At 44.4% G+C, this 57,671-nt stretch carries 46 protein-coding genes and 4 pseudogenes (1 of these 50 only partly in view); 15 read left to right on the top strand and 35 right to left on the bottom strand.

Features of this window, described 5'->3' with window-relative positions; genetic code table 11:
• The 10 genes and pseudogenes from BAU14_RS10070 to BAU14_RS14530 all read right to left on the bottom strand — a co-directional run.
• A protein-coding gene (locus BAU14_RS10070) for an iron chelate uptake ABC transporter family permease subunit (RefSeq protein WP_237580450.1) crosses the window boundary here: on the bottom strand, nt 1–587 show its 5' portion. It extends 373 nt beyond the left edge of the window; the window shows 587 of its 960 coding nt (coding positions 1–587); the start codon lies at nt 585–587; the stop codon falls past the left edge of the window.
• Nucleotides 588–613: 26 nt separating this feature from the next.
• Complete coding sequence (locus BAU14_RS10075) at nt 614–1,558, bottom strand: iron chelate uptake ABC transporter family permease subunit (protein WP_161899976.1); 945 nt, start codon at nt 1,556–1,558, stop codon at nt 614–616.
• A 554-nt stretch (nt 1,559–2,112) separates the two neighbouring features.
• Nucleotides 2,113–2,523 (bottom strand): hypothetical protein, encoded by a 411-nt coding sequence (locus BAU14_RS10080; RefSeq protein WP_161899977.1) that lies wholly within the window; start codon nt 2,521–2,523, stop codon nt 2,113–2,115.
• Between the two features lie 40 nt (nt 2,524–2,563).
• Nucleotides 2,564–4,360, bottom strand: coding sequence for an FtsX-like permease family protein (locus tag BAU14_RS10085; protein WP_161899978.1), 1,797 nt, complete (start codon nt 4,358–4,360; stop codon nt 2,564–2,566).
• 12 nt (nt 4,361–4,372) lie between these two features.
• A complete protein-coding gene (locus BAU14_RS10090) occupies nt 4,373–5,125 on the bottom strand; it encodes an ABC transporter ATP-binding protein (RefSeq protein ID WP_161899979.1) in 753 nt (250 codons plus the stop codon).
• A gap of 4 nt (nt 5,126–5,129) precedes the next feature.
• A complete protein-coding gene (locus tag BAU14_RS10095; protein ID WP_161899980.1) occupies nt 5,130–5,495 on the bottom strand; it encodes a YxeA family protein in 366 nt (121 codons plus the stop codon).
• Nucleotides 5,496–5,860: 365 nt separating this feature from the next.
• Nucleotides 5,861–13,762: a SpaA isopeptide-forming pilin-related protein gene (locus BAU14_RS10100; protein WP_161899981.1), complete on the bottom strand. Its 7,902-nt coding sequence runs from the start codon at nt 13,760–13,762 to the stop codon at nt 5,861–5,863.
• A gap of 548 nt (nt 13,763–14,310) precedes the next feature.
• Entirely contained in the window at nt 14,311–15,990 is a 1,680-nt protein-coding gene (locus BAU14_RS10105) for a ribonuclease J (RefSeq protein WP_161899982.1), read from the bottom strand.
• Nucleotides 15,991–16,719: 729 nt separating this feature from the next.
• A complete protein-coding gene (locus BAU14_RS10110; protein WP_161899983.1) occupies nt 16,720–17,019 on the bottom strand; it encodes a hypothetical protein in 300 nt (99 codons plus the stop codon).
• A gap of 746 nt (nt 17,020–17,765) precedes the next feature.
• Nucleotides 17,766–18,314 (bottom strand): annotated as a pseudogene (locus BAU14_RS14530) (GNAT family N-acetyltransferase); the annotation flags it as partial.
• 118 nt (nt 18,315–18,432) lie between these two features.
• Between BAU14_RS14530 and BAU14_RS10120 the strand changes: the two are divergent.
• On the top strand, nt 18,433–19,245 hold the full coding sequence (locus BAU14_RS10120; protein WP_161899985.1) for a nucleotidyltransferase domain-containing protein: 813 nt from the start codon (nt 18,433–18,435) through the stop codon (nt 19,243–19,245).
• A 134-nt stretch (nt 19,246–19,379) separates the two neighbouring features.
• Here BAU14_RS10120 and BAU14_RS10125 read toward each other — a convergent pair whose 3' ends face one another.
• From BAU14_RS10125 to BAU14_RS10140, 4 genes are all read right to left on the bottom strand, one after another.
• Nucleotides 19,380–20,654 (bottom strand): bacterial Ig-like domain-containing protein, encoded by a 1,275-nt coding sequence (locus BAU14_RS10125; protein WP_161899986.1) that lies wholly within the window; start codon nt 20,652–20,654, stop codon nt 19,380–19,382.
• A 670-nt stretch (nt 20,655–21,324) separates the two neighbouring features.
• Entirely contained in the window at nt 21,325–23,145 is a 1,821-nt protein-coding gene (locus BAU14_RS10130) for a heavy metal translocating P-type ATPase (protein ID WP_161899987.1), read from the bottom strand.
• 274 nt (nt 23,146–23,419) lie between these two features.
• On the bottom strand, nt 23,420–23,665 hold the full coding sequence (locus BAU14_RS10135; protein ID WP_161899988.1) for a hypothetical protein: 246 nt from the start codon (nt 23,663–23,665) through the stop codon (nt 23,420–23,422).
• 85 nt (nt 23,666–23,750) lie between these two features.
• Nucleotides 23,751–24,035 carry a hypothetical protein gene (locus BAU14_RS10140; RefSeq protein WP_161899989.1) on the bottom strand — a complete coding sequence of 95 codons (285 nt, stop codon included), beginning with the start codon at nt 24,033–24,035 and terminating at the stop codon, nt 23,751–23,753.
• 254 nt (nt 24,036–24,289) lie between these two features.
• Here BAU14_RS10140 and BAU14_RS10145 point away from each other — a divergent pair, with 254 nt between their 5' ends.
• The 3 genes from BAU14_RS10145 to BAU14_RS10155 are packed head-to-tail and all read left to right on the top strand — an operon-like array spanning nt 24,290 to nt 25,807.
• Nucleotides 24,290–24,613, top strand: a complete 324-nt coding sequence (locus tag BAU14_RS10145) for a PadR family transcriptional regulator (protein ID WP_161899990.1) — start codon at nt 24,290–24,292, stop codon at nt 24,611–24,613.
• Complete coding sequence (locus tag BAU14_RS10150) at nt 24,613–25,467, top strand: hypothetical protein (RefSeq protein WP_161899991.1); 855 nt, start codon at nt 24,613–24,615, stop codon at nt 25,465–25,467. The genes BAU14_RS10145 and BAU14_RS10150 overlap by 1 nt, the downstream gene beginning before the upstream one ends.
• Before the next feature lie 37 nt (nt 25,468–25,504).
• Nucleotides 25,505–25,807, top strand: a complete 303-nt coding sequence (locus tag BAU14_RS10155; protein ID WP_161899992.1) for a hypothetical protein — start codon at nt 25,505–25,507, stop codon at nt 25,805–25,807.
• Between the two features lie 98 nt (nt 25,808–25,905).
• On the opposite strand, the gene BAU14_RS10160 is transcribed toward BAU14_RS10155, so the two are convergent.
• Nucleotides 25,906–26,586, bottom strand: coding sequence for a YoaK family protein (locus tag BAU14_RS10160; RefSeq protein ID WP_161899993.1), 681 nt, complete (start codon nt 26,584–26,586; stop codon nt 25,906–25,908).
• A 665-nt stretch (nt 26,587–27,251) separates the two neighbouring features.
• On the opposite strand from BAU14_RS10160, the gene BAU14_RS10165 reads away from it, so the two are divergent.
• The gene (locus BAU14_RS10165) at nt 27,252–27,437 is read left to right on the top strand and encodes a hypothetical protein (RefSeq protein WP_161899994.1); all 186 of its coding nucleotides are present in this window, start codon (nt 27,252–27,254) and stop codon (nt 27,435–27,437) included.
• A 232-nt stretch (nt 27,438–27,669) separates the two neighbouring features.
• On the opposite strand, the gene BAU14_RS10170 is transcribed toward BAU14_RS10165, so the two are convergent.
• From BAU14_RS10170 to BAU14_RS10195, 6 genes are all read right to left on the bottom strand, one after another.
• Entirely contained in the window at nt 27,670–29,388 is a 1,719-nt protein-coding gene (locus BAU14_RS10170; protein WP_161899995.1) for a Spy0128 family protein, read from the bottom strand.
• 908 nt (nt 29,389–30,296) lie between these two features.
• Complete coding sequence (locus BAU14_RS10175; protein ID WP_161899996.1) at nt 30,297–30,626, bottom strand: P-II family nitrogen regulator; 330 nt, start codon at nt 30,624–30,626, stop codon at nt 30,297–30,299.
• 14 nt (nt 30,627–30,640) lie between these two features.
• Complete coding sequence (locus BAU14_RS10180) at nt 30,641–30,958, bottom strand: hypothetical protein (protein ID WP_161899997.1); 318 nt, start codon at nt 30,956–30,958, stop codon at nt 30,641–30,643.
• A complete protein-coding gene (locus BAU14_RS10185; RefSeq protein WP_202622206.1) occupies nt 30,948–32,507 on the bottom strand; it encodes a DUF1538 domain-containing protein in 1,560 nt (519 codons plus the stop codon). Before BAU14_RS10185 ends, BAU14_RS10180 begins: the two co-directional genes overlap by 11 nt.
• 362 nt (nt 32,508–32,869) lie before the next feature.
• Nucleotides 32,870–33,985: a tetratricopeptide repeat protein gene (locus BAU14_RS10190; protein ID WP_161899998.1), complete on the bottom strand. Its 1,116-nt coding sequence runs from the start codon at nt 33,983–33,985 to the stop codon at nt 32,870–32,872.
• A 53-nt stretch (nt 33,986–34,038) separates the two neighbouring features.
• A complete protein-coding gene (locus BAU14_RS10195) occupies nt 34,039–34,329 on the bottom strand; it encodes a hypothetical protein (RefSeq protein ID WP_161899999.1) in 291 nt (96 codons plus the stop codon).
• Between the two features lie 478 nt (nt 34,330–34,807).
• Between BAU14_RS10195 and BAU14_RS10200 the strand changes: the two genes are divergently transcribed.
• Both BAU14_RS10200 and BAU14_RS10205 read left to right on the top strand, forming a co-directional pair.
• Nucleotides 34,808–34,981, top strand: a complete 174-nt coding sequence (locus BAU14_RS10200; RefSeq protein ID WP_161900000.1) for a hypothetical protein — start codon at nt 34,808–34,810, stop codon at nt 34,979–34,981.
• 663 nt (nt 34,982–35,644) lie between these two features.
• On the top strand, nt 35,645–36,022 hold the full coding sequence (locus BAU14_RS10205; RefSeq protein WP_161900001.1) for a YxeA family protein: 378 nt from the start codon (nt 35,645–35,647) through the stop codon (nt 36,020–36,022).
• Between the two features lie 418 nt (nt 36,023–36,440).
• Here BAU14_RS10205 and BAU14_RS10210 read toward each other — a convergent pair whose 3' ends face one another.
• The 3 genes from BAU14_RS10210 to BAU14_RS10220 form a co-directional block, all read right to left on the bottom strand.
• Nucleotides 36,441–37,493 carry an aspartate-semialdehyde dehydrogenase gene (locus BAU14_RS10210; protein WP_161900002.1) on the bottom strand — a complete coding sequence of 351 codons (1,053 nt, stop codon included), beginning with the start codon at nt 37,491–37,493 and terminating at the stop codon, nt 36,441–36,443.
• Between the two features lie 220 nt (nt 37,494–37,713).
• Nucleotides 37,714–38,094 carry a VOC family protein gene (locus BAU14_RS10215; protein ID WP_161900003.1) on the bottom strand — a complete coding sequence of 127 codons (381 nt, stop codon included), beginning with the start codon at nt 38,092–38,094 and terminating at the stop codon, nt 37,714–37,716.
• A 183-nt stretch (nt 38,095–38,277) separates the two neighbouring features.
• A complete protein-coding gene (locus tag BAU14_RS10220) occupies nt 38,278–40,131 on the bottom strand; it encodes a glycoside hydrolase family 2 protein (protein ID WP_161900004.1) in 1,854 nt (617 codons plus the stop codon).
• Nucleotides 40,132–40,231: 100 nt separating this feature from the next.
• On the opposite strand from BAU14_RS10220, the gene BAU14_RS10225 reads away from it, so the two are divergent.
• Complete coding sequence (locus tag BAU14_RS10225; protein ID WP_161900005.1) at nt 40,232–41,050, top strand: helix-turn-helix domain-containing protein; 819 nt, start codon at nt 40,232–40,234, stop codon at nt 41,048–41,050.
• A 213-nt stretch (nt 41,051–41,263) separates the two neighbouring features.
• Here BAU14_RS10225 and BAU14_RS10230 read toward each other — a convergent pair whose 3' ends face one another.
• From BAU14_RS10230 to BAU14_RS10250, 5 genes are all read right to left on the bottom strand, one after another.
• Nucleotides 41,264–41,623, bottom strand: a complete 360-nt coding sequence (locus BAU14_RS10230) for a hypothetical protein (RefSeq protein ID WP_161900006.1) — start codon at nt 41,621–41,623, stop codon at nt 41,264–41,266.
• Between the two features lie 526 nt (nt 41,624–42,149).
• Nucleotides 42,150–42,557 carry a hypothetical protein gene (locus BAU14_RS10235; protein ID WP_161900007.1) on the bottom strand — a complete coding sequence of 136 codons (408 nt, stop codon included), beginning with the start codon at nt 42,555–42,557 and terminating at the stop codon, nt 42,150–42,152.
• Between the two features lie 165 nt (nt 42,558–42,722).
• Nucleotides 42,723–43,022: a hypothetical protein gene (locus tag BAU14_RS10240; RefSeq protein WP_161900008.1), complete on the bottom strand. Its 300-nt coding sequence runs from the start codon at nt 43,020–43,022 to the stop codon at nt 42,723–42,725.
• A gap of 164 nt (nt 43,023–43,186) precedes the next feature.
• Nucleotides 43,187–44,020 carry a helix-turn-helix domain-containing protein gene (locus tag BAU14_RS10245; RefSeq protein ID WP_161900009.1) on the bottom strand — a complete coding sequence of 278 codons (834 nt, stop codon included), beginning with the start codon at nt 44,018–44,020 and terminating at the stop codon, nt 43,187–43,189.
• 582 nt (nt 44,021–44,602) lie between these two features.
• Entirely contained in the window at nt 44,603–46,372 is a 1,770-nt protein-coding gene (locus tag BAU14_RS10250) for a flavocytochrome c (protein ID WP_161900010.1), read from the bottom strand.
• Between the two features lie 140 nt (nt 46,373–46,512).
• Between BAU14_RS10250 and BAU14_RS10255 the strand changes: the two genes are divergently transcribed.
• The 4 genes and pseudogenes from BAU14_RS10255 to BAU14_RS10270 all read left to right on the top strand — a co-directional run bounded on the left by BAU14_RS10255 (nt 46,513) and on the right by BAU14_RS10270 (nt 51,664).
• Nucleotides 46,513–48,126 (top strand): cache domain-containing sensor histidine kinase, encoded by a 1,614-nt coding sequence (locus BAU14_RS10255; RefSeq protein WP_161900011.1) that lies wholly within the window; start codon nt 46,513–46,515, stop codon nt 48,124–48,126.
• Nucleotides 48,104–48,874: a response regulator transcription factor gene (locus BAU14_RS10260; protein WP_161900012.1), complete on the top strand. Its 771-nt coding sequence runs from the start codon at nt 48,104–48,106 to the stop codon at nt 48,872–48,874. The genes BAU14_RS10255 and BAU14_RS10260 overlap by 23 nt, the downstream gene beginning before the upstream one ends.
• A 196-nt stretch (nt 48,875–49,070) precedes the next feature.
• Nucleotides 49,071–49,646: pseudogene (locus BAU14_RS10265) on the top strand (MarR family winged helix-turn-helix transcriptional regulator); the annotation flags it as partial.
• 221 nt (nt 49,647–49,867) lie between these two features.
• On the top strand, nt 49,868–51,664 hold the full coding sequence (locus tag BAU14_RS10270) for an ABC transporter ATP-binding protein (protein WP_161900014.1): 1,797 nt from the start codon (nt 49,868–49,870) through the stop codon (nt 51,662–51,664).
• A 1,170-nt stretch (nt 51,665–52,834) separates the two neighbouring features.
• Here BAU14_RS10270 and BAU14_RS14535 read toward each other — a convergent pair.
• A pseudogene (locus tag BAU14_RS14535) lies at nt 52,835–53,030 on the bottom strand (permease prefix domain 1-containing protein); the annotation flags it as partial.
• A gap of 130 nt (nt 53,031–53,160) precedes the next feature.
• A pseudogene (locus BAU14_RS10280) lies at nt 53,161–53,475 on the bottom strand (PadR family transcriptional regulator); the annotation flags it as partial.
• Nucleotides 53,476–53,853: 378 nt separating this feature from the next.
• On the opposite strand from BAU14_RS10280, the gene BAU14_RS10285 reads away from it, so the two are divergent.
• The 3 genes from BAU14_RS10285 (at nt 53,854) to BAU14_RS10295 (ending at nt 55,238) form a co-directional block, all read left to right on the top strand.
• Nucleotides 53,854–54,315, top strand: coding sequence for an S-ribosylhomocysteine lyase (locus tag BAU14_RS10285; protein WP_161900016.1), 462 nt, complete (start codon nt 53,854–53,856; stop codon nt 54,313–54,315).
• A gap of 274 nt (nt 54,316–54,589) precedes the next feature.
• Nucleotides 54,590–54,790: a CsbD family protein gene (locus BAU14_RS10290; protein WP_161900017.1), complete on the top strand. Its 201-nt coding sequence runs from the start codon at nt 54,590–54,592 to the stop codon at nt 54,788–54,790.
• A gap of 139 nt (nt 54,791–54,929) precedes the next feature.
• The gene (locus BAU14_RS10295) at nt 54,930–55,238 is read left to right on the top strand and encodes a hypothetical protein (RefSeq protein ID WP_161900018.1); all 309 of its coding nucleotides are present in this window, start codon (nt 54,930–54,932) and stop codon (nt 55,236–55,238) included.
• A 121-nt stretch (nt 55,239–55,359) separates the two neighbouring features.
• Here BAU14_RS10295 and BAU14_RS10300 read toward each other — a convergent pair whose 3' ends face one another.
• From BAU14_RS10300 to BAU14_RS10315, 4 genes are all read right to left on the bottom strand, one after another.
• Complete coding sequence (locus tag BAU14_RS10300) at nt 55,360–55,608, bottom strand: hypothetical protein (protein WP_161900019.1); 249 nt, start codon at nt 55,606–55,608, stop codon at nt 55,360–55,362.
• Between the two features lie 216 nt (nt 55,609–55,824).
• Nucleotides 55,825–56,316 (bottom strand): flavodoxin family protein, encoded by a 492-nt coding sequence (locus tag BAU14_RS10305; protein WP_161900020.1) that lies wholly within the window; start codon nt 56,314–56,316, stop codon nt 55,825–55,827.
• Nucleotides 56,317–56,521: 205 nt separating this feature from the next.
• Nucleotides 56,522–57,082: a chromate transporter gene (locus tag BAU14_RS10310; protein ID WP_161900021.1), complete on the bottom strand. Its 561-nt coding sequence runs from the start codon at nt 57,080–57,082 to the stop codon at nt 56,522–56,524.
• Nucleotides 57,082–57,648, bottom strand: a complete 567-nt coding sequence (locus BAU14_RS10315; RefSeq protein WP_161900022.1) for a chromate transporter — start codon at nt 57,646–57,648, stop codon at nt 57,082–57,084. The genes BAU14_RS10310 and BAU14_RS10315 overlap by 1 nt, the downstream gene beginning before the upstream one ends.
• Nucleotides 57,649–57,671 lie beyond the last annotated feature (23 nt).

The following is a 57,671-nucleotide window of genomic DNA, read 5'->3' on the forward strand; positions in this document are numbered from 1 at the left end:
AAAACATCTAGTTCTGGTCCGAAATACCACAGTAAGCTACAAATCACGGCTAACAGACAACCGCTGATCAATAGCAGGTCCACCGACACATTACTGAAGCTAGCGTACAGTCGCCCCTGCAGCAAATCGTACTCGTTTGGATCCATCAGCACCTGCAAAAAAGTACTGATGCTGGAAAACAGACTGGAAGACACCATCCCCACCATCAGCAGGCGAAAGAAGTCATTGCCGGTTTTCCCTAGAAAGAAACGGATAAAGACCACACTCAGCCCACCTAGTAAAAGAACATTAATCAAAAACTGCGGTACTGCCGGCAAACCTAGCCCCGCTGAACCGCCAATCACAAAAAACAAGATTGTTTGCAAAGTGACATACAACTGATCGATTCCAAGAATACCGGGAGTCAAAAAACGATTTTGAGTCAAGGTTTGAAACGCAATAGTTGAACTGCTGCTAGCAGCAGCCACCAATACAAAGGCCGCCAGTTTCTTTCCTCGCAGCGAAAGGGCGAACTCCCAATTGCCATAAGTGCCATAGGTCAAATAAAGACCGCTAAAGAGCAGGATTAGTCCAGCCAAAATGAGCAGCTGACGTTGAAAAATTCTTTCTTTTTTTATACTGTCCGCCTCCTCATCAATAACACTAAGAATAAGAGGCCGCCCAAGATACCCATCACCACACTAACTGGAACTTCATATGGACGGATTACGAGTCGCGCGATAATATCGCATAATAATAACAAACCGCTTCCGACAACACCTGTCATAAAGAGAGTGTTCTTTAAATGATCACCGAATTTCAATGCGACTAGATTCGGAACGACAATTCCGAGAAACGGAACGCTTCCCACCATGATTAAAACGGCGGTGCTCCCTAATGCAACCAATGCCAGCAGCAAAAACTGCAGTCTTTTGACATTCAGCCCGAAGTTTTGCGCCAACTCTTCCCCCAGACTCAAGACCATAATTTTATGCAGTAAAAAAAATAGCAATACAAAGACTGGAATCGTCAAATAAATCAACTGATGATCGGCCTTCATCACGGTGGCAAAATTTCCCTGCAGCCAAGAAGACATATTTTGAACGAGGCGAAATTGGTAACCGAAAAAGCTCGCAATGGCCCCCACTACATTACCAAACATCATTCCCGTCAATGGCAGAATGAAAACATCTCCTTTTGGCAATAATCTACCGAGTACCAGAAACAACAGCACTCCTAAATATGAAAAAACGAATGCGACAATACTGCGCAACGCAAGGGACGCATTTGGTAAAAAGAGCATAACCAACAAAATACCTAATCGACTGGCATCCACCATGCCAATAGCATTGGTGGAGACAAAAGGATTTTGCATGATTTTTTGTAACACCAGGCCACACACACTCAACATGCCTCCTGCCAAAATTAGGCTAATCGTCCGGGGCAACCGAGTTTCATATAGCAATAGCCAGTGCTGCGGATCTCCCGCTGAAAGCCCTGACAAGTCCAAGTTTCCGGCACCAACAAAAACGGAAATTACCGCCAGTATCACCGTTGCTGCCACTGCTGCTTTTTTCATTCCTCTCCCCCTAATTGATAACGATTCTCATTATCAATTAAAGCATAACCTAAGGGACAACCGATTTCAATAGGACAATTGACAATCTACCTGGAAAAACCCATGCCGCTGTCAGGTATCAGGCGAAAAAGCTTGATCTACAGCTCAGATTCTCCTCCAATCAGAATAGTTTTTTCTAATTTAGTCTGCTATCAACTGCTAACATTTTTTCACACAGCAAGAAAAAAACTTCAAGTCACAAGCTAAATCTCAGCAAACAGGCGACTAACCTCATTTTTAGAATTTCAAGCCACAAAAAGACCGGCGCAGGTTGGTATCACCTGATCCGGTCTTTCAATTTAATATCACTTCATGCATTTACTCCTGATCCGCGGGCAAGCCAGTGCTGAATCGCCCTTTTCCCGCAGGTGGCGTTGATCAGCTCCGCTCGCGCCAAAGATGAAGCTCCTATGACAGCTAGCCAAAAATATTCGTTGGTATGGCTTGGTGATTTCGTCATCACGAAACCCTGCTGATCTGCCAAATCCAGCTCGGATCAAAGCGATCAATGACCACTAATCCAACAGCTCCATGATCTTTTGGGGATTGCCTGATATTTTGACATCCTCTGATCGACTATCCACAGTAAATACAGACTCCAGCGCTTCGATCTTATCAATCACACGATTGTCAGTTACTTTGAGGAATGTTTCTGAATCATTTTCCTTTTTGCTATTTTGTGAATAGTAGGTGGTACCTTCTGTATTCTCCCGTTTTACATAGATGGCATTTTCTTCCTTATCAAGGAAGTAGCTGATTTTTTCGTTAGTAAATAATCCATCTGAACCGAAAAACTCTTGATTTACGGTATTTGCCATCGTCGCTGCAACAGAATCCACAGTGGAGTTGATATCAATTTTGCCGGAGCAGCCAGACATAGTCACCAGTGCTAGGCTCGCCAAGCAAAGCAGGATAGTTTTTTTCATGTCACGTTTCCTTTCAGAGTTGATTGAAACTAAAGGTAGCTTAATTTTTCTTTTGTAAAACAATAGTCGTGTACAAAAATGTGGTCAAGACATAATACAACCCATACATCCCGAGAAACAGTGCAAAAGGCAGCCAGATTTGTTCATAGGGATCTGCCAAAAGAGTAGTAAACATCTTCAGACCAAACAAAACATGGATCATCCCCAAGATGCCTGGAGCTACAAACAAGATGCCGATTTCCCTACGAATGGAAGCTTTAAGCAGTCCACGACGGGTGCCAATCCGTTCCAACATAGTAAAACGATGGCGGTCACTGTTGGCGCTGGACAGTATTTTGAACATCAAACAAGAGGCCAGCATTGTCAAAAAGGCAATGCCTAAGAAAAAGCCCATAAATTCAAAGCCGGAAAACATCCCGTTAAACACATCATATACTTCCACTCGCTGGGTGAAACTGGTTTGATTTTGTACCTCAGGATTGTTTTTCTGATTCGCCGATACCAGTTTTTTTAGAGGTACTAACGCTTGTTGGAAGTCATTGACGCGAATCACACGCAATTCAGATTCCGGCAACGCCAATTGTTGGTACTCTGACTTACTGAGAAAAAGATGTTGTTTTTCTTTTTGGCTTGGCAACTCAATATTTCGAAGATTGTCTTGAGCCGTCACATCTTTGGCTAGTTTTTCACCCGTATAGCCCGCTGTTTGCCTTGTCTGACCAGCGTTATCGGGAGCAAACAAAGGTGCTTCATCGAACTGATCCTTGTCATAATAGATTGTCTGGCCGTCTTCTTTTTGGGAATAGGTAACATCCAATGTCGGTGACAAAGCAGTCACCTCCCCATCAGAAATGTCCTGCGCTTGATTCAACACGAGATCATAAGCAGTAATTGCTTTAGCCATCTTGGGAATTTCATTCTTGAATTCCAATCCGACCGTCAGCGCCCCCAATGCCAAAGCAAAAAGCATCGCAACCATTGCCAAGAGCCGGGTATAGTCTTTAATACGAAAATCGACTTGTGCCAGTGTGAAGGAATTGATTCCCCGCAATGCGATACCATCGTTACGTTTCAAAAGTGCAATCAAAAGAACCAGCAGACTGTTGAAGATAAAGAAGGTACCTAATACAATCGTCACCAATGCAACGGCGATTCCCATCAGTTGAAACTTCGGCAAATCCCCCATCACATAATAACCTAACGCCAGTAAAGCAATTCCGCCGAAAGCTTGTACAAGGAGACCGACAATTTTTTTACTTTTTGGTGTCGGTGTTGTGCTGTCTTTCAACAAACTCAGCAGACTTCTTCTGGCAACCTTACCGGCATTCATCACTGACGTCAAAAGGAAGAGCAGGATAAAGAAAGCCAGTGTCACAAGCAAGGCAGTGAGGTTAAAAGGGGAAAAATATTGGACTTGCAGATCCAGTTGTGCCACCAACAAGTTGTTAATAATTGTGGTTAGCCCCACTCCTAAAATTGTCCCCACAAGTGTAGATATCAGACCTACCACAAAGGTTTCCAGAAAGATCATTTGGGCGATTTTACGAACTTTTGCTCCTAACATCATAAACATGCCATAATCTTTTTGCCGCATGCTCATCAGAAATGAATTGGCATAGATGACATAAACAAAGGTGATGATTCCCAGCAGGACCGCACCAAAATAGAAGATGAAAACAATCGATGAAATAGTCGAGTTTGATTCCAAAAAGGTTTTGTTTGTTGCCATCGACTGAAACATATAGAAAATGGATGACGAGATCACCAGTCCCGAAAATAAGACAATATAATCCCGCAATCGACTTTTGATTCCGGAAAGAGACAGTTTCCACAGCATATCAAATTCCCCCTATTGTTCCAGATTTCCAAGGATACCTAAAATCCGTCGATGAAAATCATCTTGGGTCTGGTCTCCTCTTTGAATCTCTTCATGGATGACTCCGTCTTTGATGAAAAGAATCCTTTTACAATAGCTCGCAGACAACGGATCGTGAGTCACCAGCATAATGGAAACCTGGTCGTTTTGGTTGAGGTCAGCCATCATATCCAACAAATCCCGGGCACTTTTAGAATCCAGCGCGCCAGTGGGTTCGTCACCGAATAGAATTGTTGGTTGAGTGATTAATGCTCTAGCTGAAGCCACTCGCTGTTTTTGACCACCGGAAATCGCAGCCGGATATTTGTTCAAGATCTCAGTAATCGACAGACGAGCTGCCACTTCTTTGATTTTTTGGCGGATGATTCGCGGTTTCACTCCTTGCAGAGACAGTGGAATCGCAATATTCTCCGCCGCTGTCAGATTTTCCAACAGATTGAAATCTTGGAAGATAAAACCAATCTCTTTGCCCCGAAAATCTGCCAAAGCGTTACCCGCAAGCTTAGTGACATCGTTATGATTGATAATCACTTCGCCGGTACTGGGCTTATCCAGAGTTGATAAAATATTCAATAAGGTGGACTTACCGGAACCAGAAGCTCCCATAATTCCCACAAATTCTCCTCGTTGAATTGTAAAGTCGATACCTCTCAGCGCATGGGTCTGCTCGTCTTTTTCACTGCCATAAACTTTCGTTACTTGTGATACTTCAATGATAGGTTCCATCTGGCTATGCTCCTTTTTCCAACTGCTTCATCGCTTTTTTGGGTACGTCAGTCTTTTTGACTTCTTCCCAACTGGTCACGCCCTTTTTCTCGTTCCAAGTGATTTTCAAATAGGCTTCCGTACGCAATGGTCGATCCTTAAATGCTGAAAATTCAAGGTCTTTTTGCTTACCATCTTCGTCATAACCTGGCAGAGTATATTTGTATTCCACCATCGTGCTGCCATTGTCATCTTTGGTCTCTTCCCGTTGTCCTTCATTGGTAACCTGTACGTAATAGCTTTCGCCACCCATGATCACCTTTTGGGCCACTGCCATGCCGCCAAAAAGGAGAACTGCAAGCACTCCTAATACAATTGCAAGTTTTTTCATCGTAATCGCTCCTCGTTATATAAATTAAAAACCAATCATTTGGTCTCTTTTCGTTTAACAGTCTAATACTTTCTCCCATATCGACAAATGGATTGCCCTAACATTCATCTTTCAAAACTGTCAGCAGAGCTTACAAGAAAGTGAAGCAAAGCGTGGTGTTCATTTAGGTGAGTTGAGATTGTCTCGCAACGGGGTTTTGACAGATTTCAAGGTAAACGCTCTGCTTGTAAACGTTTCGGATTAGAACATTTGCGATGCTTAATTGACAAACGGCCACAAAAAAGACCAGCATCTTCTGATCAACAACGATCAATAGAAGCTGGTCTTCTCTTATAGGTCTGCCATTTTCAGATCACAAACGGCCGTTATTCTTTGCGACGATATAGCCACAACCCACCCGCGATGACGATCAACACTAAGCCAGCTAGCGGCAAAGTACGGCGAATGGTATCCCCGGTTTTAGGATAAGTCTTCCCGGGTTGCTGTTGATTGATGAAGTCTCCCAGATCAAGAGAGACAGCCGTGTCACTTGCAGTTGGAATGGTGAAACCGACTGCTTTACGACTCACTTTGTAACCGGTTGGAGGCGTCAGTTCCCGCCATTCATAGCTTCCTGGTGCCAAGCCATTTGCTGAAAGGAGCCCCTTTTCATCAGAGACAACTTTTTCAAATCCAGGAACGACTGCTTCATTACCGTCAGCTACCTGCCAAAGTTGGAAGACCGCCCCTCCCAAAGTTTCATGCTTGGCATTGGTTTTCCGTAGATGAACTGCTCCCTGATAGTTTACCAAGGTGCCTAAATCCAGCTGTGGCTCACGAGCAGCCGCTGAATCAATCGTGAAAGTGATAGTGCGCGTGCTGCGGATATATCCATCAGGCGCTTTGGCTTCTTGCAGCTGATATTCGCCAGGTGCCAGATTTTCCAGAAGCACCTCTCCGTTTTCGTCGGACAGTAGCGGGCTGGTAGTTATCTGTCGCCCTTTGCCATGATCCAGCCGTTCAAGACGAAATTCAGCTCCTGCTAATGAATCACCGGCTTCGTCTGTTTTTAGCAAGCGGGCTTCTCCTTTGAAATTAACGAAGGTCCCTAGATCGATTACCGGTTGTTGACTGGCGCTGGTTGCCACGATAAACGGCAATGTACGCGTATTGGCAATAAAACCCGTCGGCGGAGTTTTTTCCCGCATTTCGTAGCTTCCCGGCGCTAGTCCGGTGGCTAGGACTTCACCATTTTCATCAGAAATCAATTTATCATAGCCGGGAACCAAGGTGGCTGGCTGTTGGCTTAGATCCCAAATCTGGAAGACAGCCCCTGATAACGGATTGCCCTCGCTATCGGTCTTGTGAACGCGAACTGTTCCCTGGAAGTTAACGAACTGTCCCACCTCTACTACAGTTGGTTTGTCAGCTGCCTCACTATCAATAGTGAAACTTTCTGAAGGAGTAGGATCCATGATATAACCCGTCGGTGCTTGAGTTTCCATGAAGCGATAACTTCCCGGTGCCAATCCGTCTGCAATCACGTTGCCTTGCCCGTCACTGACTAGATCAGTAAAGCCGTCGATTGGTGCCAATGTCTGGTCATCCACCACTTTGAAATGTGCACCAGCTAATCCTACCGTTCCTTGCGTTGTTTCAACAGTTTTTTGCAGTCGAGCGCTGCCACGATAGTTCACCGCGGTCAATGGTGTGCCATCAGCAAACTGTACCACCACAGCTGGCTGATCTGTCGCTTCGGCAGGGATTGTGAACAAGGGCAACTCTGCCGTATTCAACAGATACCCCGCCGGTGATTGGCGCTCTTTGAAACGATAATTACCCGGAGCCAATCCCGTGACGGTAATACTCCCATCCCCTTGGCTGGTCAGCGCCTCAAAACCTGGCAAGACATTCCCAACTTCATCGGTTAATTCAAAGACAGCTCCCGCCAGTTGTTCTTTTGCTTCGTTTGTCTTCGTCAGACGAGCTTGCCCCTGATAATTCGTTAAGGTCAGTGGTTGCCCCTTTTCTTCGGTGACCAACGGCAGCTCTCCTTCCCAGCTATCAGGAATCGTAAAGTTCACTTGGCGTTCATTTAAGACGTATCCTGCCGGCGCATTCACTTCTTGGAAATAATAAGCCCCAGGTGCCAAATCTGTGACGGTCACCTGCCCATTTTCGTCACTGACAAGTTCTTGCTGGTCAGCAACTCGCATTCCTTCTTTCGTGTAAACTTCAAAGACCGCACCAGCCAACGGCGTTTTTTCATCGGCCTCGCCATCCAACTTAATCAGTTGTGCTGCGCCTTGATAGTTCGGTAAACGATAAGGATCGCCATTTCCGTCTTTTATTTCGACAACAGCAGGCTTACTACTGCTGCTGGTGGGAATTGTAAAGGAAACTTTGGTGGTATTGACGATATAGTGATTCTCTGGTGTGGCAGTTTCTTGGAAATAATAATTTCCTGGTGCCAAACCTTCTGCATAAACACGTCCATTTTCGTCACTTGTGACAGTTAGCGGTGTCCCTTCTTGAAGCACTTGCTGGCCGTCTTCTTGATAAACACCAAATGTTGCATCCGCCAGTGGGGTTTCACCGTCTGCCAAAGTTTTCTGCATTTCAGCGGCACCTTGATAATTTCGTACCGCTACTCGTTGAATCTGATCTTGATTGCCAATGACTACCGGAACTTCTTGCGTACCCTCCTCGTCAGTCTCTCCATCAACAGCTGGCGAAAGGGCGATTTCAGTGCCATTAGCTGGTTTCAGATTGCTTGGCAGAGTAAAACGATACTTGGTGGTATCCAGCAGATAGCCTTTTGGTGCCTGAATTTCTTGATAATAGTAGGTTCCACCAGTTAGGTTGAAAACAGAAATGCGACCGGTCAAAGGGTTTGATTGGAAGACTGCCACTTGCTGACCATCAATTTCTGTTTCTATCTGTCCATGATCAATAGTAGAGTTTTTAGCGATATCTTCTGTATTTTCACCTTCAACACGATAGACCTTGTAAAGTGCCAGCCCAAGCGGTGCAGTGTTCTCGTCATCGCTGAGCTTGTTTTGAGCGACCTTATCCCAATAAACCTTCCAGTTGTAATTGCGATAAGGTGTGCTCTCTTTATAGACAAGTTTTTGATCAGCACTATTAATAGTGACACCAGTGTTTTGTGGCGCACTGAGTGGTGTGGTGAACCACAAAACTGTATCATTGATCACATAGTCTTTTGGCACTGCAACTTCGGTTAATCCGTAAGTTGTCCCAGGGGACAGCCCGTTTACGGTAAAGAGGCCCTCATCATCAGAAAATACCTGTTGCGCTTCATCAAGGCTCTGTACGACTTTCCCGTCTTGATCTAACGGCTGTCCTGCATCATTCAACAACGCAAATGTAGCGTCGGCCAACACCTTTTCCTTTCCTTGTTCGTCGACTGCGACTTTCGAAAACTGGGCACTGCCTTTGTAGTTAATTAGTGGTGCGCCGTTATTGATTTTCACTGGATCGGGACGACTGTCAACATCACCAGTGATTCGGAAAGTCATCACTTGGTTATTCAAATAATACCCTGATGCTGCCTGCGATTCTGTCACTTGATAGTTTCCCGGACGCAGATCCGTCAAAGTCAATTTCCCATTACTGTCTGTTACGAAGCTATTGCCATCAGTCGGCTCAACTTCAGTAAAGTCACTCGACCCCTCAGGTGCCCATTTCACTGAAAAAATTGCGCCTGCAAGTTTTTTTTCATTTTCAGATTTTTTTTGGAGTTGGGCACTGCCCAAGTAATCATTGAGGCTGACACTGGTAATAGGGGTTTCTTCAGCCCCTGACAAATAGACTTTTTTCTGCCCATTACTCAACTGCTTCACAGAAAAGAGAACAGGTTCTGAATTGATAAGATACGTGGGGCCCTTGTCATCTGCAGGCGGTGACAATTCCCGTAAACGATAGTCGCCTACGTCCAAGTCATTTAAGAGCACACCGTTGGAGGAAGCAGCAAAAGGTTGTCCTACCGCATTATAGCCATCATCAGTTGCTTTCTCCAAAATGAAGAGCCCACCGTTGAGCTTCACATTTCCAGAAGTACGGCTGCCATTTTTGTAAAAGGTTACTGCAATGCGGTTATTGACAATGGCAATAGGCGTTCCGCTCCCGGTAGAAGTTTTATCGACAGTCAAGACCTTCCCGCTCACCAGCTCATCACTGATTGTATATCCGGCTGGTGCAGCTACCTCTTTTAAAATATATTGGAATGCACTTGACGAGTAGATTAAATTCCCAAAGGTCACTTTTCCGGTGGCATCAGTTGTCACATCATAAATGATTTCATCCGGAGAAAGAGAGTTCGTATAGCGCCGAATCAGCTGCAGATGAGCACCGGCTAAGGGTGAACCATTTTCATTGATTTTTTGGATAGTGACACGGCCCTTATTTCCATAAGCAGAGCCGTTAGCATTGGTCACCGTCACATTGATGGTCGTACTGGTATCCGGATTGGTGATTTCAGTGCCGTCTGCCTTCAAAGACGCGTTATTTGTGACTTTCTCTGTTGCCGAAGATAAGTTTGGCTTAGCGGAATAGGTCAAAAGATAGGGTTTTTCAATGGTATTGGTTGCACTCTGTCCCGCTTCCTTATAGTCTTCACTAAAGGCTACCGTCAACTGTTGTTGGCCAGTAGCGGGGTCTGTCGTCAGCTGCAGAAAATAATCTTTCCCTTGAACTAGCTCAGGACCTTGCGACAAGTTCCCATCAACATCGACGTTCCCCAGATACAACTTCACAGTAGATAAATCTACAATCTGATTGGTAGATGGGTTATCAGTAAGCACCGGGTTTGTCAGCAAAGATTGAGCCTGATTGATCCATAATTTCCAATCAATCTGGTTGGTAGCTTGGGTATACTGACCACTCTTACCTAAAGGTTTCCCACCATATTTAACGCTGACTTGGGCCGACAGCTCGTTGGTCACTCCGCCCACCTCTGTTGTGGCCATATTGTCATAGGTACCATGGCTGACCTCTAGATTTTTCAAAGACGTTTTGAACTGAATCTGGTACGTCATTGGTGTCCCGTTTTCACTCCAACCAGGAATTCGTCCTGAGCCATCACTGTTTTTTTGACCAATTTGTAAATGCAAGACGTTGCTTTCTTCCGAAGGTTCCTGAACAGTGATGTAAGCTTGTCCCAACTGATTTCCTTGATACGCCGACTGTTCTGTTGCTGAAAAATTACCTTTAGTATCAATCGTCCCTCGCAAAATTGTCAAAGAGCCAGGCACATAGACTTGACTGTTTTCCGGACTATTCTTATCGGTAATGATAGGATCATCCATGCTGAAAGATGCAACCCCGATGTTATTGTAGTTGGCAATAACAGTCCAGGTAATCTCTTTGGTAATTGCATTGTAGCTACCAAATTTCACCCCTTGGTTGGCTTCATCGCTAGTAGTGGTGAAATGATTCTCGTCTGTTGAGTGGTGCGGGTTGCCGTCCTTGTCATTCCAAGTAATATCAATCTTGTTGGTATAAGTTAGTTCACCTGGAATATCCACATCTGACCCTTCAAAATGATTGTATAAAAGCGTGTAGAACATCTGGAACGTGTGGTTGGTTTGAGCATAGGCATTGACGAATGTAACAGTGAAATTATCATACGCGTATTGCCCATTTCCTGACAAATTCTCTTTAGAGGATTGGATATTCACAACATAATCTCGTTGGCTATCATCTTCTTCCCCAAATTCATATTTGCCATCTACCAATAAGGCCCCTTTCAGCTCCTGTCCAGTAGTTTTATCCACGATCTGTGGGTAACCTTGTACTGGCTTACCTGCGGGAAAGTAAACCGGTGTCGACAGGTACCCGTAATCAGAATAATCAATTGTATCGGTAAAATTAGCATGATTTAGCTGATAGCCGTTCTTATTGATATCAATCACCCAGTTGGATAATTTTTGGGCAATATCTAAGGTAGGTTTATTTTTGATAACCACCTGTTGCTGAGGTTGCGGGATATTTCCTGGAGTAGAAGGGGGGACTTTTCCTTGTTCTACCGTATTAGTAACCTTGACATCAGCAGGACTGTTTTCCGTAACCAGTTGATTGACTTTTGTGGTGTAAGAAATATTAATAGCTTGATTTTGAGCAATCGACTCATTGAATAAGATGGAAAGTTTCCCTGGCGTCGAAGTATCCAAGGTATAGGCGGTACTGGGAACTTCCGCTCCTTGAGTCGCTTTACCGTTAGAACCAATTGTCATGTAATGCAACTTAATGCTGCTGGCATCTAAATCCATATTAGTAGAATAGGTATCAATCAGCGGCGTCTGGGTGTCAATGATTTTTTGCCCATAGTTGTAATGGATCGTCCAGTCATAGGATTGGGTCTGTGTGTGATATTTAGGTGCCACTTTTTCTAGTGTTTTACCATAGTTAAGCTGAATAGAAGCTTCGGCTGTCAGATCGTCAGCCCAAGTCACGTTATTCACAATCGAATTGGTGGTTCCCCCGGCATCCGGTTTGGCATCATCATTGATAGCAGTGGTATAAATCACTCGGTAAGCCTGGTCGACTTCCCCTACAAATGTGATGTTTCCAGCATCATCGATTGTATAGTCCTGACCGGCAATCAGCGGCGTCGTACTGACGGTTGCTATATTGCCGGTAAAATCCAAAGTCACTGGATAAACTACAGCCGATTGATAGGTGACTTCCGCTGGAAAATGCTCCTGCAGCACTGGATTCGTCAGCGTTGACAGCGTCTTGTTGATATCGACAGTCCAAGTGAGCGTCGTCGGGTTCAACTGCTTGTCAGGTGTAACGGCTTTTGAAACAGCATTTTTCGTATTTGGCTGGATAAAGATTGTTTGCGGTGGCAGTTCATAGTTTTTCGGATAAGTGATTGTGGTCTTTCCCGGTTGTTTAATGATTTGTTGATCCACCGATACGTGATAGCTCAAGGTACCACCAGCCATAGGAGTGAAATTATCGGGATCGAATTCTTCTGGTACATTCCCGTCTTCATCGGTCATTGTCAATGTTACCATTCCCGTGTTCTGATCCACGGTGGCTTTTCCATACGTTTTTCCATTGCCATCTTTTAATGTAGTGGAGGCAGGCGGTGTGCCGGCAAATTTTAAAATATCTGGCAATACGAAAGTATACGTATCCCCTGGTTGCAGCTGAGCCTGCACAGTATCCGGTACCTTAAACGTAAAGTTCATCTGAAAATCGGTGGGATCTGTGACTGGTTCCGGATCATAGGTAACACTGGAAATCAAGCTGCCACCATTGGCATATTGATCCAGCAAATCTTGGATATCCCGGCCAACTGCAGCAGCCTTGGTAGCTGCTTTGGTCTTAGTGGTAGGCTTACTCTCAGTTGTCATATCTGAAGAGTCCCTCGTAGGCATGGTCTGATTAGCACTTGTTTCCGACTCTGAAGACTCGCTTGTGGTTTGGCTATCCCTCTGGTTGGTAGACGTAACCGTTGTTTCGGTGGAATCTTTTTGATTATCAGAGGGCTGTGTCGTGGTTTCACTCTCATTTCCGCTATTCTCGGAATTTGACTCTTCCGCTGAGGATTCAGTTGTCAGCTCCAGTAGGACTTTTTGATCATCAATTATCGCCGTCACCGTTTTTTCAACAGCGGGTATCTTTAACGTCATTTCCAAGGTCACTTCTTCCTGAGTTTCACCTTGGACCGTTACTTTCAACTGGTTCTCCGGCAACGTAGCAGCAATCGTCTCTGAAGCAGCTGTTTTGTCACCAGCTGTGGCAGCTGCCTCGGTGCTTTCTTGATCAGTGGCAGCCTCAGTCGTTGAAGCAGTTGCACCTGTATTTTTAGCTGATTGATTACTTGCAGTAGCCGGTGCAACAACATTTTTCTTTCCACCTACTGTCAGTAGATCGCTTGCTGCAGAGGTTAATGAGTTACTTTCATCAATGGTCGTTTCTTGCCCTTCTGATTGACTCGCTGGTAGTTGTTTAGCCGCAATTTCAAAGCGGACATTCTTCAAATCTTCCAGCCTTCCCTTCACCAAAGTAACATCCTCGATGGTTCCCGGCATCACTGTCAGCAGCTTTTCAACAGCTGTCTTTGCTAGATGATCGAGTTTCAAAGTCAGCTTGACCTTCGCTGTGTCTCCTTCACGCTCTGTCACTGTCAGCTTTTTGATTTCAACAATAGGCGCTTGCCCCACTGTTTCTGCAATGGCGGTGATGGGTACCATATTTACCATTAAAATGAACGCAATTAAAATATTAAGTATGCGCCAGGTTTCTTTTCTCTTCATCGTAGACCCTCCTGGAATAACTTCTTTTTTTAAACACACTCAAGGAGCGCGTGAATTGACACATAACGACAGCAAAAAACACGACAACTACAAATAAAGTATTTTATCAGTCTACTGTCTTTTCACAATAGTCCAACAAAATACGCAGGATTCTGGATATATTTAAAGTATAGCGAAGAAGGTACCTATTTACCAACAATAGGAACCAGTTTTGATGGATAATTTCTGAAAAAATCCATAAAAACGAATTCACGACAGATTCCATTTTTCCAACATTTCAACCAAATCTATTTTTCATATTAAGAAGACAAAGCTTCTTTCATTGAACAAAAAGATAAAAAATATTGATGATAAAGCAATAACAAAAAATCAGCATGCATTTTCAGTTATTCTACCTTATATTTTTATGATTTTCGGATAATTTTTAATGTTCTGCGAGTTGTAAATCCCCTTAACTGCTCCCAACATTTCTAAAAGCTGCCACAGCGACGTAACTAACAAAAAAGCCCCGCCTTCAAAATGAAGGCAAGGCCATTCGTTGTTTGTGATTAGCGGCGTTTGTTTCGTTGGGTTGCTTCCATGATGACTGGCAGGACTACTGGACGGCGCTTGGTCTGCTCAAAGAGATAACGGCCGATGCGGTCACGGATATCTTGTTTGAGCTTTGCCCATTCAAAGTCCTCGTCTTGCAAGTGTTTTTCTACGATTTCAGTAACCATATCCGCACTTTCTCTAATCAAGTCGCGACTAGCTTTGACATAGACGAAACCTCGGGAAGTAATCTGAGGGTGGGAAACAATCTTTTTCTCCCGTCGATTGATGGTGCATACGGCAATGAAGATCCCGTCTTCTGAAAGAATCTTACGGTCCCGCAGCACGATATTGCCGATGTCCCCAACACCGATGCCATCGATTAAGACGTTTTCAGCCGGTACTGAACCGCCTTGGATCATCTTCCCTTTTTTGTACTCCAGCACATCGCCACGAGCAGTGATGAAAATGTGGCTGAGAGGAATACCAATCTGTTCGGCCAATTGGGCATGGGCAGCCAGTTGGCGATATTCGCCTTGCACTGGCACGAAGTACTTGGGACGCATCATGTTCAGCATCAACTGTAGATTGTCTGGGTTGGCATGACCGGAAACCCGCAGATTATCAGAAATCTGCTTGACTGTCCCACCGGCACGAAAAACGATATCTTCTGTCTTGGCAACGATAGTTTCCATTGCAGTCGTAGGCGTTGTAGCGATGTAGACCAGATCACCTTCTTGGATTCGCAAAGTACGATGAGTTCCGTTAGCCATTCGTTGCAGAGCTTTAATTGGTTCACCCATACGGCCAGTTTCCATAATAATCAGGCGCTCAGCCGGGTATTGTTTCATTTCTTTTTGGGTGATGAACATGTCTTCATCTGGAACTTCCAATTTTCCTAACTTCATGGCTGTGCGAATGATTCGACCAAAATCTTGACCAGTCAAAACGACTTTGCGGCCAGCTTTATGGGCAGCATTCAACACTTGTTGCACCCGTTGCAGATTGGAAGCGACCATTGCCACAATGATACGACCTTCCCAATATTGGATGGTGTCGGAAACTTCGTCAGCAATGGTGCGCTCCGAAGCCACCGGTGTTGGATTTTCAGCGTTGGAAGAAGTCGATAATAATGCCAGTACGCCTTCTTTGCCGATTTCTCCCAAGCGAGAGAAATCCGTTTGATACATAGGCACAGCCGCTTGATCAAACTTGAAATCACCGGTATAGACAATATTGCCTTCGGTTGTTTTCAAACTGATCCCCACTGAATCCGGGATTGAGTGAGTGGTGCGGAAAAAGCTCACCACGCCACTGCCAAAGTCGATTTCCGTATGTTCGTCGATCACATGGAAATCTTTAAATTTCTTCGTACCTTCATTTTTGTGGACATTGATTTTAGCCAATTCGATGGTCAGCTTGGTCCCGAAAACGGGGACCTCCACTCGCTCCAACAGATAAGGCAGTGCGCCAATGGCATCTGCGTGCCCGTGAGTCAAGAAAACCCCCACCACCCGCTCAGCATTTTCTTCCAAATACGTAAAGTCTGGGATCACTGTATCGATCCCCAACAATTCATTGTCCGGGTATTTCAGACCACAGTCAAAAATAAAAATATCCCCGTCCACTTCTGTCAAATACATGTTTTTCCCGTTTTCCCGCACGCCGGCTAACGGAATAATTTTGATGTCGCTCAAAAAAATCACCTGTTCTTTCTATAAAGTTCCCAAAGCAGTTGGCAACATGATGCTGTGCGAAGCTCCCTTATAACCAAAAGCAGTAGCAGCAGATAATTGCTGAAGAAAAGCGATTGTACAGTTGTTTCAAAAAAACAAACCATAAGTACTGCTGATTGTGTGCAGCTTGTAACGATTCGCAATAAACAGCTAAACAATCAGTCTTCAACAGTTTTACAGACCTGCTGGATTAAGGTTCAAAAAAGCGAGGGACAGCAGACCAGTTGGGACTGCGTTGAGTTGGATCAGAGAATCGCTGAACATACCACAAAATCAAGCCTTGATACTTTTACCGAAAACACAGAATAACAGGCCACCGACAGCTTATTATTATAGTAGGGATTTACTGTGAATCTTTCGGCCAAAAAGTTCAATTGGCTGATGTTGGTCTATTCAGATTTCCTCAGTTATTCTTCTGGTTTCTTGCATTTGGGCTCGTCGCTGCTATGAGTTAGACCGCACCGTGCAAGTATTCCTGAAAATCACATGCCTAAGCATCCAGTGAATATTATACACTAAAACCAGTGATAAGTTGAGCCTTGCACCATAGCAGTCAAGGAAAACTTAGAGATCATCAGCCTGTGATTCAGGAAAAGCGCAACAATCCGTAACCCATCACAAAAAAACAGCAGGTGGTCACCGGAATTTATACCAGTGACCAGCCGCTGTTCATTTTCAGCTGGATTCGTTCTATTTTTTTAGCCGCTGGATAGTAATCAAATCACTGATCAAAAAACCTGCAAGCACTGCTAACAACATCCCCCAGAAGAAGCGACGATCCGTGGGCTGGCCCAGCGCAAAATACAAAGCTCCACCTGTCACTCCCAAAACCAACAGAATCACTCCTGCCAAACGATTGGACAGCTGCCACGTCTTTTTTCCAAATGTTCGGTAAGCCAATCCTTTATAACCAAAACCCGACTCCGGTCGCCCGGAAAAATACAATGCCGCAGCACCCAATAAAATTAAACAAATGAACAAAAAAATCATAATGTACTCCTTTTTCTCGTGAAAACTTTTTTAATAATTTAGTTCTGGTCATTATTGTGGCATATTTGAACAGGACTGACAAGAAGCATCAATGGCAGAAAAAAATCTTTGAACAGGCTATAGCTGATGATTCTTATGAAAATAGCAACTCCTTCTTACAATTGTAAAAACGCCTCTACAGCTGCCACTTTTTCTGCCAATGTCCGCTCACCATCCAACAAAAGATCCGCTCCTTCAGCGATATAGTCATCGTGGGCTTTGAAAAGTGAACGGGAAAATTCCAAATAATTGGTCAACTGACTGCGAATTGCCCCACCATCATCCTGGGGCTGATCTCGCAAAATCATGCGCGCCAATGCAATATCCAGTGGCGTTTTTACATAGACTGACAGACTGATCAGCTCTTTTAGTGCCGGATGTTTACGGCCAAAAGGAAAATCCAACAAAATCAGTGCCGGTTTTAGAGCCAACGCCTGTTCGAGGTCCTGCTTCAAAGCTGAAACATCATAGCGAGATACCGCCTCTCGGAGTGGTGTTCCCAGCGGTGGCGCATCTGGCAGCTGGTCAATGTCATAATCATCGAAGGACAAGACAATAGCTTCTGGATGCCCTTCTTTCAGTGCAGCAATCAACGTAGACTTGCCGCCGGCGGTAACACCTGCCACCGCCACCACTTGTGTCAGCAACGACTTTTGCGACTGTTGCATCGGTTTTGAATCCCCTGCGTCTTGAAGGGCAAGTCTATCCTTTTCAGCCGACCATTCCTCACGCAAAATGCCGTACTTCACCGAATCATGATATTCTCCCTGCCAAAAGCGGACACTGCGAATAACCCCTTCTTTTTTCATCCCCAGTTTTTCTCCCAAACGTTGCATACGGGGATTGCCTGACCAAGTGGTAAATCCGATATGGGGTAGATAATCAAAGGATTCGAAAAGATAGTCCAGCCACACCTGCAAAGCGCAAACACCAATACCCCGCCCCCACGAACTTTGCTGAAAGATTACGATACCTATCTCCAACCACTGCTGCAATGTACCATCTGACCAGTAGGCCGTTACTTCTCCTACTAGCTGACCCTCGACTTCAATCACGCCTCTCATCGGGTTGTCCATCGAGCTTTGCCCCCACCCATCACGGTAACTTTCCCAGCTTTGGATAGGATCGTTGAAATAGGGGCCATTGTACGCCATCCACCTACGGTCCGCCGCGGGCCCATAGCTGACTTCCCACATTTCTCGTAAATCCGCTGCATCCACAGTTCGGATCGTAACACCTGCTAACGACTTCTTCATCTATTTCCACCTCGTTTTCTCTGAGCAAAGCTAACCAGAGCATTTGCGTTTATGATAACAGAAAGCTGCCAAAACCATGCTATAATTGAAAAAAGTTTTTAGGAAAAGAGGTTTTACAATGGATCGTATTCACTTACCACAAGCTCGAGATGCTCTGCTCTTGGAACTTAAAAAAATAGCAATCGCAAATCCACTAGTTAGCGGCATTTTTTTGGGTGGTTCTCTGGCAGCAGGAAACGCCGATGATTGGTCAGATATTGATCTGCGCTTAGTTACAGCAGGCAATACCCAGCAGGTGACAACTCTCTTGTCGGAAATAGTTAATCGACTTGAAAGTGAAGGTCGAATCCTATTTATCGAAACTTACGCGACAAATTATACTGTTTTGCATTTTCCTAAATTCGTAAAGGTGGACCTTTTTGTCTATTCCAAGTCGACATTGTTACCTTCTCCTTGGTTAGCATCTATCAACATCCTCAATGATGATTCTCAGAACTATTTAGCAAAAGTTAAAGCAATAGCAAAAAAGCTGCCCTTACCGATAGATCAGTCTTTACTGGATGGCTATCTCATGAAATATTACGCCAATCTCCATGATTTTTACCGTCGATGGCAGCGCGGCGAAAGCAATTATCTACATCAAGATGCTTTAATGATAAAGCATTGTCTAGTATCGCTATGGTATTTGAAAGCTGGTCAACTACCCAACAATCTAGGCGACTGGAGTAAATATGAAGGTCCCCGTAGCCGGTTAACTCCAAAGCAAATAGCGGCACTTACACTCTTTACACCGTTAGCAGCAGCCAGGATTCCTGATTTTATACAATGGTCAATAAATTGTATTGCCGAGACAGCCTCAGCAATTGCCACAACTCATGGACTGACTTTTTCTGAAAGACAGCATCAACAGATCACTGAATTAGTTCTATAGATAAAAATGAAAAAAGAAGCAACTTCGGTTAAAGAACTGAAGTTGCTTCTTTTTTGCTTATGTCTTACGTTTGGTCATGCTCGCTTCTGAGGGCAGTGACAAGACGATTGTCACAACCTATTTTTAAACAAGATTTATTGAGCTAGGACACAACGGTTTACTGTGTCAGTGATACACGTCTGCAAACTAATGCGTTCTCCACCGGCATAAAGCATCCGCGGCAGGACATCATCTGCAGGGTTATTATTGTTATAGCCATCGTCGGTGACATCCACAACTTCGTAAACCGTGTATGTTCGAGAATTGCCACTGTCATCCACGACGGTAATTGCCGAACCAACCCCTAGCCCCATAACACCGGAGAAATCACCAGGATTATGTCCGATAAAGTGTGTCGATGCACCGTCCGTTGTGCTACCGTTCCCCATCCAAGTTCCAGCACCGGATCCTGGTGCTGCTGCCGCACCGTTATATTGAATGAAAGGAATTGTGCTTCCATTGAAGGATAAAGTGGCGGTTTGAACTGCCGGCGCTGCAGTGCGAGCAACTGATGCCTGTGCGGGGGTAGTTTCTTCATAATCCGTTTGAGAAGTTGCTTCCGTAGCTGCCACCGCACCGCCATCGCTTGAATACTCAGATGCGTTGGTTGCTTCCTCGGTCACTGTGGTACTCTCAACAGCTGCTACCGGGTTGCTTTGCTCTGTATCATTTTCAATTGCTTCATTATTTTCAATGATACTATCACTTTCAGCCGAAGTTTCACTAGTTGTTTTATCAGTGATAGCCTCTTCCTGAGGGACAGGCGTTTTAGCATTTAAAGTAATCGTTACTTTTTTAGTAGCCTTATTGCCAGCCTTGTCTTGTACTGATATTGTAACTTGTTGTTGCCCAGCTTTATTTTTATCAAAACCGGTGATTGCGATCTTGTCTGGGGCCAGTGTTCCATCAACCCCATCTTTCACCTTGATTTGATCAATAGGAAAATCAGCGCCAACTGTTGTCGAGAGTTCTCTCGGTACAGTGATTACAGGGGCCACATCGTCAGAGACAGTTACCTCAGCAGTCTTGGTAATCGTAATCCTGGAAGGAAATTGGATTGTCAGCTGAACTTGGTAGCGTCCGGGAGTGACTTGACGTAACCCTTGATCTGATAGTGTCAGCTTCGTTACTTTCCCGATTCGATCACTGCGAGTCAGTGTAATCAAGTCCTCATCGGTTACCTGTTGACGTTTGGAGGTCTTCAAGTTCAGTTTCTCAACAAACAACTGATCTGCCTCTTTATGTTCTTCGGCAATCTGGGCTGTTTTTTGACGTTCATCGGCTGACGTGTATTGACTGTAAAAAACTCCTCCGGCAATAAAAAAAACAGTAGCAGCAATGACAGCAATAACGATTTTCCTTTTCTTCACAATAAACATCCTTTTTTAGTTTTATTGGGGGCCCGTTCAACAATCGTCTAATTTCACATTTTTTTATTTTTTTTAAGATGTTTTTAACAAAACGATTGTTGCTTTCAAGGCAATCATACGACACAATCATAACAAAAACCAATCTATATGCTCTCCCAACTTTTTCCTGTAGAAGAATTTTCAGGTCGTTCAAAAAGGATTTTTTCACAATGTTTTTTAGTTCTTGTATTTTTAAACAATACAGCTCAAGATTATTAGATAACATTTTCTATAGCGAACATTTGTAATCTTCTTTTGATAGCAAGCACGGGGCTAGACCACTTTTCCTGCCTCCCTCAGATACAATTTCTTATCACTGACTAGCTCTAAAAACATACTTGGTCTGTTTTTCGTTACCGATAAAAATAAAAATAACCGATTTAGTAGTCTGCCTCACCGAACCACTTTGCGTTCACCTCTCTTTTTTACGAAATAAAAAAACACTCAATTTATTCCGGATACTCTCTTGATTTCTCTCTATGAATGTTCACTATTGCACAATCGCTTTTTTTGAAGTTGCGCTAAACTTGCCACGTCATTATTTCTTTGGATACAAAAAAGCCAACTGTGACAAGGTATCTCCACCTTTTAACAGTTGGCTCTTCGATATTTTCAGAAAATGTTAAAAAAATCAAGCTAGAAATTTCTCGGTGCCAGCTCGGTCATTTTTGGCCCGCAATGCCGAAAGAATGGAAACTGTGTCCACGACTTCTTGCAAAGCTGCTCCCAACAATGCCGGAATGACACCGGTAGCTGCGATTAGCATCAGCAAGATGCAGATAAAAATGCCAATTAGAACCGACTGGCGGGCAATCTTCATGGTATCTTGCGCAACAGTAACGGCTGCAGCAACCCGGGAGAGATCATCTTTTAAGATGACTGCATCGGCACTTTCGCTGGCAGCGGTAGATCCGTGCGCCCCCATAGCGATTCCGACATCTGCCACAGCTAGCGCCGGCGCGTCGTTGACTCCATCTCCTACCATGATTAACGGTCGTTGGTCTGGCGGAACCTCTTGTACAATCCGGATTTTGTCAGCAGGAAGACACTCTGCATGAACTTCAGTAATTCCGACTTTTTGCGCGATCTCTTCTGCGATACTCCGATGATCGCCGGTCAGCATCTTGATATGTTGAACTCCCGCCTGACGCAAGGCATCTACTGTCGCCGGTGCTTCTGGGCGCAAAACATCTTCAAAAGTAATCTGACTACTGGCTACACCATCGACAGCAATATAGACTGCGGTTTGACCCTTTTGGTGACTTTCTGAGCAGCCGGCAAATGCTGCTTTGCCAATCTTCAGTTGATGATTGGCTACTGTTGCAGTGATTCCTTGACCTGTGATTTCTTCCAATCCTGTGACTGGTAAAAGCGCAATTGCTCTTCTTTTTGCTTCCTTCGTCAAAGAACGTGCCAAGATGTGGTTGGATTCTTGTTCGGCACTAGCGCTCAGCTGTAACAGTTGCTCTTCTGAAAAATGTGTAGTCAAGCTGTAGACTTCATTTACCGAAAGACTACCCGCAGTAATCGTTCCCGTCTTGTCAAAGGCAATACTTTTGGCATCTGCCAGCTTTTCAATGGTTGTCCCCGTCTTAACTACAATCCCATTACGACTGGAACGGCTCATGCCGGCAACCAGCGCAATCGGCGCAGCTAAGATTAATGGACATGGTGATGCGACTACTAAAACTTCGGCAAAGCGAACCGGGTCTTTTGAGATAAACCAGGCAACACCGCCAATCAGATAAGCAATTGCCGTGAAAGGTACCGCATAACGGTCAGCCAGTCGTACGAAGCGAGCCGGCTTCGTTTGGGATTCTTTAACCAGTTTTACCAACGTTTGATACTGACTGTCAGCGGCTTTTTTGGTTACAGTGACGCGGAGCGGAGCATCCCCGTTCACTGAACCGGACATCAGCTCATCTCCAACTTGTTTGTCAACGGGTTTTGATTCCCCTGTTAATGACGCTTCATCGACAAAAGAAGTTCCAGCACTGACACGACCATCCACCGGCACCACTTCCCCGGGCTTCACCAATATCAAAGCCCCTACTGCCACATCATCCACCGGCAGATCTTGGATAGTTTCGCCTTCCAGCACATGAGCAATCTGAGGTGAATTGTCCAATAACGCACTCAATTCCCGCCCAGCCTGTTTACCAGCGTAATCTTCCAGGCTATCCCCGCCAGTCAGCATCACCAATACCATCAGACTTGCCCAATATTCCCCCACTGCCAAAGTCGCAATGATCGCAGTAATCGCTAAAATGTCGACTCCATATTTACCGGAACGCAGGGTTTCAATCATTCCGATAAACATAGAAATCGTTGTCAAACCACCAACAATCACGATCAACCAGAAAGCCACAGTCGGTTGCCCTAAGCCGAACTCGGCGATAAGGGCTGCGGCTCCCACCAGTATTACTAGTAAAAACTTTTTGAAATTTGTCATGAAAACCACCTCTTCATCACAAGGATACTGCGACCGCATATTTTGGCCTACCGAAAAGTCTTAACTGATAATGAAAATCAGCTTCGTTGCACTCTTAGCTCCTAAGACTTTTTTGGTCACTATTCCAGAGTTTGAAGCATCCTATAAAAAAGTGGCTTTATGACAGATACTAAATATCGTAGAAACTTCCACCGCCATTTGTAATACGAAAAAAAAAACTGAAAATCGGCAAAAAAACCGCTTTTCAGTATTAGCTATTTACGACTTATTGTTCTCAATGGAATAATCCAGTGGCGATGGAAATCATGCCCGTAATCATCACTAAAACCAATGAACCAGAAGCAATTTTTTCCCAGCGACTCAATTCCGCCAGACGTCCCGACAAATCTTGCAAGTAAAGCACCATCCAACAGAAAATGCAGAACACCGAGAACAGATTTCCCACGGGCAAACCAAAAAACCACCAAATGACTACTGCTGCCACTGAAAGCAGCAACGCCCCTAAAGACTTCTTTTCCATATACTCCCTCGATTCAACTATCTGCTTCAAAAATAGCAATAGTCCGTTTTTCCAGTTCGCTCCTGGATTTGGAAAATGGTCCTATTCAATCAGAGCTCAACGGTCCAAAAGGTGCTGAAAGGACCGTAATCTCATACGAACAATTTGCTGGTAGCTCTTCTGCCAACAGATGCTCGAAATTCTCCTGATGAAAATAAGGAGAATCATTTTCTACTATTATCGTCCAATTGTAACCATTTTTTACCGTCCAAATTCCGACAGGCGCTAAGTTGGGGTAATCAGACAGCTGCTGTGGGTCTGTAAAATCAATTCGGTACCCTCGACGATAGACTGTATCTGCCAATTGAGTCATTTTCTCTGAAAAACGCATGGCTTCATCTCCTATTGATTTGTCAGTCATCGAATCGTCTACAAATTACAGCCTGGTACTGCAAACGGAATTTCAATGACCCTCGCAAAAAAGAAAGCGATTTCATATTTATCATAGCACTTTTAACAAAGCTGTCAATCTAGCTTGCCATTTGCCAAAATTCATCTGCTGCTTATATCCAAATCGAATATATATCCATTTGACATATATTCAAAATGGATATAAGATAAAAGTATAAAGAAAGAAGGAATTCCATGAAAAAAAGTGACGGCGGCTTGACGATTCCCCTATCGAATACTGCGACGCTGATCCTCTTGTGCCTGCAACAGCCTTCCCACGGCTATGAAATCATGAAATATGTAGAGGAGCGCAGCGACGGCATGGTCACTATTGGGCCGGCGACTATGTATCGCAGCATTGCTGATTTCATCGCTCAGGGACTGATTTTCCAATTGCCCACTGAGGGGACAAAAAAAGAATATGTCATCACCGAAAAAGGGCGGTCGCTTTTGGAAGAGCAGCGAAAGTTTTTGCGGCTCCTCAATAAAATTGCTGATGAACGACGGGGGGAAATCTGATGAGAAAAATCAAATGGCAGGTGGCCGGTTCCCGCAGAGAAGGCCGCTATCTGACTAAAATGTTGAGCGAAGGTTATGTACTGGAAAGTACGAGCCGCGGATTTTACCAGTTCAAAGTCATTTCTGATCCGCAACAGTACCAGTTGATACGTGAATTTTCTGACCAGCCTATTGATCAAGAAAACAAAACAGCCCTCATTGAATTAGGATTAGCAGCAATCACGCAACGACGCCTGCCAGGACCCGGCCAAGCCTATTATCTCGTTTACTCTTACCCACTAGCGCTACCTGATGAAAAGGCTAAGGCGAATAATGACGACGGCTTTTCTGATATCAGTGGAGATTTTGCCATTGAAAGAGCCTATCGTCAGCGGCAAGTGGACAAACGGCGCTTTATCCAGACCGGTTTTGCTTTTTTATTGGCCTGTTGCTGGGGGCTGTCCCTTATTCCAGGCCTCTCCGAAACATTGGCTGTTTTCTTTTTACTCGCGCCGTTATTACTGATTCCGCTGGTCTGGCTCGCACCATTTGTCGCTACCACTTCTGCTAGACGCCGTTTACGGCAACTGAAAAGTCAGAACAGTGATTACCAATCCTCCTGGCTGCCGACATTGACCGTCACTTTGCACTCTCAAAGACAAGTACCGTTGATGGAGAAACTGACTTATATCGGTACCTGGCGACTGATTAATCAGCAGAAAAAAAACGGTACTGCCACCTACATTTATCAGCTGAAAAGCCTGATGAGTGAAGACGACATCAAAGCGGCAATTCAAGAGATGCTGCAGATTCCCGAAACAGAGATTCGCATCGTTACCAGCTGGGGACTGTATGGAATCGGAGGCATGTTCTGATTGTTACAACTACGCAAAAAAAGAAAGGATGAAAAAAATGACTGAAACGACTCCAAAAGTCACCAAAATGGAAAATTTGGCTAATATTTTTCGAATTGAGTTTGACAATGGCGCTGTGAAATTCCTCAAGGCTGAATGGGTCCAAGACATGCTGGCTGCGCTTACACCGGGAGAAGCTGGCGAAGGAAAGCGCGTCAGCCTTCTAGGCATTGGCGCTAACATGTGGATTGGCACCGAGATTGCTATCGCCGAAGACGGTACCGTAACCATCAACGGCAAAAAGAGCCTGCCTTCAAAAGAGTTGTGGGAAGCCGGGAAAGACCACGTATCACAGCTTTGACAAAATCACACGTTTCTTGTACATGAGTTCAAAAAACAGCCGACGAAATCGGAAGCCCTTCAATGACTTCTCCGGTTTCGCCGGCTGTTTTTGGTACTTCATTTTGTGATAATTTGCTTGCGCTGGTCTTGAAAAGTAATCACTGCTGCTATCAGCAAAAACACTGAGCTGACAAGCACTGTTCGTTCCCCAAAGCGCTCCACCAGATTACCGGTTAAAGCAGCCCCAAAAACAAAAGCGACCACGATGGCTAACGTATCATTGCCCTTTTTCAAAGCCCCTCGATTTCCGCCAGACAGAGCATTCCAGTAACTCTCCGCCAACGTCCGCAGGTTGCCAGTCATCATCAATGAGGTGAAGGGACCACCTTTTAGTTTACGAAATTCTTGCAGTTGGGCCGCAGCAGCCAATGAAACCATGGCACTGGCCAACATGTCTGGAACCACCGGCGCAACTAACGCCGTTAACCAAATCAAGAGAATTTCCCACCCCAAAACAAACAATTGTCGATTTTTCAGGGACTCATTTTTCTCAAAACGCTGTTGTAAAATCCGAATCAAAATCGTACCTAATGCAAATGCTACGATAGGCACCAAATAATGAAGACTGCGACTAAGGTCATCTTTAGTCAGGTGAATTCCCAAAAGGATGAAGTTCCCCGTCTGCAGCCCCGCAAAAACCTCTCCATGTTCCAGATACGTGTATGCGTCCAGCCCACCCGCTGCCATCGCCAATAAAGAACCCACCAGCAGCCGTTCATGAATTGGATAATTTTTCATAGGGAGACCTCTTTTCTTACCGTCCTTGACACGATTTTTGTCGTAATTTCCAAGCTATCTGCCTGCTACTTTCAGATTAAGTATACTCCCCTGCCTGCAAAACTTGCCGATAGTTGCTCAAAGGAGTAGCGAAGTATTATTTCTGACAATTTAAGAATTTCGCGGTAAACCTTTTAAAAAGCTAGCTGAAGGAGTTGACAAATCTGTTACAATTGCCTAACAACTCTGAGGAGACTAAAGGACAACAAAAAATCAAAAAATAGGCGCTCTCCTATTTTTTGTTGCAATTGTTCTTTTACTTGCGCTGCTTATCACCGGTCTTTTATTAAACAAGATAAACAGCAAATGGCTTGGCTTAGGCCTTTTGTCACTTTGTATTGTTTTAGAGGTGGTCAGTTATTTTTTATATAGATCTAACTACAGTCACTCTAAAAATGACGCTTCTGCAGTTTGGGTCCCAAAACTTTCTGGAATTGGAGTTTCTGTCAATCCTGATACACCACTGGTAAAAGCAATTTGGCTGATCGTAATCATCGCGTCGATTGCTTTGTGGCTATATATCCTGTTATTTCAATAGGTGATGCGCAACGAACTTTCTTTCTCTGGACTGTTCGGGTGATTAAAGTGCTATACTGAAGGCAATGATAAGACAGGAGCTGAGTTTCATGACTAACGATTGGCTGACCCCGCCACCGCCGCTGCCAGATGCCCCACTCACCACCGACAAAGATACCACACTGGTTCTTAAAAAAGATGAGTTGCAACAAAAGTCATCAGAACCGACGATTGTCACCATCAGCGGCATGGCTATTGATTTACCAGAAGAACCCAAAGTGATCAAAAAGCAATAAAAAATTCCCCGTCACGACGCTTGTGTCAGTTTTTCATTGGTCGCTTGGATCATGAAAAACTGAAAGAGCCTTCGTGGCGGGGCTTTTCTTTTGTCATTTATTTACGCGGTGAAATCTTCTGCTGTAGCATTTGACTTACTCACCAGATAGAATATCAAAGCTAACAAGTACCTCTCAGTCAATGACTAAGCTCTATGATTCACTACAGCTCATAATTCAGCCTGTGCCTATATCATCGGTACTGTTTATGTTGTTTCTTCATAAACAATAAAACACTAATTGCTAAAAATAATAAACCTAGAAAAGCAAAGCCATTCTTTTCAGCACCAGCTTTAGGCAACTTCTTATTTTCTTTGGCTTTATTGCTGCTGTTCGGTGTTGTCTCCTTTAGTGAGTGGCTTGATTTTGTCGTTGCTTTCGGGCTTGGATTTCCCGCAGCTTCACTGGAAGTTTCCGAAATCACTTCAGAGTCACTGGATTTGGCTGAGCTGGAATTTGATTCGCTGGACTCTGATGAATTTTCACTGCTTGGCTCAGTCGTTTGGCTACTGTCGGTATCACTGGTCTGTGCGGGTGTAAAGGTATTCGTGAACGTCTTTCTTCCTTCAATAAAGCTGACTTCACTTGTTAACGCTTCGCCAGTTGCTTTCACCAGAACGTGTGCCTCCAACACCGTTGAGTCATAAGTGATATTTTTCTGTCCGTCATCGACTTCCTCGATGGTATAGGTATATTCTCCCGGTGCCGTGTACCAAAGCGGAGTGAATGGAATACTGCCTGCTGCTGTGTTTTTTGCACGGGCCAGTTCTACCCCATTAGCATCCCGTAGAATAAACTCAAACTGATTGGCATCGAGATCAGCACCTTCTAAAACTTTAGCCGCTTCAATACTTGCAGAAGTTTTTTTCAAGGTCAGCCGGGCAGGTTCTGTGTAAACTGGTGCTTCATCTGTTTCATTGGGGGTGATTTTCACACGATACAAATTGCCATCATTGTCTTTTGTAGCAGTAACATCCAAAGACTTTGTCATATTTTGCTGACCGTTGCTGTTTGAAGAGGTTCCCTCAATATCAGTAAAAGTTGCCCCATCATTGGTACTTTCCTGCCACACAATATCGGCAGTAACTTTTTGAGGCGATTGTAAGGTGATTACAGAATCAAAGTGTGCATTGTCGCCAATAGTCAAATTCAGCTGATCGTCAGGATTTGTTCCTGTTACTGTTGCATCAAACTCATACTCGACATAAGCGGATGGCCGATAGGAAAAGGCGTGCCACATCCCTTCTGCACCTTCATATGTCCGCTCTTGAAAAATGGTGAAAGAAGTCGCTTGTGGCACGTTTGCCGGCATCGTCCGGACATCCCCTAACAGAATAACCGGTCGCATTCCAACTTTAGAACCATCATTTGTCAGGTAACTCAATGCTTCCATACCAGTCTTCTCACCGGCAAGATAAAGTTTGATTCCCTGCGTCCCATTGACAGCTGTTGTTGCCGGCACTTCAGAACCGTCGACAGCCACCATTGGATCCGGTATGCGCCACGCCTGAATACTCTCGTCATAGATATAATTACCCTTGGCAACAACCGGTCCGCCCCAGTTAGTTATCGTGAAGTTAGGGGCTTCAATATACGGAATGACCTTCAGCAGCCGATAATTTGGATCAGCCTTTTTCGTAAACGTATAAGTTGCCGTGTACTTGTCCCCATCCACCGTACTTTTCCCCGGCGATGGGATGGCAATCGTCGTAGAAAATAAATTATTGCTTGATTGAATATTAGCCATGTTGACTTTCTTATTGACGATAAAGGTCTTGTTAGCAGTGGTCACTTGTCCTGCATTTTCAGCCGCGTATTTGGGTTGTGCTCCACCCAACAAAGAAAGCAACGTTACAGTAGCCAGTACAGATGCTCCCTTTTTCCAAAATCGATTCTGCCTCTGTTTCTTCATCCAAAAATCCCCCTGTTCCATTCGTAATTCTTTAATTGACGGGACCGCTTAACTTTAAGTGAGTTCCATTTCCACTTTCTCATCAAGCAGCTTTCCTGCCGAAAGTTCCCCTGCCTTTTTCCGCACAATAATATAACTGGAATTACAAATGTTTCTATAGACAGATTATATAGGAACTAATTCAAACCAGCAAAATTTTATTCACATTACACAATTAAATACAATTATTTTGATTTAAAAATCTATCTCCATTTGTTTTATATAGCTTTTTCATACAAATTAAACGAAAATCCATCAATTTTGGAGACTACTCAACAATGTCGCTTTAACTATTTTTCATAACAGCTAAGTACGGTCATTCTGACGATTTTCTACAGCTTTTTTAAAATAAATACACAGCTTATATTTTTAATTTTTAGCAGCATGTCAAACCGTTGTTTCATCTCGATAACCATTGACAAATGGCACACTCAGCCCACAATTCTGTTCAACTCTGTTATTTTATACTTAGTACTATTTACTTTATTGTAAAAATAAAACTTCTTTTTTTCGAAAAGAAATAGCTTAGCTGCTGCCCAAAAATCGAGTAGCTGATACCTCTAAACTCCGGAAACTGGTTTTTCCACATTCATTAAGTAGTTGCTCTTTCATCATGATAGTATTGGTATCACTATCTTTAACGCCACAGCAATTCTCCTTAAAAACGAAAAAACAAAAAAAATTACCTCCCAGCCGGAGGAAAACTTCTTGTGAATGCTTGTATTACAGCTAGTTTGGTTTACCCAGCTGTCGATCATAATCAGGCACCCCAAAACTTACAGCCAGTCCAAAAAGGTGATACAAAGCTGAGAATCTCAGCTTTGTATCACCTTTTTTTAGCGCTATCATCCAAAATGGGCACTACACTACTATCTCGGGGTAAAGGAGACGCCAATCATCTGGTCAATCGGTGTCGTATAACAGATGCTGTGGGCTGGTGTTTTTCTTCCAGCCTTTTCGTTGATTGCCTGCATCGCCTTTTGAGCGACCGCTTTTTCTGTGATACACAGAACAAGGTCTTTTTCAGAGTCTAACGTGATACCCATAAACACCTCATAACGTGGCCCTTCACCTCGCCCAGACATGATAGTTGCCCCTGATGCTCCCGCCTCACGGGCAATGGCGACAACTTCATCGGCAAACCCTGCATTTGTGATAATATGTAGCGCTCGAATGTCTTTCTCTAGAGATTGCTCCATCGTATAAGCTCCTTTCAAAATGAGACTTCCCCTACCGGTGTTGTGTAGGCAATTCCGGTATTCGGTTGATCAAACTGAAAATCCTTCAACAGCAGATCCATAATCTGTTCCTGGTCACTTTTTCTAATCAAACAGGTAATCACTGCTTTCTTTTTTTCCGCTGTCAATCCCAATACCTTCAGCAGATAGTTAGGGTCCATTGTCCCTTCCCCATAGGTGGTCATAACCAGTTGAGCACCGTTAGCCACTAATGCTTTTAGCAGTAGCTCGGCTTTTTTTCTACCGACAATGATAGTTAGCTGACGCAGGGCTTCCTCACATCTATCCTTCATGATCTGCTTTCCCCCTCTCCTCTTCAAACAGGCCTTCAAGACTATCCAGTTCCAGCTCATCAGAAGCTCTGCTTAGAGCAGCGCGCCGCTCATAAAGAAGTCCCAACACCTGAACAGCAATCAGCGGCGTCACAGAAATAAAAGCGATTACACCAAAGCCGTTCATCAAAATTGATTGGGGTTGCGAGCTAGTATCAGCTACAGCTTGAGCCACACCTAATGTCAACGGCGTCAAAAATGCCGAAGTCAATGCACCACCAGTCACTCCCCCAGAATCAAATGCTAAACCTACAAACAGGTTTGATGTATACCTCATCATAATCAAAGCCACCAAGTAAAGCGGCGCTAAGAACCATAGAATATTGATTTGAGTGATAATCTTCAAAATAGCAAGAACCGTCGCAAACCCGATTCCCAAGGCTAAAGTTAACCGAATCGTCTGCTTTTTTATATGACCATTTGTCAGCTCTTCCAACTGATCACCTAATACTGTCACTGCTGGTTCAGACAGCGTGATCGCGATTCCTAAACCAAATCCCACTACCAGCAGCCAGCCCCACCGACCGGATTCAAGAAAAATCTCGCCAATGTATTTTCCTGCAAAGGCAAAACCATAATCGATACCAGTTAAAAAAATCAGCAGTCCTACATACACAGGGACGAGACCCAGCAAGATTCGAGTCAGCTCGCTTTTGGAGAGTTTTATCATAAATTGAAAGGGAATAAAGGCCACGACTATAGGAACCAGAGCAAAGGCCACATCTTTAAAATTACCTATCAGTATTTGACGAAAGGTTTGAGAAACACTGGGATCATAGAATTGGGCATCTGATAAGGTGATGGAGGGATGGTGTTTCAAAATCAGTCCGTAAATAAATACTGCAAGGATTGGACCAACTGAAGAAATGCCAATCACTCCAAAAGTATCCTCATTGGTCCGATGTTTGGACATCGTCTTTGAGACACCAATTCCCAAGGCCAAGATGAAAGGAACCGACACATCCCCGGTCGTCGCGCCACTAGCATCAAAAGCCAAGCCGACAAAATCTCCCGGCACAAAGATTACAAGGAGAAAGATAAGCCCATATAGCCAGGCAAAAACTTTTTTCAGCGGCCAATTTTTCATAACTCGAAGCAGTGCGAAACCTACCGATAAGCCAATTCCTAAACTGGCTATCCAAACAAAGATCCGGATGCTGACCTCTGGCATAATCATGTTAGTCTGACGTGCCAACACTTCCAGCGCCGGTTCTGCAACCGTTACCAAAAGTCCAAATAGAAAACCACAAAAAACGATTAAAGAGACTTTGCGTAACTTAATCAATGACCGGCCAACGATCTTGCCAATCGGTAAAATACTGCTATCCAAACCCACCAGAAACAGCGTTTGCCCCACGACAACACTGAGATAGGCTACCAGTAGTTTACTATATTCTTCTGTGCTGTTTAACGGTGCTACAAAACCACATACCACCAGAATGATTACCCCCAATGGTAACGAAGAAACAAACACCTCTTTCAACATATTGACTGCTTTGATTTTTCTCACTTCCTTCAGTATCAGACTTACTTAAATTATAGCATAGCTGATTTTCTGTTCAGAAAATTGCGCCTGTACCAACTCTCAAAAACTCTTCCAGACAAGTAGTAAGCTGCCGCTTTTTGCCACAGCGTATCAGCTGGCCTTCCAACTCATCTATGACACTGGTTATACTGAAGCTAGCCATAAAATAAGGTACTGGGTTTTATAACTAACGATTGGCTGAATTCACTGTTTTCAGAGAAAATAAAGTGGCCAAAAGCCAGTTAAAAATCCCCGTCACGACGCTTGCTGTCAGTTTTTTATTGGTCGCTTGGATCATGAAAAACTGAAGGAGCCTTCGTGGCGGGTTCTTTTCTTTTGTCATTTATTTATGCGGTGAAATCTTCTGCTGTAATCGCTACTGATGGGTAGTGAGAGAGTTTCTCTAAATCGGTATCCCAGGGACAGCTGTACACCATGTAGTAACTATTTGGGTCAGCTGCTAATAAGAACCGCAACTGTTTTTCTGCTGCAGATGGATCCATTGTCACAAAAACAACGGAGATAACCGCGATTTTTTCTGAATGTGCCCTTGGCAAGGGTACTTCATCCATCTCAGCTTTTTCCTTAGCATTCCGTGGAACCTCGGTCACACTTCCTTTGACGATTAGCTTTACTGGTCCTGTTCCTTGCAGCCCCATCTGAATCATCGCTTCTTGAAAATCTTCTGGTGGAGGCGGTTGGGGCGGATCACTTGATACCGCTTGTTTCTTAGTATCAAGTGTTGTAGAAATAGCTGTTTTTTGGCCTGACGACTCTTCTTTTATATCCTCGACTAATATTTGACGCTCGTCAATTTCAAATACCTGGTCTATCTTGATAGCTGCTAACTTCCTGCGGATATCAGCAGCGCCTACTTGATCTTCTCCCGCCTCGAAAAAGCGTAATGCAGTCTGGAGTGCCGTTTTAGCTTCTGCTTTTTTCCCTTCAGCGACGCGTAATTCCCCTAAACCTCGCCAGCTGCACCCCAATAAAATGGGGTCGTCATTTTGCTCAGCTAAAGTTAATGACTCGGTAAGAATTTCGTGTGCCTCCGGGAAATTTCCCAACAGCAGTGCCAAATAGCCTGCTTCATAGTGGTTGACTGCTTTACGATAGCTGTCATCGGGAAAAGATGCTTCCAAAATAGTCGCTTCTTGTTGAATCAGCTGTTGTGCTTCTGGCAATAGCCCCTGTTCTCGTTTGACCATCGCAAGCTGATGTAAACCTACATGTATTTTTTCCGTGTCCTGCAATGCCTGAGCTAGTCGTAGATATTCATCGTAGAGCTCTTCTGCTTCTTGCCATTGGAGCTTTTGAGTTGCCAAATAGCCACTGTAATTCAGGTAGTCAAAATAATGGGGATCTTCTGGCTGGGCTTGCCAGGCGGTCAGTAATCGTCCCAACTCTTCAAAATTTCCTTCAAACAGCGCATTTTGACTGTTCACATAATCGTTTTCTGACATCTTATCCTCCTCAAACTTCAAGCGAAAAACGGATTGACCGTTCCTTATTGCCTTTAGCTTTTTGCCACCACTCCCAAAACTATCAACACAAGTCCTAGAAATCCTGTAACCCAGCCGGAAAAATGCGCCAGCCGCTTTTCATTTTCAGTGTATGAATCACGCCTTCCAACAAGACTCGCCCAAAAATACTGTTGTCTTGTGACTATTAGTGCTGCCAAAACAAGCAAACCGCTGCCACTGCCCAACAGCCACAAGCGCCAAGAAATTACTTCTCGTTGCAGCAGGATATACCACAACAAAAAGAGTACCACGACACTTCCGAGCATGATTTTTTGCTTCATCATTATCTTATGCCTCCAATTCCTTTCAAAAATGAAGTACTCCGGTCATCAGCAATTCCTAACTTATCTACCACCAGTCTACCACATAAAAACTTCTCCTCATTTTGTAGTCTTGCAAAAAACAGCGCCACCCTTTCCTCTGCTGACGCTCCTCATTTTAGCTTTCACAGCCGTGAAGCTTTTGTTCCAGACCATTTTTCAAGGAAATTATTGTTGAAATATGAGCAATTTGATACCGATTTGCTAGCCAATCATGCAAATCATCATTTTCTTAAAAGATGTCACTAAAATCTGCTGCTTATTTCCACATGAAAAGCAGGAGCGTTTTTAAGCGAATTTGTTTGCTTTTTTCTTTATTGATAACGCTATCAAAACGCATTTGTTTCTACTATAATAAATACAAGCATATGCTGTCAAAAGACGCGCCAAACACCACAAAAATAGCATCGGGTATTTCCCTTAAAAGAAAGAAGTGACGGTCATGATTTGGATGAAGCGACTACTTTTTACTGCATTGTATTTTTTGCTGATATTTGGTGTCCTGAGATTTACCAATATTTCGGCAATAGCTATTCTGCCAATTACCATCGCATTTTCAGGCGTTATTGCCAAAAATGGCGTTTTAGCTGCCTTAGACAAGTACTTTCATGATTGACTCCAGGCGACGCTTTTTATCTTTAGCCGCGGTTTAATAAGAATAGGCACGCTAACTTGTAACTATTTTTTGTAACTATTTTTCATAGATTAGCGTATCTCCTTTTTGTTTGATGGTTTTCCCAGCTTTTCTTCGTCGCCACACCCATCTCTTTAAACTTAAAAAATCTGCGACCCAATAATCAGGCGACCGCCTCTAGCGTGACTTCCCAAAGCCACCTGTCATTTAGCGGATTCGCCTTTTTGGTGTCGACTGGCTTTGCCAGCAGGTAAACAAGCCTTTCACAAAGGGCTCTATCAAAAAACGATGACTGAAGAGTCCTTATTGATAGTCTGGATAGTCGTATTTCCTCTCAATTATCTCCGAAAACAACTTCTCCTATATTTCCAAAAAAGTCGGTTTTTTGAACATCTAGAAATGCCGATATCATTCCTAATCTTTTCCAAACAAAGCTGTCCTATCAATGATTTGCCCTAGAAAAAGTGTCGAAAAATAATAATTTCCAACAAGTGACAAAAGTGTTCGTGAAATCGAAGGCTTTTATCATGAAAATTTTCGAAAGCCGTGATACCCTATCGTTGCAAGTTGCACAGATTCCGCAGATCATTGCTGATAATCGCTGTATTGCAAGACTGCGATTTTACACAAAGGAGTTTTTATCTTATGAAAAAAATTATCGCCCTCGTTGTTGTGGTTCTCTTAGGTGTCGTGGGTTTCAAAGGCTGGCAGTATTATCAAGAAACCTATCAGGGGGTGACCGCCTACGCGTTGGTGCCGGAAACAGTCCCTGAAAAGGTTCAAACCGTTGATGATAGCGGCGAAAAAATTGCTGGTTGGTCCAGTTATAAATACCAGCTGACCTTCGTTAAAGCTGACGGCAGCACCCAGCAAATGAACTATGAATTGTCTAACTCTGATCCAACACCATTACGGCCAGGAGCTATCGTCAAAGCTGAAATCAGCCAAAAACGTGTCATTGAAGGGCCAAATGAAGTTGCACAAAATAAAGTTCCCGATAAGGTTCTGGCGCAGCTAAAATAACTGCGGCATAACGCATAACCTATGAAAACTGTAGCTCTCCGTACCCAACAAAAAAACACTGCTTTCTCGCTTCCGGTTATGAATCTGCGGCTTTTTGCTAATTCACACCGGCAGCTGAGAGCAGTGTTCGTTTTTATCTTAGCTAAATCGTGAGCCTTTTTAGATAAAGATATCCGCTTCCAGTAAGCTTCCCTAGTTTTTCCACAAGAAGTCTCAAAAAATCTGTACACCACAAGTTTAGCTTTTATGCTGCGAAGGCCTTTGTTGCTTCGCTGCTACTTTTATAGAAAAAAACCGCAGGAAAAATGCTTCCTACGGTTTTTTGGTGTCTCTTATTTTTATTAGCTGTTAAGAAGTAAAGGAGTAACATCACTCCATTTTTCTACCGAAAGATCACATCTCTAGTTCTCTATTTCAACTAGTTTACTCTGACAAGATCCATTGCATGGAGCGTTTCAGCGATTTGGACTGAATTCCACGCAGCGCCCTTCAAAAGGTTGTCAGAAACTACCCACATGTGCAGGCCGTTTTCAACATCCAAGTCCCGACGCAAGCGACCAACAAAGGTTTCTTTCTTTCCGACGGCGTTCAGTGCTTGGGGATAGCTTTGTTGGCTAGGGTCATCTTCTAAAACGACACCTGGTGCTTTTGCCAACAGTGCTTTGACCGCAGCTACATCAATAACATCTTCAGTTTCGATATAGACAGATTCCGAATGACCGGCAAACACCGGAATTCGCACACAAGTTGCTGCGATTTTGATGGTATCGTCCGCCATGATTTTACGCGTTTCATTGATCATTTTCCACTCTTCATAAGTGTAGTTGTCTTCGGCAAACACATCAATTTGAGGCAGCGCATTGAAAGCGATAGGGTAATGTTTCTTGTCGCCACCTGCCGGCAGGATTTCAGGATTCAATTCATCCACTGGCGTACCCGCTAAATAAGCTGCACTTTCCCGTCTCAATTCTTCCATAGCTTTGGCACCAGCCCCTGACACCGCTTGGTAAGTGGACACGATGATTCGCTTCAAACCAGCTGCCTGACGGATAGGCTCCAAAGCGACCATCATCTGAATGGTGGAGCAGTTAGGATTGGCGATGATGCCTTGATGGTCTTTCAATGCATCGGCGTTGACTTCAGGCACAACTAGCGGCACGTCCTTATCCATTCGAAAGGCGCTGGTATTGTCTACCACTACCGCACCACGTTTGACAGCTTCCGGCGCAAATTTTTTAGAAATCCCGCCCCCAGCTGAAAATAACGCAATATCCACGCCTTCAAAGGATTCCGGCACCAATTCTTCAATAACCAGCTCATCGCCTTTGAAATTGCGGGTTTGGCCGGCCGAACGGGCTGACGCTAATAACTTCACCTGTGCCAAGGGCAAGGTGGATTGTTCCAACATTTCAATCATTCTCGTGCCGACAGCGCCCGTGGCTCCGACGACCGCTACATTATACCCAGTCATTCACAACACCCCTATTCATATTTGTGCCATTTTACCACATTTACTGTAAAAAAACAGCTGCTTTTCATAAATTGTCAGAAAACTCCGAATGAATGCATAAAAATCCGTCGATAGCGTTTTGATTTACCCCTTGCCATCAAAGCTATGGCTCCGACTGATTCCACCAGCTATCAAGCAACGCCTTGACACTTAGTCTTGTGGTCGTTTTTGTAGGCTGCTGTCAGCCAGTGGTCAGCTCAATCAAATTGCCCTCAGGATCTTGTACCACTGCTTCATAATAGCCGTCGCCGGTGGTACGCGGACCGTTTAGCAATGGCAAACCTGCTGCAACAAAGCGCTGCGCAAAACGATTGACATCCGCCTTGCTACCTACCGCGATAGCCAGATGGGCATAACCAAATGCTTCGTGGCTACGCCCAGCCAAAAATCGTTTATTGGTTAGCTCCAAACGCGCCCCTGAGCTAAAAGTCAAAAAATACGAACGAAAACCGGTTTTTTCATTGTAATAGAGCTCTGAACTCTCCGTCTCAAAAAAATCGTGGTAAAAATCCTTCATGTTTTCCAGGTCATTGACCCACACAGCCAAATGCTCGATATGCATTTAGATCTCCTCCTTGAGTGTTGTTAAATTGATTATAACAGACAAATAACTACACCCGACAATTCGTCTGCAATAACCCGCCCCCTCTGTCAGACCGTAATATCAGCGGTATCATTTTTCTTTCTGTCGTCGAAACAACACCTCAAAAACACCCCACGGCACTTCTCGTGAGGTGTTTGATTTTCAATCTTCAATCGCAGCTTTGCGACGATTAATGGCTTTAAAAATAGCCGGATCAAACTTCGGTGTACGGTTGTAATAATACAATCCGTTTCTCTCTTGTTCCACATCGTAAAGCTGAGTGTAACAAAAGCCAAAAATTTTCGGATGATCCAATAAAATATCTGTCAAGCCCTGATAACGCTGAATAAAGGCCTCCTCATTTTCAGGAGCATCTCCATACCCCCAAGCACTGTCGGGATTGCTGGTGGGGTCCCATTTGATACCACCGTACTCACTGACACAAAAAGCCTGTCCCGAAGTGTAGGTTTGGCGGGCATCGTGCTCGTCCCAAAATTCGCCATTTTTTTGTAGCCCGCCGGTAAAATGCTCTTTAAAGAGGACCGGGTCTTGACAATAATCGTGTAAATCGTAAAAGTCGCTCACTACATGGTAATTGCCACTGGTATCTACGACTGGTCTCGTAGGGTCGTATTGCTTGGTGGTGCGGTAAATCAGCTCCACAATCTCGTCTTTCTGCGGACGGTGTGCTACATCCCACGTTTCATTCATGGGACACCAGGTCACGATAGCGGGATGGTTGAAATCCCGTGCCAACAATTGTTGCCACTCTGGCAGAAAATCGCTGATTGCTGCAAAATCTGACAGATCAATTCCCCAGTTAGCCATCTCTCCCCACACCAAGTATCCAGCCCGATCCGCATGGTACAAAAAGCGTGGTTCAAAGGCCTTTTCATGCAGACGAGCGCCGTTAAAACCACAATCCAGCGCCAATTGAATGTCTTGCTGTAAGGCTGCATCAGTGGGTGCCGTATAGATTCCATCAGGATAAAACCCTTGATCTAAGACCGTCCGCTGAAAAACAGAGCGACCATTTAGCAAAAAACGGTACCCATCCAAAGCAACTTCCCGTAACCCGAAATAGCTGTGTACCAAATCATTTTCATAGCGCAGTGTCACGTCATACAAACGACCAGCTCCCAGTTCCCATAAATGGGTCTCTAGCAGAGGAATCGTAACCGTCGCAAAGTTACCGGTCAATTGGACTGTGGCACTGCCCATCGAGCGTCCTTCATAGCTGACAGTAATCTGACAGCTACCGCCAACTCCACTGGTTTTAAGGGACATCGTGACTTGACTATCGGCAACATTAGGGAAGTAGCGTACCTCCTGTAAGGCCGCGACAGGTAGAAATTCCAGCCAGACCGTCTGCCAGATTCCGGTGGTTCGTGTGTAGTCACAGCCACGAGAATAAAAGAAGCGACTCTGTTTGCCAACAGGCTGATGAAAACTGCAAGGCTCATCTTCCACGTAAACGGTGATGGTATTTGTTCCTACAATTAGCTGCTCTTGGATATCGAAATAAAAAGAGGCATAGCCGCCTCGATGTGTGCCCACAGAAATCCCGTTTACATAGACTTCGCAGAAATAATCCACCGCACCAAAATGTAAGCGGACAACGTCCCCCGTTCCTTGTGCACCTGTTAACTCATCCTCACTGATAGTGATCTCTCGTTGATACCAACAAGCAGGAATAAAATCCTTATAGCCGATTTCGCTGAGAACAGATTCTGGACAAAAAGGAACTTGGATTTTTTTGTCAAAAGGATCGTTGTTGGGAGCCGTCTGCCAGTTTTCAAAAATAGGCTCCTCGAGGGCTTGCTTTTCTGCTGGTGAAAAAGTTTGCGCCGCAGAAACGGCATACCATTTGCGATCTTGGCCGCTGCGACCAAAGTCAAAGGCAAAGCGCCAAGTTCCGTTTAAGTTATGCCAGTTTTCCCGCTGAAATTGCGGCTGAGGATGCTCTGGTCGTGGTATTGCGACAGTTTTAGCTTGTTGATTGGCTTGTGATGTCATAGTCTTTCCTCCGTTGACGTTTTTTCTTGTCAGGTATAGTATACAACCATAGAATTGAAATTCCATCCAGGATAACGCCATTGAAGTGAGGAATCCAAGCATGATTAAAGAATATATTTTGAGCTTTTTACCCGAACAATTTGCTGCTCCCGAAATTTTTCGCATTGAGCTAGCTGGAATCACCTTTCCTTTTGAAAGTTATCGAGTGGAGCGTCGGTCTTCGGCCATTTGGAGTCTCGAGTATGTTCTCTCTGGACAGGGTACCTTGGTGATCGATGGCACTACCTTTTCTGTTCAAGGCGGAGACTGTTATCTTTTGCCGGCAGGACACGATCATCACTACTGGTCTGCTGCCGAAGAGCCACTGCATAAAATCTGGGTCAATGTGACTGGGACCTTGGTAGATCACCTATTACAGAGCTATCAACTCCAAGATCGTATCCTTTTTCCGGCTACTGACCTGTTTACCGATTTTGATAGGCTACTAGCCCTTTGCGAAAAAGAGCTTTCTCCTGCTGAACGCAGCCGCAGCAGTTCACTGCTGTTTCATCAGCTGATTTTCGACTTGGCGGCGCAACAACCGGCACGTCCACGATTGATCCCAGAGGCTGTTTTACAGGCCAAAATTTTCTTAGAAAACCACCTACAGGATAGCCGGATCACTGTGGCACAGGCTGCTGTTGCCGCCAATCTCTCCTCCTCCCAGTTGACCCGCCAGTTTAAAAAATACTTGCAACAGACTCCTTATGATTATTATCTGGACAAAAAACTGGAGCTGGCGCAATTACTCCTTAAAGAGACGCTCCTGAGCATCCAAGAGATTGCCGACCGCTTAGGCTTCGCTGACGAGCACTACTTCTCCACCCTCTTTCGCCAGAAAAACGGTATCTCGCCTAGTCAGTGGCGAATGCGGGAATAACCCGTAGAAAAAAACGCAAGGCAAAGTAAGTAACAACTGGTCTTTACCCGTAGCAATCTGTCTATTTCAAAAACTTTATAAGTAAAAAGCACACTGAAGAGGTTTGATAAGCTACAAAAAAACCGGCTCCTCTAGCAATAGGACCGGTTGTCTTTAACAGCAATTAATTTTGTTATCGACTTAATACTCTTCAAAAAGCAGCTTGTGATGCACTTATTTTCGTTCGAAAAATTCATAAAACAAGTAAAACTTCCCATCTTTTTTATAGGCAAAATAATCTCCTTTGGCATTGTCTATCTCCCCGAGAACCTGATAGATTTCTGTGCCGACTGGTAAGTTGGTAGAATCCCAATCTGCCAGGTCAGCACCTACATCTGGATTGACTGCTTTTTTTACTTCGCCAAGCTTTTTGCCAATCTGATCTTTGCCCAGCGGACGATTTCCTGTAACTAGTAAATTTTGTGACTCAGGAATTTTAGTTAAGTTTCGTTGTTCATCTTTTGAAGAGCAGCCTACTAGAACCAACACCAAACTCAGCATTAAAACTATGACTTTCGTACTTTTGAATGACATGATTTTCTTCCTTTCTATCGCTCCAGTGTATCCAATCAACAATATTTCCTGTGAAAACATACTATTACTACATCCAATCAAATATGATCAATTATCAAAAGAAAGCATCCGCTTGGACTTTCAAAAATAACGTTAGGATCCCATGAAGCTTTTTACTCTCTAATGACGGATCCGTGATAGCTAACAATTGGAAAAAGAGAAGGAATCACTCTCCGATGAGGATCGTAAATAATTCAATTGTTTAACCAACCACCTGTTATCTTCATAGTAACCCTTCGTCGGTATTGCGTCTATATGGACCTGTATGCGTTTTAGACTATTTTATTGGCAACCTGGATTTCAGCTGAATTGTGATCCGTTATTTTTTCATGTTGGTATCTCCTTCCCATGACCGGACAGTTCCAGTTAAGAATCCACTGATAGAATTCCCTTAGACAAAAAACCACCCAAGAAGTACAAAATCACTTCTTGGGTGGTTGTCTTCATATCGCATCATAGTTTAGCTGACTTCTCCCGAAAAACAGCATTAGTAGGACACGCCTTTTCCTTTATCATAGTGAAGGGTCCGGTACGGCACTGTTTTATCTTTTTGAAGAGAGGTTTCCTGAAAAAAATCAATCGTCGCTTTTTCGTCATTTTCCCAGGTTACGACAATATCACAGCTGGAAAAATAAGGTTCTTTTTGATAGGAAAAACTATGTGTGACCTGATTTTGCGGGCTTACTACTCGCAGCCTTGTTCCTTCTAATAACGTTGGTCTACCCAGTTGAATCACTTTAAGCGTAGTCTCTTTGGTAGGTGATACACTTTCTGCAATAAGCGTTTGTTTCACATAATTGTCGTAATAAAGATAGCCACTCCAAAGTCCAATGGCAAGTGCACAGAAGAGAAAAAATTTTTTTAGACTAGCTTTTGTTTTTTCCGTTTTACTCAAAAAATATAAAATGACTAGAAAAATCAAGAGTACCAGATAGACTGCCAGATAGAGTAAGATAATTTTAATTCCCCCCAAAAATGTCTAGATTCTACATAGAATAGCTCAACTGACGATCAAAGTGCACTGCAGCTTCTTTTTGCATAACAATTTCTTACCACCAAGTTATCCTTGTCCTAAATATTCGGCAAAGTAGAAGATACCCGCATATCGTCGCACCTCCATATAATCCAGACGACCTCCAGTTGCCTTTTCAATCGGCGCATCTTCAACTTTGTATGCCGAGTGGCCGGTATCTGTCTTTTTTTCAAAAGTGATACCACTAGTAAGCCCGCTTTTAAAACATCCCGAGAATACAAGAGAGGTTCTTACTGCAATCACCGGAGTCAGGTGACAGGCAATAAAGCCAAAAATCACCAATAGCTCAACCAGGAGCAATTTACTATTCAATTTCATTTTTCTCATGTGTGTCTCCTGTCTATTTAATCCAATCAATCCAGATGGTCCCAGAAGCTGTTCTAAACCGACTACATATTACTTAATCAAAGAGCTTCTGCCTCTATGATAGAAACTGGATACATCGGCAGTTAATTTTGTACGGTTTTTCGTCATAAGTTTGTTTGTGTTATTCAATCTGATGTTGGTAAATTTTTTTCAATGTAAGAGATGTACTCCTCTTTTCCCAGATACTCTAGAATAAAGAACAACTCGTACTTCTTTTTATTACTGTAGATGTCGTCGGTGGATAAAAACTGGAAGACCCGCCAGGTAATATCGGCTTCCATACTTTTTAACTCGTCGGCAAAAAAGCGCAGTTCGGGAAAGAATACATCAAACAGCTGTTTTGACTTACGTTCGAAGCCTAGAACCACACCGTTGATTAAAAAGGCCAAAATGTCCCGACTATAATAGAGATTATCGATATAGCCTTTCATCTTTTTCACGGATCGTTTGAAATGCATCAGGATATAGTCATCGTCAAAACAAAACAGTGTATTGATAAAAATTGCCAGCTCAAACCGGCCCCAATCCTCAATGGCATCCAGATATGCTGAGAGGACCTGCTTTTCTTTTGCTTCGTCAATTACTAGATCACGATTATCCTTTTTCATGACCAATAAGTATTCCGAACGCAAGAGCTGATAATAGCTTTCCCCGGTTTCATTGTACTTCTGAAAAAGCATGTCGGAAAAAGCAGCATCGTATTCTTTGGTTAACTTTTGATAGAAAAGCACAGAAATCCCACGTTTTTCGCTGAGATTACCATCGTCCAGCAAAAATTGGTACTCTTCCAAAGTAATATTCATACGATCCAAGTATTGAACGAGCATGTCATAGGAGATTTTGGTAGCCTGTCTCTCAAACGAAGCTAGAGTACTGCGTCGTGAGATTCCCTGAGCCAGTTTCTCCTGAGAAATCCCTCTATCTGTTCTAAGCTTTTTGATTAGCGATTGGTGTTCCATGCAATTCACCCTTTTTTTCTGACGAAAATGCGTACATTTTTGTCTTATCTTCCTTTCGAGATTGTACACTATAAGCACAAAACAAATAAAGGGGCTGACAACTATGTTTGATTTTTTTGAAGAAAAAATCTGGGAAGTAGTGCCTCCTCAATAAACCTTTTGACATATTGCGCCATGATAATTTCTGGCTTGCACCTTATTTTCCTAGAAAATGCACATAGAAGCTAATCAGAGTCCCTTTGCTGGGGCTCTTTTTTTGCAAGAAAAGAAAATGTGACCTAAGTAATTTACAAGTGCTAAACAACGAATGTTTAACCCCAATTAATAAAAAGGATAGGGATGGAAAAGATTTGTGACCTTCTTGATGTCTTAGTCCGAAGAGGGAACATTGCCATACGTGTCAAGAGAAGTCAACCTTTGAACTTTTTAACAATAAAAAGAGAAGTCACTTCCGCTACTTTTAATGGAAGTGACTTCTCTTTTACTTGTGGCTCACGTTTGGTATTGTTCGCTTCACAGGAGGGTGACTCAACGATTGTCCTATTCCCTATGCTATCCGGGAAAATTACGGACTGCTGTGTTTTATAATTTACCTACCGTTTGACCTGCGATTCGACCAAAAGTGATGATGTCGGTGATGGCATTGCCTCCCAGTCGATTGGATCCTTGAATGACACCAGTCAATTCACCTGCCGCATAAAGGCCGGGAATTTGTTGCCCTTTTTCGTCCAAGACTTCGGTTTTTTCGTTGATTACCAGACCGCCCATCGTGTGGTGAACTGAAGGGATTGCTTTTTCGATATAATAAGGTCCTTTAGCCAGGGAAACCAGACCGCCTCGATGATTAAAGTCTTTGTCTTTACCGGTTTTGGCGTATTCGTTGACTTTTTCCACAGTGTTTTTCAAGTTGTTGTAGTCGATGTCAAAGAAAGCAGCCGCTTCTTCTAAGGTATCGGCTTTCACCAGCAATTTTTGTTCGATGAGTTCATTGTATTCGTCCTCATGGGCTTCTTTGGTTTTGGAGATTGCGTCGATGTCGTCGTTCCAAAGTTGATACGTGTAGCTACCTGTTTGAGAGAGAATCGCTTTTGAGATGACGTCTCGACGTTCCAACTCTTCTACGAAACGATTGCCTTCTTGGTTGATCAAAATTGCCCCGTCAAAACGAGTATCTGCCAACAAAGAAATGACGCCGGTTTTCGGATTGGCCACTGGATAGGTTTGGATACTTTCCATGTTGGTGAGGGCGGCACCAGCTTTTTGTGCCATTACAATCCCGTCGCCAGTAGTTCCTTCGGTATCGGTGGAAAGGTAGCGTTCATCATATTCTGGATTATATTTTTTACGCATTTCAATGTTGGAACCAAAACCGCCAGTGGTGAGCACTACGGCATCTTCTGCATTGAAGGTCACAGCTTGTTTTTCTTTATAAGTCGCTTTAACGCCGGTAACTTTGCCACTTTTATCTTGGATCAGTTCATCGGCTTTGGTATCTACGAGGATCTTCACGCCGAGAGTCTCTGCTTTTTTCTTCAGTTTGGTAATCACTTCTTGACCAGTATGTCCTACTGGAATCAAGGCCCGTTTGTAGCTGTGGCCGCCGAATTGGAACAGTTGATCGTCAAGAAATTCAACCTTCACATCGTCTTTCAGCCATTCTGCCGAAGCCAAGGCATTTTCCGCCATGATTCGCACCATCTTAGGATCACCGAGATTGTCGCCGCCTTTCATAGTATCTTCATAGTAGCTTTCCACTGAATCGCCGGTAATTCCCAGCTTCTTTTGAACCCAATTGCCTGGTGCGTTCATTTCACCACCAGAGATCAATGTGTTCCCACCGACTGCCGGCATCTTTTCAATCAGAACTACTTTCTTGCCTGCTTCCGCTGCTTCAATGGCGGTACTGAAGCCTGCTCCACCAGAACCTACCACTACGACGTCATAAGTTTGTTGGTCAGCCAGTTTGTCTGTCTGTTTTTGAGCAGCTTTGACTGCAGCCAGTGTCAAACCAGATTTTTCAATAGCATCTTTAACCGCCGCCAAGTAGCCTTCACTGGTGGCAGTGGAGCCGCTGACGACATCCACATCCGCTGTATTTTGAGACATAATAGTTTCTTTTAATTCCGTGTAAACCGGCTCTGCCAGCACTTCGTTTTCTTTTTGCTCTTTGACAGCTATGTCTTGAATTTTATCGTCTTTGAAAGTCACGCTGACTTTGATATCGCCGTGCTTGCCGCTGCCGACACCTTCCACTGTTTTGGCTTGGCTGCTATCAGCTGACCCGCTGCCACAAGCCGTCAATAAGGCCAATGTCGCCAGACAAAGACCGATTTTGCTAAACATCTTTTTCATAGGTTCTTTTCCTCCATGGCTATTTTTTTCTCGCAAGACCAGTATAATAGGAGGGGTGCCAAAAAGAGTTGGACAATCTGCGATACAGGTGGACTTTCTGCTCGAATTGTGAAAATAAGCACAAGAAAGAATGACAAGCTGTGACATCCATCAAAAAGACAACGATGCTAATTTTTCTGGCGGCCTTCTTCGGATTGACGGCTGCTTTGACAGGGGTCTTCCATTACGAATTGACCCGCAACACAATTCCCTTGAACCGTTCCATCACACAAAAATTTGTCAACAACCGGACGAGCCAGATCAATAGTTGGTTTGGTGAACGGTTGGCGGAACTGCGGTTATTGGCTGCACTGCCCAATACGCGAACCTATGACCGACAACATTTTTTTGCCGAGACAGAAAATTTGGTGCAAACGGAGCCGGACAATTACCTCTCTATTCGTTTAGTCTCAAAAAACGGTACCTCCTATTCTGCTGATCCCATCATTCCCGGATTTTCAGTGCGTAATCGCCCCTACTATCAGGAAATGGCGGCCAATCCGCAATTGACCTATACTGTCAGTGATCAGTTGATTTCAAAAGAAGACCATCATGAAGCCGTGGTAATCTTGTATCGCCTCAAACAACCCTTGACAGACGACATCACCTATTTAGCGGCAGCGATTCCCTTAGAAAAAGTCATGTCTTTGGCAAAAGATTTAAATCTTTATGACGGCACGGGGATTCTCTTGGGTTCCGGCACGCCGCAACCCGTGATCGACCACAAGCGGCAATTGTTGCTGACTGCTGACATTGATTATTTGCCAGATTGGCAAGTGAATTACATCGTTAACAAAAAAAGCCTCGGCGGCAGTACGGAAACACTGCTGCATGTGGTGCAGCTGGTTTTAGTAGTCCTGTTGGTCTTATTGGGTCTTTCCATGTTGCTCTTGTTCAAAAAGATTCTGCAGCCCATCCTCGCACTGGATGCAACAATGCAGCAGGTGCAGGCCGGCAATAAAACTGTTCGCGCTGACACCCACGGGCCGGCAGAGATTGCTCAACTAGCGGTCGCCTTCAATCAGACATTAGACAAAGTTTACGAAAACGAGAGCAAGTACCGCGCCGCAACCTTGCGCGTCTTGCAAGAACAGATTCAACCACATTTTCTATACAACACGTTGAACACGATTCAATGGCAAGTGCTGGGCGGCGACATCGACAGTGCGGTAACCATGTTGGAAAATCTCAGCACGTTCTTTCGCAAAGGTCTCAATCAAGGTGGGGAATTGAGTACCGTTGCCGATGAGATTGCTCACGTCCGTAGTTACTTGGCTATCCAACAGGTCCGCCACGAAGCACTGTCGGAAGTCGCCATTACCTTACCACCGGCACTTGCTAAAGAATGGCTCTTGCATTTTCTATTGCAGCCGCTAGTGGAAAATGCGATTGACCACGGCATCCGTACCATGACAGTGCGTCCGTCTCGCCTGTGGATCACCGTTTCCCAAACAGATACCGGGCTGGCGCTAGTCGTAGGCAACAATGGCACACCGATTCCTCTTCAACAACTGCGACGGCTGAATCAAGCGGACTTGCAAGATGAGAAGACCGGCTTTGGCCTGTACAATATTCGGCGTCGATTGCAGCTGATATATGGAGATAGGGCTTCTTTGACCATCACCAGTTCTGAAACAGCTACGGAATTTTGCATCCAAGTACCCTTCATTTCTGACGAGGAGGCCCACATCTATGACAAACCTGCTAATCGTTGACGACGAAAAAGCGTTACGAGAAGGGCTCGCCGGCTATATTCGCCGCACCACCAGCTTCTTTTCTCAAGTACTCACTGCCAAAAGTGGCACCGCCGCATTGGCCTGTTTTGAAACCCAGCCCATCGCCGCTGCCCTTATTGATATCAATCTGGGAGATTTCAACGGCCTGGATTTAATTGCACTCTTGAACAAGCGCTATCCTGAGACACTTTTGGTGGTTATCAGCGGTTACGACGACTTCGAATTTGTGCGCAAGGCCCTGACTCTGAAAGTCCATGATTACCTGTTGAAACCAATCCCACTGTCTGATCTGAAAAACCTGCTGACCGAATTGGAACAACAACTGCAAACCGCTCCTGTCCCAGCGCAACCAGCTATAGCCGCGGTCCAGCCTCTTTCTCAGATGGCCTACGACTATATCGAAAACAATTATTTCGACCGTTCGATCTCCTTACAACAGACTGCCCAGGCCTTGTTCATCAGTACCTCTCAGCTGAATAAGCTCCTGAAAAAAGACTACCAACAAACTTTTTCGGAGCTTTTGATTCGCTGCCGCTTACAAAAAGCCAAGGAACTTTTGAGCCAGACAAACCTGCATTATCCAATTGCTGAAATCGCCGGCAAAGTCGGTTACGACGATCCTCATTATTTTAGCCGACTGTTTCGCAAGAAAATTGGCATCCCGCCAATCCAATACCGGGAGCAGCAATTAGCCCCTGGAAAGCCCAAGGAAAACGAACCTGATTGACTACTTAAACCGAAAAACACCGATTGCTCCCCTTGCAGTCGGTGTTTTCCTTTACTCGTTATTTCGATTTTTTTTAACTTTGCAAGGCTATTTCGAAAAATAGTTAGTTTATTTGTTGACAAACAAAATAAACGGATTATAATTTACTTCGTTGACAACAAACAAAACTAACTAATTACCCAACAGGAGGGCTATCATGAATAAGAACACGATTTTGGAGAATTTACTGCAAGTTGCACAACAGCCATTTTTGCGCTTTGCCTATGATGTGGAAGAAAAGACCGACAATGCCTTTGAAACTTTGAACATCTTGGCAACTGAAGAAAATGTCACTGCCGGACGTTTGGCAGAGGTTTTAGATATCAAACCTTCCAGCGTCACCCAGATTATCAAAAAGCTGGTGGAAGCCGGTACCGCTGTCCGGGAAAAATCCCCTACCGATTCGCGAGTAACATTGGTAAAAATCACCGACAAAGGCCGCGAAAGTCTGCAAGAACACGGTGCCATCGCTACTACTTTGCGAGACGTCTTGTTCGCCGAGTTCAGCGAAACCGAACTGACCGAATTAAACACTTATCTGAAACGCATGAACGACAATCTTAACAGCCCTGCCTTCCAAGAAAAATTGGTTGAAGTCTTTGGAGATGACGAACGTTGGGATCGCTTCAACACTATGAGTGCTCACTTTGGACGTGCCCGAGAACAGTTGATCAATCGAAGCGGCTTCAACGGCTTTGGTGGGTTTGGTGGGTTTGGCGGCGGACGCCCGGGATTTGATGGTGGCCGACCAGGATTTGGTGGCGGTCACGGTGAACGTAACGGCGGTAGATTCGATCGCAATCATAGTTTTGGTGGTGGCCCGGACGGTCATGATGGCCGTCGTGGATTTGGCGGTTTTGGGGGCCGGTCCGGGTTTGGACCTGATGACATGAGCCCAGACGATCTTGACGGTCATTTCGATGAATTTGACGATAACAAAGGAGGACGCAACTGATGGCACAAGGTGGAGGCGGTCGTCCCGGCGCAGATAATGTGCGCAGTGACGGAACAAAATTTTCATTCAAGGAATTCATGGGTCTCATCAAACAGACCCAACCAAAATACAGCCTACTAGGTATTGGCATGGTTTTGTTGGCTGGCTCATCAGCGGTTCAAGTCTATGTTCCCAAATTGGCGGCAGATTTAGTCAACGACTTTCAAAAAGGAATCGACTACAGCTTGTTAATCAGAGTTGTCGGTCTGTTTATCTTGTCGGCAGTCGTTTCGGCCATTGGTGGTACTGTGTTGGGAATCTTCGGCGAAAACGTAATCCAAAACATGCGCAAACGTTTATGGACCAAGTTAACCACGTTGAAAGTCTCTTACTTTGATTCCGTCAAGGCTGGTGAGATGTCCAGTCGTTTGACCAATGACACCTCCCAGGTTAAGCAACTGTTGGCAGTCACTTTCCCACAAACTGTCGCCAGCATGATTACTGTAGCCGGCACCGTTTATATGATGATCAAAATGGATTGGCGGATGTCATTGGCAATGGTCATTGCCGTTCCGGTCGTGATTCTATTGATGTTTCCAGTGATGGCATTTGGCTCCAAGGTTAGCCATATCCGACAAGATGCCATGAGCCATTTCAACGGAATTGCCACTGAAACGCTGTCTGAAATCCGCTTGGTCAAAACTTCCGGCGCTGAAAAACAAGCACAAGTACGGGCCGCTGATGAAGTAGATCGTTTGTATCAAGTAGGTAAAAAAGAAGCGGTCTTCGATGCTGCAATGCAGCCAATCATGATGATGGTTTTCATGAGTATGGTTTTTGGACTGTTGGCCTACGGTATGCATCGGATTGCAATCGGCGCGATGTCCATCGGCGTGTTGATGAGTTTTCTTATGTACCTCTTCAATCTCATTGGCGCAATGCCAATCATTGCCACTTTGTTTTCTGAAATCGCCAAAGCAGCCGGCTCAACTCGCCGGGTTCGCGAACTATTGAATGAAGAACCAGAAGACTTTGTCAGTGGCCAAAAAGTCGATCTCGCTCACCAGACATTGCGGGTTTCTCATGTAGATTTTGCCTACGAGGATGCACCAACAGACCCTATTCTCACGGATATCTCCTTTGAAGCGAAGCCCAACGAAATCATTGCTTTTGCCGGACCCTCTGGTGGTGGAAAATCCACGACTTTCAGCCTGCTGGAACGTTTCTACGAACCCACAGCCGGCACCATCACCTTTGGAGCAACACCAGCGGAGCAAATTCAATTGGCGGATTATCGTCGTCAAATTGGCTATGTTTCTCAGGATTCGGCAATCATGGCCGGCACAATTCGCTACAATTTGACTTATGGTTTGGAAAAAGAGTACACGGATCAAGAACTCTGGCAAGTGTTGGACCTCGCTTATGCACAGCAGTTTGTTGAAGCAATGCCTAAAGGTCTCGATACTGAAGTTGGCGAACGGGGCGCCAAAATCTCCGGCGGTCAACGACAACGACTGGCGATTGCGCGGGCCTTTCTGCGAGATCCAAAAGTGCTGATGTTGGACGAAGCTACCGCCAGCCTTGATTCCGAGTCCGAAGCCAAAGTCCAACAAGCCCTCAGCAACTTGATGAAAGGCCGAACTACTTTGGTTATTGCCCACCGCTTGGCGACAATTGTTGATTCTGACAAGATTTACTTTATCGAAAAAGGCCACATTACAGGCTCCGGCAAACACGATCAGCTGGTGCAAAGCCACGAGACCTACGCAAGATACGTGGCCGAACAATTTAAGATTGAGCCTGCGCTAACTGCCTGACTTCAGCTGGCAGTCGTGGGCTAGAATAAAGTGGCGCCACTTCTACCAGGGGGCGCCACTTTTTAGTTTGATCACAAAGAATTCATTGCGCCTAAACACTACGAAAACAACCGCCAGCAGTCGTCTATTTCATCGGCTGTTGGCGGTTGTCTATTTTTTGCTTATCTCCGGATCACTCTTTAATTCGAAAGAGACTTTTGATAGCCGCGAATACGGGACCGGCGATCATGAAAATCACCCAGCTCCACGCCCAGTTGCCGGTATGAAAGGACCACCAGAAGTAAAATACCATCACCAACGGCCAGTACACCTTTTCAATTGCTTCAAATACTGGACTGATTTCTTCGCCACGTTGCCGGCGGGCATTGGGACCAGGGGCATCTTCGTCAGAGATAAAGATTACTTGGTCGGCAAATTTTTTATAGTAGGAGTAGACAATGCTGCCATAGATAATCAAAAATGATCCCAGGCCTACGATTCCCAGAAATAACGCCACACCGAAGGCTTCATTGTAGCCATAAGAACCAAAATAAAACAGCGGCACAAAAGCAAAAATACAGGTCATGATCCCCAACACTAATGAAAAGCGGAAACTTTTACTATATTGTGCAGTGTGATGGTTAGCAGCATCGTGAACCTCTTTTGCAATTGGGCGATCATCGAGACGTTTGGCGGCGTCGCTATAGCTCATGCCACCGGTAATAAAGAGACCAACAGCAATTGCCGCAAAAATGAACATCCCCGACAAACCGAGAAAGTCTGCCCCACGACTGCCAAAGAAGATAACTGTGGCCACTCCCAAAATTGCAATCAAGACGCCGCCTGAGATTTTGAGGGCAAATCGGCGGATCAATTGCCAAAATGTTTCAGCTTCCTCTAGCTCAATCGCTGGTCCTGTCGGAGTATAGGCCTCGCCGCTACTCAGATTGGCGCGATCTTGTCGATGACTATGGTGGTGATGGTGACGCGCACTCTGAGTATGATGAGAGTCCTGGCTATGGTCTGTCTGCTCATTTCCATTGAAAGTCTTGTCTTTAGGCCAAGCATCCGCGGTGGCGTTACTCCCAAAGTCATCATCGAAGGCAGCTGACTCGCTTACAGACTTTCTAGAGGTATCACTTTCCTTGTCCTGTTGCAGGTTCACTGATTCACTAGACTCCAACTCCAGTTCTTCTTTCAATTCATCAATGGAACCAAATTCCGAAATTACGGCGCCAATCGCTTCATGTTCGCTTTTTCCTTCTTCAATCAATGCATGGTAATGGTCTTCCATCGCCGCCAAGAGGTCCGCCTTCGCCTGCTGGCTCTGAGGGGTCTTGGGTAGCGTCAAGAACAACGTCTCCAGATAATTTGTGATAGTTTCCATTTTCAGCCAACCCTTTCTATCAAGCTATCCTGCTTCAACCTAATTCGTCGGTTGTCGGCAAGAGTCCTGCTTCTGTCATTTTTTCCGTATTTGCTCTGGCGTTAGCGGCTTTCTCTGGGGGGATTGTCGATAAAAAACGATCTACCACCTGCTTAGTCAGCTGCCACTCCTCAATTTTTCCCTGTAAAAACTCGCGACCGGAGCTGGTAATTCGGTAATAGGTGCGCTTTTTCCCGTGAGTCACTTCACCAGGATATGCCTCGATAAAGCCCTGCTTACCCAGTCGTGTAAAGGCCGAATACAAAGTGGTTTCTTTAATTACGTAACCTTCATCGGTCCGGCTTTTGATTTCCCTGGAAATTTCATAGCCATAAGAATCGCCTTCTGCCAAAAGCGTTAGGATAATTGCATCATTGTACCCCCGGATGCCATCACTGGAAATCATCGCCTCGCCTCCTTTTAGGTCAACCCTTGGTATCTTTTCGGATGGAGTCTTCTCTTTTTGCAGTCACCTCAATCAGTCGACTGCCAGTATCAAACTCTCTTACGGTCTTTGCTGTAATTACTAGGCTTTTCAAAAGTACTCCATCTGTCAAAGTAATCATAGCATGTTTACTACGACAGGTGAAGTAAATAAGCCGATTTTTTTAGCTCTTTACGAAAAATCAGTCTTTAGTCTTAGAACCTACCTGCATCTTTTTTCTTCTATAAAAAATCTACTTGTCCCCCCACGGATTCTCTGGTATCATTGCCCCAACTTGAATCGACGACAGCTCTTACTCTTAGGGCAGTGGATTATCAATCATGATTTGGAGGAATCTCGATGGCACGAGTAGAAAGTTTTGAATTGGATCACAACCTGGTGAAGGCCCCGTACGTACGACTGGCGGGATCAGAAGACCATAACGGTGCACATATCGAAAAATACGACCTGCGTTTTTTACAACCAAATGAAGCGGCTTTGCCAACTGCAGCTCTGCACACTTTGGAACACTTGTTGGCAGTCAATCTACGAGATCATCTAGAAGGCGTCATTGACTTGTCGCCGATGGGCTGTCGCACCGGCTACTATTTGATTTTATGGGGCGAACATTCCACCACAGAAGTCCGGGATGCCCTGAAAACCGTGTTGGAAAATCATGTAGTTGCTGCCGATTTTGTTCCGGCAGTTTCTGCTAAAGAATGCGGCAACTATCGGGATCACTCCCTCTTTTCCGCACAGGAGTATGCCAAACAAGTGCTCGCTCAAGGTATCTCTAGTGATCCTTTTGAACGAAAACTCTGAGTTTGGCTGATAGCTTTTTTTACAGATTTGACGGCTACACAACTTCAGAAGGCTCCAGACAACCGGCGACTGCGATTTTTTGCGGTTACCGGTTGTTTTAGTATCGATACGAACCTGTCCCTCACGTTTACAGTAACCTTTCTAAGAAGTAAAACCCGCCACCACAGCCACGAACAAAAGCAAGTTAATTGCCGCAAAACATCTCGGATGATAGACTGGATTTAGGGCAATTCAAATTCCGCCCAGTACCACAAATCAAAGGAGGTCTTCACACATGGTGGACAAAGACGAAGTCAAGGGCAAAGCAACTGAAGTCAAAGGCAAGGTTACCGGGGATGACTCTGAAGAATTGAAGGGTAAGATCCAACAAGAATTCGGCAAACTCAAAGACAAAGCGAAAGATGCCGCTGATGATGTTGCTGCTAAAGCCAATGAACTCATCGACGATATCAAAGGCAAAGACGATAAAAAATAAGTTCAAAATATGTAAGCGACTATTTCGGATTTCCTAGTAGTCGCTTTTTTTATTAATGTAGCCTAGATGATAGCCTCTATTTTACAGCTGTGGCACAGATGTGCTATCATCTTCCCAAACTAGAAATGAGGTGGCAGTTATGCCGTTTATTGCGCTTCTTTTGGATCTCTTGGCCGCCGGAAGTTATTTTGTGCAGCTGTATTTTTTTCCTAATAAGGGCTTGGAACTGATTGGCGTCCTCATCCAGTCAGCCTTGACCATTGGCTTATTGTGGCTGATGTTTCGCTATCGCGGACCGCGACACAGTAATTTTCAGCCAGAAGGTTACTCTTACTTCACCATTCGCTATGGAATCATCGTTTTATCTTTTATTCTAAATGGTATCCTTTTATTCTTGTACGGACTTAATCTTTTCGGCGGTAACGACCTAATTTTTTCAGCTTTCTGAGGAAGTCGTCATTACCTATGCATCGTAGTTAGCTTGGAAAAACAAAAAAACACGGTAGAAACGGATACATACCAGTTTCTACCGTGTTTTTTTATCATTTTGATGTCAATGCTCTCATTTGTTAAGGAAGATTGATTCCAAATACTGAGATAAAGATCATCCCATAGAACAAAACAATAATTAGAACGAGACCACCGGAAAGGCAAGCTGTACCAGCCAAAATATCAGTATGCAGACGCTTAAAACCTCGCACCAAAAGTGCTCCACTCAAAAAAAGCAGCGCTAGCATCAACATCAACGCAAGTTTGCTTTCCATCAGGATCCGCGCGTACTCCGGTCGCCCCAAAAGCTTGATCAAAAAACCTTCCATCTCTTCTGCCTACTCCCTTTTCACTATCTCTCATTTTATTATAATTATTCTATCATAAAACGTAAAATAGTGAAAGAAATCGTAAACATCTCTTATAACTTTCTGATGAAATCTTTAATAACCAACGTATCCGATACTCTTAAGGACCGTCTTTTTGCGAAGAATCCTTCTAAGAAAGCAATAATTTCCGAACCTTTTTCCTTACCCCTACACCAACTATTTTTCAAATAGCCGCATCGCTTGTTCAGCCATACGACGGCCGTATATCCAAAACAGTTCGTCGGCAGCGTGGATGTCTTCGGAAAGTGCCACCGGTCCCAGATGGATTACCGGCTCTCCCAGGGAATCTCCGCCGGAATAGACCATCATGCCTGCTACCAACAGATGATGCAAGATTGACTGGATACCAATGTCCCCGCCACCATGAGGGAAATGGGCCGTTGCAAAAGCACCTCCAAGCTTCCCTGATAACTGATAGGTGTGACCAGCAGTTTCTAGCCAACATTTCACGACTCCTGCCAGATCTGCCATATAAGTAGGAGATCCCAGAATTACACAGGAACTGGCGTTGAGCCAATCTTCGTCAAGATTCTCCAGCGAGCTGACTTTAACCTCAGCGCCCGGCACTTGATGAATCCCTCGCGCCACTTCTTCTGCCATCGCTGCGGTATTACCGGTACGAGAGTAGTACAATACAGTAAATTTCATATGACTGCCTCCATTTTGTTCTATAAAATAAAACGTTTTCTCACTTCGAGTCTATCACTCTGCTTATAGAAAGCAAGAGTCGCTGGTTTTTCAACTGATCGCACCGAACACGTCAGCCCGATAATCCTTGTGATACAGGTACCTGATGCTTTGAAAAATGCTGACCGAACACTATTTCTTAGTACAGCTAAAACCAAATTCTTTCTCATCTATACAACAAAAAGCCAACAAAGCCAGCAGCCACCATTACCCAAATCGGATTGATCTTTGTCTTGCGTAGAATCACTAAGCTACTCCCAAATAGTCCCACAGCTAGCCAATCGATTTGAGTCCACCAGCTGTGCCAATGTATTGTAGTCCCTGAACCAAAGAAGGTCAGCAAGATAATCGTGAAGCCAGCGGACATGATTAGTCCTACAGAAGAAGCCTTTAAGCCATTCAAAATGGCAAAAACCGCCTTAGATTCCTGATACCTTTTAAAAAAGGCCAGTAAGGTCAAAGAAATCAAAATACCGCCCAAGACGCAGCCTACTGTGGCTGCGATAGCTCCGCCGTATCCTTCCAGCTGCATCCCGACAAAAGTCGAGGTATTTACAGCTAGTGGACCCGGTGTCATCTGAGAGATGGTGATAATGTCAGTGAAGGTCCTTTCCGTTAACCAGCCTTCACGAGTCACGACTTCTGCTTGAATCAAAGGAATGATTGCGTACCCACCACCGATACTCAGCAAACCAATCTTAAAAAAGCGTATAAAAAGCATCCCCATCAGTTCAGCACCCCACGATCTTTTTTCCACCACAAAGAAGCGACACATAGCACACCACTGATTGCTAAAATAGCTACGACATTAATACCGAAAAAGCTGTTGGCAATAAATGCAAAGGGAATTAAACCCAAAAGTAGCGGATTTTTTTCTTTGAAAATCAGCTGGCACATATCTATCACAAGATCTACAATCATCGCTGTCACGCAAGCCTGCATCCCTGCTAAAACTGCCATGATAGTCCGATTTTGGGCAAATTCTTGGTACCAGCCGGCAATCATGCCCAAAATAATAATGGGAGGCGTAATTCCACAAAGTCCGCTGATCAACGCTCCCGGATAGCCGGCCGCCTCTTTGCCAGCCAAGACAGCTAAATTGATAGCGATAGCCCCAGGAGAAGACTGAGCAATGGCTGCCATTTCCATCAAGGTATCTTCGTCAAAAAGCTCTTTTTCTTCTACGTAATATTTACGAATCATAGGTACCACCACATAGCCGCCGCCAAAAGTGAAGGTGGAGATAAACAAATTGACATAGATTAGCCACAAATACAATTTCCCTTTTTCCATAACAAACTCCTCCATAATATATA

This window comes from Candidatus Enterococcus leclercqii (genome assembly GCF_009933135.1).
GTDB classification, from domain to species: domain Bacteria; phylum Bacillota; class Bacilli; order Lactobacillales; family Enterococcaceae; genus Enterococcus_C; species Enterococcus_C leclercqii.

Bases quoted from the DNA above. Each gene is read 5' to 3' on its own strand.
- BAU14_RS10075 (WP_161899976.1), bottom strand. From the start codon at position 1,558: ATGAAAAAAGCAGCAGTGGCAGCAACGGTGATACTGGCGGTAATTTCC.
- BAU14_RS10080 (WP_161899977.1), bottom strand. From the start codon at position 2,523: ATGAAAAAAACTATCCTGCTTTGCTTGGCGAGCCTAGCACTGGTGACT.
- BAU14_RS10085 (WP_161899978.1), bottom strand. From the start codon at position 4,360: ATGCTGTGGAAACTGTCTCTTTCCGGAATCAAAAGTCGATTGCGGGAT.
- BAU14_RS10090 (WP_161899979.1), bottom strand. From the start codon at position 5,125: ATGGAACCTATCATTGAAGTATCACAAGTAACGAAAGTTTATGGCAGT.
- BAU14_RS10095 (WP_161899980.1), bottom strand. From the start codon at position 5,495: ATGAAAAAACTTGCAATTGTATTAGGAGTGCTTGCAGTTCTCCTTTTT.
- BAU14_RS10100 (WP_161899981.1), bottom strand. From the start codon at position 13,762: ATGAAGAGAAAAGAAACCTGGCGCATACTTAATATTTTAATTGCGTTC.
- BAU14_RS10110 (WP_161899983.1), bottom strand. From the start codon at position 17,019: ATGATTTTTTTGTTCATTTGTTTAATTTTATTGGGTGCTGCGGCATTG.
- BAU14_RS10120 (WP_161899985.1), top strand. From the start codon at position 18,433: ATGGATCGTATTCACTTACCACAAGCTCGAGATGCTCTGCTCTTGGAA.
- BAU14_RS10130 (WP_161899987.1), bottom strand. From the start codon at position 23,145: ATGACAAATTTCAAAAAGTTTTTACTAGTAATACTGGTGGGAGCCGCA.
- BAU14_RS10135 (WP_161899988.1), bottom strand. From the start codon at position 23,665: ATGGAAAAGAAGTCTTTAGGGGCGTTGCTGCTTTCAGTGGCAGCAGTA.
- BAU14_RS10140 (WP_161899989.1), bottom strand. From the start codon at position 24,035: ATGCGTTTTTCAGAGAAAATGACTCAATTGGCAGATACAGTCTATCGT.
- BAU14_RS10145 (WP_161899990.1), top strand. From the start codon at position 24,290: ATGAAAAAAAGTGACGGCGGCTTGACGATTCCCCTATCGAATACTGCG.
- BAU14_RS10150 (WP_161899991.1), top strand. From the start codon at position 24,613: ATGAGAAAAATCAAATGGCAGGTGGCCGGTTCCCGCAGAGAAGGCCGC.
- BAU14_RS10155 (WP_161899992.1), top strand. From the start codon at position 25,505: ATGACTGAAACGACTCCAAAAGTCACCAAAATGGAAAATTTGGCTAAT.
- BAU14_RS10160 (WP_161899993.1), bottom strand. From the start codon at position 26,586: ATGAAAAATTATCCAATTCATGAACGGCTGCTGGTGGGTTCTTTATTG.
- BAU14_RS10165 (WP_161899994.1), top strand. From the start codon at position 27,252: ATGACTAACGATTGGCTGACCCCGCCACCGCCGCTGCCAGATGCCCCA.
- BAU14_RS10170 (WP_161899995.1), bottom strand. From the start codon at position 29,388: ATGAAGAAACAGAGGCAGAATCGATTTTGGAAAAAGGGAGCATCTGTA.
- BAU14_RS10175 (WP_161899996.1), bottom strand. From the start codon at position 30,626: ATGGAGCAATCTCTAGAGAAAGACATTCGAGCGCTACATATTATCACA.
- BAU14_RS10180 (WP_161899997.1), bottom strand. From the start codon at position 30,958: ATGAAGGATAGATGTGAGGAAGCCCTGCGTCAGCTAACTATCATTGTC.
- BAU14_RS10190 (WP_161899998.1), bottom strand. From the start codon at position 33,985: ATGTCAGAAAACGATTATGTGAACAGTCAAAATGCGCTGTTTGAAGGA.
- BAU14_RS10195 (WP_161899999.1), bottom strand. From the start codon at position 34,329: ATGATGAAGCAAAAAATCATGCTCGGAAGTGTCGTGGTACTCTTTTTG.
- BAU14_RS10200 (WP_161900000.1), top strand. From the start codon at position 34,808: ATGATTTGGATGAAGCGACTACTTTTTACTGCATTGTATTTTTTGCTG.
- BAU14_RS10205 (WP_161900001.1), top strand. From the start codon at position 35,645: ATGAAAAAAATTATCGCCCTCGTTGTTGTGGTTCTCTTAGGTGTCGTG.
- BAU14_RS10210 (WP_161900002.1), bottom strand. From the start codon at position 37,493: ATGACTGGGTATAATGTAGCGGTCGTCGGAGCCACGGGCGCTGTCGGC.
- BAU14_RS10215 (WP_161900003.1), bottom strand. From the start codon at position 38,094: ATGCATATCGAGCATTTGGCTGTGTGGGTCAATGACCTGGAAAACATG.
- BAU14_RS10220 (WP_161900004.1), bottom strand. From the start codon at position 40,131: ATGACATCACAAGCCAATCAACAAGCTAAAACTGTCGCAATACCACGA.
- BAU14_RS10225 (WP_161900005.1), top strand. From the start codon at position 40,232: ATGATTAAAGAATATATTTTGAGCTTTTTACCCGAACAATTTGCTGCT.
- BAU14_RS10230 (WP_161900006.1), bottom strand. From the start codon at position 41,623: ATGTCATTCAAAAGTACGAAAGTCATAGTTTTAATGCTGAGTTTGGTG.
- BAU14_RS10240 (WP_161900008.1), bottom strand. From the start codon at position 43,022: ATGAGAAAAATGAAATTGAATAGTAAATTGCTCCTGGTTGAGCTATTG.
- BAU14_RS10245 (WP_161900009.1), bottom strand. From the start codon at position 44,020: ATGGAACACCAATCGCTAATCAAAAAGCTTAGAACAGATAGAGGGATT.
- BAU14_RS10250 (WP_161900010.1), bottom strand. From the start codon at position 46,372: ATGAAAAAGATGTTTAGCAAAATCGGTCTTTGTCTGGCGACATTGGCC.
- BAU14_RS10260 (WP_161900012.1), top strand. From the start codon at position 48,104: ATGACAAACCTGCTAATCGTTGACGACGAAAAAGCGTTACGAGAAGGG.
- BAU14_RS10270 (WP_161900014.1), top strand. From the start codon at position 49,868: ATGGCACAAGGTGGAGGCGGTCGTCCCGGCGCAGATAATGTGCGCAGT.
- BAU14_RS10285 (WP_161900016.1), top strand. From the start codon at position 53,854: ATGGCACGAGTAGAAAGTTTTGAATTGGATCACAACCTGGTGAAGGCC.
- BAU14_RS10290 (WP_161900017.1), top strand. From the start codon at position 54,590: ATGGTGGACAAAGACGAAGTCAAGGGCAAAGCAACTGAAGTCAAAGGC.
- BAU14_RS10295 (WP_161900018.1), top strand. From the start codon at position 54,930: ATGCCGTTTATTGCGCTTCTTTTGGATCTCTTGGCCGCCGGAAGTTAT.
- BAU14_RS10300 (WP_161900019.1), bottom strand. From the start codon at position 55,608: ATGGAAGGTTTTTTGATCAAGCTTTTGGGGCGACCGGAGTACGCGCGG.
- BAU14_RS10305 (WP_161900020.1), bottom strand. From the start codon at position 56,316: ATGAAATTTACTGTATTGTACTACTCTCGTACCGGTAATACCGCAGCG.
- BAU14_RS10310 (WP_161900021.1), bottom strand. From the start codon at position 57,082: ATGGGGATGCTTTTTATACGCTTTTTTAAGATTGGTTTGCTGAGTATC.
- BAU14_RS10315 (WP_161900022.1), bottom strand. From the start codon at position 57,648: ATGGAAAAAGGGAAATTGTATTTGTGGCTAATCTATGTCAATTTGTTT.